The organism is Aeromonas sp. FDAARGOS 1415, assembly GCF_019048365.1.
Taxonomy (GTDB): Bacteria; Pseudomonadota; Gammaproteobacteria; order Enterobacterales; family Aeromonadaceae; genus Aeromonas; species Aeromonas taiwanensis.
This window is the reverse complement of record NZ_CP077363.1, coordinates 1,365,001-1,422,235: the sequence shown is the minus strand read 5'-3', so window position 1 is coordinate 1,422,235 and position 57,235 is coordinate 1,365,001. Positions and strand designations below refer to the sequence as shown.

Annotated in this window: 50 protein-coding genes, 1 tRNA gene and 2 rRNA genes (2 of these 53 running past the window's edge); 19 read left to right on the top strand and 34 right to left on the bottom strand. The window is 62.8% G+C overall.

All coding sequences use genetic code 11. The annotated features are described in order from the left end of the window. Window positions 1–1,599, top strand: partial view of a glycine--tRNA ligase subunit beta gene (gene glyS / locus I6L45_RS06795; RefSeq protein ID WP_216983781.1) — the 3' portion only. Its footprint begins 471 nt before the window's first position; only the last 1,599 of its 2,070 coding nucleotides appear in the window; the start codon falls outside the window, past its left edge; its stop codon occupies window positions 1,597–1,599. Window positions 1,600–1,664: 65 nt separating this feature from the next. On the opposite strand, the gene I6L45_RS06790 is transcribed toward glyS, so the two are convergent. Next, window positions 1,665–2,564 (bottom strand): AbiJ-NTD4 domain-containing protein, encoded by a 900-nt coding sequence (locus I6L45_RS06790; RefSeq protein WP_216983780.1) that lies wholly within the window; start codon window positions 2,562–2,564, stop codon window positions 1,665–1,667. Between the two features lie 386 nt (window positions 2,565–2,950). Here I6L45_RS06790 and I6L45_RS06785 point away from each other — a divergent pair, with 386 nt between their 5' ends. The 3 genes from I6L45_RS06785 (at window position 2,951) to I6L45_RS06775 (ending at window position 6,266) form a co-directional block, all read left to right on the top strand. After that, the gene (locus I6L45_RS06785; RefSeq protein ID WP_210549786.1) at window positions 2,951–3,961 is read left to right on the top strand and encodes an AraC family transcriptional regulator; all 1,011 of its coding nucleotides are present in this window, start codon (window positions 2,951–2,953) and stop codon (window positions 3,959–3,961) included. 140 nt (window positions 3,962–4,101) lie between these two features. Further along, a complete protein-coding gene (locus I6L45_RS06780) occupies window positions 4,102–5,130 on the top strand; it encodes a histone deacetylase family protein (RefSeq protein WP_216983779.1) in 1,029 nt (342 codons plus the stop codon). A gap of 35 nt (window positions 5,131–5,165) precedes the next feature. Continuing rightward, a complete protein-coding gene (locus tag I6L45_RS06775) occupies window positions 5,166–6,266 on the top strand; it encodes a polyamine ABC transporter substrate-binding protein (RefSeq protein ID WP_216983778.1) in 1,101 nt (366 codons plus the stop codon). A gap of 198 nt (window positions 6,267–6,464) precedes the next feature. Here I6L45_RS06775 and I6L45_RS06770 read toward each other — a convergent pair whose 3' ends face one another. Continuing rightward, window positions 6,465–7,019, bottom strand: coding sequence for a hypothetical protein (locus I6L45_RS06770; protein ID WP_216983777.1), 555 nt, complete (start codon window positions 7,017–7,019; stop codon window positions 6,465–6,467). A gap of 309 nt (window positions 7,020–7,328) precedes the next feature. Between I6L45_RS06770 and I6L45_RS06765 the strand changes: the two genes are divergently transcribed. After that, on the top strand, window positions 7,329–7,733 hold the full coding sequence (locus I6L45_RS06765; protein WP_216983776.1) for a g-type lysozyme inhibitor: 405 nt from the start codon (window positions 7,329–7,331) through the stop codon (window positions 7,731–7,733). Between the two features lie 61 nt (window positions 7,734–7,794). On the opposite strand, the gene I6L45_RS06760 is transcribed toward I6L45_RS06765, so the two are convergent. From I6L45_RS06760 to norV, 8 genes are all read right to left on the bottom strand, one after another. Next, window positions 7,795–9,015: an aromatic amino acid transporter gene (locus I6L45_RS06760; protein WP_216983775.1), complete on the bottom strand. Its 1,221-nt coding sequence runs from the start codon at window positions 9,013–9,015 to the stop codon at window positions 7,795–7,797. Between the two features lie 195 nt (window positions 9,016–9,210). After that, window positions 9,211–10,425 carry an aromatic amino acid transporter gene (locus I6L45_RS06755; RefSeq protein ID WP_216983774.1) on the bottom strand — a complete coding sequence of 405 codons (1,215 nt, stop codon included), beginning with the start codon at window positions 10,423–10,425 and terminating at the stop codon, window positions 9,211–9,213. 70 nt (window positions 10,426–10,495) lie between these two features. Beyond that, window positions 10,496–11,962, bottom strand: coding sequence for a tryptophanase (tnaA, locus tag I6L45_RS06750; RefSeq protein WP_216983773.1), 1,467 nt, complete (start codon window positions 11,960–11,962; stop codon window positions 10,496–10,498). Between the two features lie 202 nt (window positions 11,963–12,164). Beyond that, window positions 12,165–12,236 carry a tryptophanase leader peptide gene (tnaC, locus tag I6L45_RS20175; RefSeq protein WP_223302601.1) on the bottom strand — a complete coding sequence of 24 codons (72 nt, stop codon included), beginning with the start codon at window positions 12,234–12,236 and terminating at the stop codon, window positions 12,165–12,167. 179 nt (window positions 12,237–12,415) lie between these two features. After that, window positions 12,416–13,633, bottom strand: a complete 1,218-nt coding sequence (locus I6L45_RS06740) for a 4Fe-4S binding protein (protein WP_216983772.1) — start codon at window positions 13,631–13,633, stop codon at window positions 12,416–12,418. Between the two features lie 119 nt (window positions 13,634–13,752). Further along, on the bottom strand, window positions 13,753–14,094 hold the full coding sequence (locus I6L45_RS06735) for a DUF1971 domain-containing protein (RefSeq protein WP_216983771.1): 342 nt from the start codon (window positions 14,092–14,094) through the stop codon (window positions 13,753–13,755). Between the two features lie 51 nt (window positions 14,095–14,145). Next, on the bottom strand, window positions 14,146–15,297 hold the full coding sequence (norW, locus tag I6L45_RS06730; RefSeq protein ID WP_216983770.1) for an NADH:flavorubredoxin reductase NorW: 1,152 nt from the start codon (window positions 15,295–15,297) through the stop codon (window positions 14,146–14,148). Further along, the gene (norV, locus tag I6L45_RS06725; RefSeq protein WP_216983769.1) at window positions 15,294–16,775 is read right to left on the bottom strand and encodes an anaerobic nitric oxide reductase flavorubredoxin; all 1,482 of its coding nucleotides are present in this window, start codon (window positions 16,773–16,775) and stop codon (window positions 15,294–15,296) included. The genes norW and norV overlap by 4 nt, the downstream gene beginning before the upstream one ends. Before the next feature lie 170 nt (window positions 16,776–16,945). Here norV and norR point away from each other — a divergent pair, with 170 nt between their 5' ends. Further along, window positions 16,946–18,472, top strand: a complete 1,527-nt coding sequence (norR, locus tag I6L45_RS06720) for a nitric oxide reductase transcriptional regulator NorR (protein ID WP_254204377.1) — start codon at window positions 16,946–16,948, stop codon at window positions 18,470–18,472. A 90-nt stretch (window positions 18,473–18,562) separates the two neighbouring features. Here the strand turns inward: norR and I6L45_RS06715 are convergent, their stop codons facing one another. Then, complete coding sequence (locus I6L45_RS06715; protein WP_042074022.1) at window positions 18,563–19,567, bottom strand: substrate-binding domain-containing protein; 1,005 nt, start codon at window positions 19,565–19,567, stop codon at window positions 18,563–18,565. Window positions 19,568–20,002: 435 nt separating this feature from the next. Here I6L45_RS06715 and I6L45_RS06710 point away from each other — a divergent pair, with 435 nt between their 5' ends. The 6 genes from I6L45_RS06710 to I6L45_RS06685 all read left to right on the top strand — a co-directional run bounded on the left by I6L45_RS06710 (window position 20,003) and on the right by I6L45_RS06685 (window position 25,791). Beyond that, window positions 20,003–21,124 (top strand): branched-chain amino acid ABC transporter substrate-binding protein, encoded by a 1,122-nt coding sequence (locus I6L45_RS06710; protein ID WP_043763942.1) that lies wholly within the window; start codon window positions 20,003–20,005, stop codon window positions 21,122–21,124. 64 nt (window positions 21,125–21,188) lie between these two features. Then, window positions 21,189–22,115: a high-affinity branched-chain amino acid ABC transporter permease LivH gene (gene livH, locus I6L45_RS06705; protein ID WP_134696701.1), complete on the top strand. Its 927-nt coding sequence runs from the start codon at window positions 21,189–21,191 to the stop codon at window positions 22,113–22,115. Further along, a complete protein-coding gene (locus I6L45_RS06700; protein WP_216984185.1) occupies window positions 22,115–23,383 on the top strand; it encodes a high-affinity branched-chain amino acid ABC transporter permease LivM in 1,269 nt (422 codons plus the stop codon). Before livH ends, I6L45_RS06700 begins: the two co-directional genes overlap by 1 nt. Next, a complete protein-coding gene (livG, locus tag I6L45_RS06695; RefSeq protein WP_216983768.1) occupies window positions 23,380–24,153 on the top strand; it encodes a high-affinity branched-chain amino acid ABC transporter ATP-binding protein LivG in 774 nt (257 codons plus the stop codon). Before I6L45_RS06700 ends, livG begins: the two co-directional genes overlap by 4 nt. An 11-nt stretch (window positions 24,154–24,164) precedes the next feature. Continuing rightward, window positions 24,165–24,866 carry an ABC transporter ATP-binding protein gene (locus tag I6L45_RS06690; RefSeq protein WP_216983767.1) on the top strand — a complete coding sequence of 234 codons (702 nt, stop codon included), beginning with the start codon at window positions 24,165–24,167 and terminating at the stop codon, window positions 24,864–24,866. Between the two features lie 79 nt (window positions 24,867–24,945). Next, on the top strand, window positions 24,946–25,791 hold the full coding sequence (locus I6L45_RS06685) for an AraC family transcriptional regulator (RefSeq protein WP_216983766.1): 846 nt from the start codon (window positions 24,946–24,948) through the stop codon (window positions 25,789–25,791). Here I6L45_RS06685 and I6L45_RS06680 read toward each other — a convergent pair. Next, window positions 25,770–26,363, bottom strand: coding sequence for a LysE family translocator (locus I6L45_RS06680; protein WP_254204376.1), 594 nt, complete (start codon window positions 26,361–26,363; stop codon window positions 25,770–25,772). The genes I6L45_RS06685 and I6L45_RS06680 overlap by 22 nt on opposite strands. A gap of 163 nt (window positions 26,364–26,526) precedes the next feature. On the opposite strand from I6L45_RS06680, the gene glpE reads away from it, so the two are divergent. Continuing rightward, on the top strand, window positions 26,527–26,850 hold the full coding sequence (gene glpE / locus I6L45_RS06675) for a thiosulfate sulfurtransferase GlpE (protein ID WP_043763931.1): 324 nt from the start codon (window positions 26,527–26,529) through the stop codon (window positions 26,848–26,850). Window positions 26,851–26,873: 23 nt separating this feature from the next. Then, entirely contained in the window at window positions 26,874–27,707 is an 834-nt protein-coding gene (gene glpG / locus I6L45_RS06670) for a rhomboid family intramembrane serine protease GlpG (protein ID WP_134696740.1), read from the top strand. Window positions 27,708–27,894: 187 nt separating this feature from the next. Here the strand turns inward: glpG and I6L45_RS06665 are convergent, their stop codons facing one another. Next, window positions 27,895–30,327, bottom strand: coding sequence for a VolA/Pla-1 family phospholipase (locus I6L45_RS06665; protein ID WP_216983765.1), 2,433 nt, complete (start codon window positions 30,325–30,327; stop codon window positions 27,895–27,897). 301 nt (window positions 30,328–30,628) lie between these two features. Here I6L45_RS06665 and I6L45_RS06660 point away from each other — a divergent pair, with 301 nt between their 5' ends. After that, entirely contained in the window at window positions 30,629–30,886 is a 258-nt protein-coding gene (locus I6L45_RS06660; RefSeq protein ID WP_043763927.1) for an accessory factor UbiK family protein, read from the top strand. A gap of 130 nt (window positions 30,887–31,016) precedes the next feature. On the opposite strand, the gene fre is transcribed toward I6L45_RS06660, so the two are convergent. The 5 genes from fre to trxA form a co-directional block, all read right to left on the bottom strand. Then, window positions 31,017–31,715, bottom strand: a complete 699-nt coding sequence (fre, locus tag I6L45_RS06655) for an NAD(P)H-flavin reductase (RefSeq protein WP_210549800.1) — start codon at window positions 31,713–31,715, stop codon at window positions 31,017–31,019. Window positions 31,716–31,869: 154 nt separating this feature from the next. After that, entirely contained in the window at window positions 31,870–33,339 is a 1,470-nt protein-coding gene (gene ubiD / locus I6L45_RS06650; RefSeq protein WP_216983764.1) for a 4-hydroxy-3-polyprenylbenzoate decarboxylase, read from the bottom strand. Window positions 33,340–33,372: 33 nt separating this feature from the next. Further along, window positions 33,373–34,377, bottom strand: a complete 1,005-nt coding sequence (locus I6L45_RS06645) for a hypothetical protein (protein ID WP_216983763.1) — start codon at window positions 34,375–34,377, stop codon at window positions 33,373–33,375. 108 nt (window positions 34,378–34,485) lie between these two features. Further along, window positions 34,486–35,751, bottom strand: coding sequence for a transcription termination factor Rho (gene rho / locus I6L45_RS06640; protein WP_042079206.1), 1,266 nt, complete (start codon window positions 35,749–35,751; stop codon window positions 34,486–34,488). Window positions 35,752–35,955: 204 nt separating this feature from the next. Then, complete coding sequence (gene trxA, locus I6L45_RS06635) at window positions 35,956–36,282, bottom strand: thioredoxin TrxA (RefSeq protein ID WP_042079207.1); 327 nt, start codon at window positions 36,280–36,282, stop codon at window positions 35,956–35,958. 113 nt (window positions 36,283–36,395) lie between these two features. On the opposite strand from trxA, the gene rhlB reads away from it, so the two are divergent. The 4 genes from rhlB (at window position 36,396) to I6L45_RS06615 (ending at window position 40,657) form a co-directional block, all read left to right on the top strand. Beyond that, the gene (rhlB, locus tag I6L45_RS06630; RefSeq protein WP_216983762.1) at window positions 36,396–37,685 is read left to right on the top strand and encodes an ATP-dependent RNA helicase RhlB; all 1,290 of its coding nucleotides are present in this window, start codon (window positions 36,396–36,398) and stop codon (window positions 37,683–37,685) included. Between the two features lie 13 nt (window positions 37,686–37,698). Next, window positions 37,699–39,189, top strand: coding sequence for a guanosine-5'-triphosphate,3'-diphosphate diphosphatase (gene gppA / locus I6L45_RS06625; RefSeq protein ID WP_134696715.1), 1,491 nt, complete (start codon window positions 37,699–37,701; stop codon window positions 39,187–39,189). A gap of 202 nt (window positions 39,190–39,391) precedes the next feature. Beyond that, on the top strand, window positions 39,392–40,378 hold the full coding sequence (locus I6L45_RS06620; protein WP_216983761.1) for a DUF4382 domain-containing protein: 987 nt from the start codon (window positions 39,392–39,394) through the stop codon (window positions 40,376–40,378). 24 nt (window positions 40,379–40,402) lie between these two features. Then, window positions 40,403–40,657, top strand: a complete 255-nt coding sequence (locus tag I6L45_RS06615; protein ID WP_216983760.1) for a Rho-binding antiterminator — start codon at window positions 40,403–40,405, stop codon at window positions 40,655–40,657. A 72-nt stretch (window positions 40,658–40,729) separates the two neighbouring features. On the opposite strand, the gene I6L45_RS06610 is transcribed toward I6L45_RS06615, so the two are convergent. The 16 genes from I6L45_RS06610 to I6L45_RS06535 form a co-directional block, all read right to left on the bottom strand. Next, window positions 40,730–41,482 (bottom strand): class I SAM-dependent methyltransferase, encoded by a 753-nt coding sequence (locus tag I6L45_RS06610; protein WP_134696742.1) that lies wholly within the window; start codon window positions 41,480–41,482, stop codon window positions 40,730–40,732. Between the two features lie 60 nt (window positions 41,483–41,542). Continuing rightward, window positions 41,543–44,098 (bottom strand): EAL domain-containing protein, encoded by a 2,556-nt coding sequence (locus I6L45_RS06605; RefSeq protein WP_216983759.1) that lies wholly within the window; start codon window positions 44,096–44,098, stop codon window positions 41,543–41,545. A gap of 260 nt (window positions 44,099–44,358) precedes the next feature. Next, window positions 44,359–46,401, bottom strand: coding sequence for an oligopeptidase A (prlC, locus tag I6L45_RS06600; protein ID WP_216983758.1), 2,043 nt, complete (start codon window positions 46,399–46,401; stop codon window positions 44,359–44,361). A 219-nt stretch (window positions 46,402–46,620) separates the two neighbouring features. Continuing rightward, window positions 46,621–47,640, bottom strand: coding sequence for a porphobilinogen synthase (gene hemB, locus I6L45_RS06595; RefSeq protein WP_216983757.1), 1,020 nt, complete (start codon window positions 47,638–47,640; stop codon window positions 46,621–46,623). A 3-nt stretch (window positions 47,641–47,643) separates the two neighbouring features. Next, the gene (locus tag I6L45_RS06590; protein WP_216983756.1) at window positions 47,644–48,429 is read right to left on the bottom strand and encodes a TatD family hydrolase; all 786 of its coding nucleotides are present in this window, start codon (window positions 48,427–48,429) and stop codon (window positions 47,644–47,646) included. Window positions 48,430–48,540: 111 nt separating this feature from the next. Beyond that, window positions 48,541–49,296 (bottom strand): twin-arginine translocase subunit TatC, encoded by a 756-nt coding sequence (tatC, locus tag I6L45_RS06585; protein WP_043763907.1) that lies wholly within the window; start codon window positions 49,294–49,296, stop codon window positions 48,541–48,543. Next, window positions 49,293–49,739, bottom strand: a complete 447-nt coding sequence (tatB, locus tag I6L45_RS06580) for a Sec-independent protein translocase protein TatB (protein ID WP_216983755.1) — start codon at window positions 49,737–49,739, stop codon at window positions 49,293–49,295. The genes tatC and tatB overlap by 4 nt, the downstream gene beginning before the upstream one ends. A 3-nt stretch (window positions 49,740–49,742) precedes the next feature. Further along, window positions 49,743–49,991, bottom strand: coding sequence for a Sec-independent protein translocase subunit TatA (gene tatA, locus I6L45_RS06575; protein WP_210549808.1), 249 nt, complete (start codon window positions 49,989–49,991; stop codon window positions 49,743–49,745). A gap of 40 nt (window positions 49,992–50,031) precedes the next feature. Then, complete coding sequence (gene ubiB, locus I6L45_RS06570) at window positions 50,032–51,672, bottom strand: ubiquinone biosynthesis regulatory protein kinase UbiB (RefSeq protein ID WP_216983754.1); 1,641 nt, start codon at window positions 51,670–51,672, stop codon at window positions 50,032–50,034. Beyond that, on the bottom strand, window positions 51,672–52,280 hold the full coding sequence (locus I6L45_RS06565; protein ID WP_216983753.1) for an SCP2 domain-containing protein: 609 nt from the start codon (window positions 52,278–52,280) through the stop codon (window positions 51,672–51,674). The genes ubiB and I6L45_RS06565 overlap by 1 nt, the downstream gene beginning before the upstream one ends. An 8-nt stretch (window positions 52,281–52,288) precedes the next feature. Further along, window positions 52,289–53,041 carry a bifunctional demethylmenaquinone methyltransferase/2-methoxy-6-polyprenyl-1,4-benzoquinol methylase UbiE gene (gene ubiE, locus I6L45_RS06560; protein ID WP_043763902.1) on the bottom strand — a complete coding sequence of 251 codons (753 nt, stop codon included), beginning with the start codon at window positions 53,039–53,041 and terminating at the stop codon, window positions 52,289–52,291. A 185-nt stretch (window positions 53,042–53,226) separates the two neighbouring features. Continuing rightward, window positions 53,227–53,604 carry a fluoride efflux transporter CrcB gene (gene crcB / locus I6L45_RS06555; RefSeq protein WP_043763901.1) on the bottom strand — a complete coding sequence of 126 codons (378 nt, stop codon included), beginning with the start codon at window positions 53,602–53,604 and terminating at the stop codon, window positions 53,227–53,229. Window positions 53,605–53,693: 89 nt separating this feature from the next. Next, complete coding sequence (locus I6L45_RS06550) at window positions 53,694–54,959, bottom strand: cytosine deaminase (protein WP_216983752.1); 1,266 nt, start codon at window positions 54,957–54,959, stop codon at window positions 53,694–53,696. Window positions 54,960–55,313: 354 nt separating this feature from the next. Then, a tRNA-Thr gene (locus tag I6L45_RS06545) sits at window positions 55,314–55,389 on the bottom strand. Window positions 55,390–55,436: 47 nt separating this feature from the next. Continuing rightward, window positions 55,437–55,551: ribosomal RNA gene (rrf, locus tag I6L45_RS06540) — 5S ribosomal RNA — on the bottom strand. Window positions 55,552–55,635: 84 nt separating this feature from the next. Further along, window positions 55,636–57,235, bottom strand: a 23S ribosomal RNA gene (locus I6L45_RS06535); it runs 1,289 nt beyond the window's last position.

The window sequence follows — 57,235 nt, the reverse complement described above, 5'->3', positions numbered from 1 at the left end:
GTGCGTCCGGTCTTCACCGTGACCCTGCTGCTGGATGGGGATCTGGTGCCCGCCCACATTCTGGGTATCGACTCCGCCCGCACCATCCGCGGTCACCGCTTCATGGGCGAGAGCGAGATCACCATCGACAACGCCAGCCAGTACCCGCAGATCCTGCAGGAGCGCGGCATGGTGATTGCCGACTTTATGGCCCGCAAGGCCAAGATCAAGGCTGACGTCGAAGCGGCCGCGGCCGCCTTCGGTGGCGTGGCCGATCTGGACGACGCCCTGCTGGAAGAAGTGACCGCCCTGGTCGAGTGGCCCGTGGTGCTGACCGCCAACTTCGAAGAGAAGTTCCTGGCCGTGCCGGCCGAGGCCCTGGTGCACACCATGAAGGGTGACCAGAAGTACTTCCCGGTCTACGACAAGCACGGCAAGCTGCTGCCGAAGTTCATCTTCGTCACCAACATCGAGTCCAAAGACCCGAGCCAGATCATCAGCGGCAACGAGAAGGTGGTGCGCCCCCGTCTGTCTGACGCCGAGTTCTTCTTCAAGACCGACCTCAAGCAGACCCTGGCCTCCCGCCTGCCGCGCCTCGAAACCGTGCTGTTCCAGCAGCAGCTGGGCACCGTCAAGGCCAAGGTTGAGCGTATCGAGACCGTCGCCGGCTTTATCGCCGAGCGTATCGGCGCCGATGTGGCTCAGGCCAAGCGTGCCGGTCTGCTCTCCAAGTGTGATCTCATGACCAACATGGTCGGCGAGTTCACCGACACCCAGGGTGTCATGGGGATGCATTACGCCCGTCACGATGGCGAAGACGAAGCGGTGGCCGTGGCCCTCAACGAGCAGTACATGCCGCGCTTTGCCGGCGATGCCCTGCCGTCCGGTCTGGTAGCCTGCGCCGTCGCGCTGGCCGACAAGTTCGACACCCTGGCCGGTATCTTCGGCATCGGCATGCTGCCAAAAGGTGACAAGGACCCGTTCGCCCTGCGTCGCGCCGCCATCGGTGCCCTGCGCATCATGACCGAGAAGCAGCTGGATCTGGATCTGGTTGAGCTGGTTGAAGAAGCGGTACGCGTCTACGGCGACAAGCTGACCAACAACACCGTCGTCACCGACGTGGTCGACTTTATGCTGGGCCGCTTCCGCGCCGCCTATCAGGACGAAGGCATCGGTGCCGACGTGGTGCTGGCCGTACTGGCCCGCCGCCCGACCCGCCCGCTCGACTTCGATCGTCGCGTCAAGGCCGTCAGCCACTTCCGCACCCTGGATGCCGCCCTGGCACTGGCTGCCGCCAACAAGCGCGTGAGCAACATTCTGGCCAAGGTCGAAGGCGAACTGCCGACTGCCGTCAAACCGGAACTGCTGCAGGACGCTGCCGAGAAGGCGCTGGCCACCCAGGTTGCCGCACTGCAGGCCGAACTGGCCCCGCTGTTCGCCGCCGGTGACTACCAGGCTGCCCTCACCCGTCTGGCCGCCCTGCGCGAGCCGGTCGATACCTTCTTCAACGAGGTGATGGTGATGGCCGACGACGAGGCCCTCAAGGCCAACCGTCTGGCGCTGCTAAACAACCTGCGCAACCTGTTCCTGCAAGTGGCGGATATCTCCCTGCTGCAGTGATTTAGGTTTGTTGGCTAGATCAAAAAAACGGCGCCGAAAGGCGCCGTTTTTTTGAAAAAAATGATTCAGAAAGGGATCTCATCATTCAACCCTTCAATTTCCACAAAATATATTATCTGCGATGCTGTGACACTGAGGATATATTCAGCAACTTCCAATGTAGCAACGCCGCCCTCTGCTCCACCATGACCCACCCCATTTCCACCACTGCGGTAGGCATAAATTCCCTCTATTGTTTTTACCAATGCCTTTGGTATTTCATAGTCATTAGTTTTCAAAAACCATTTTGCTAAATCGCCTAGAGTAGCAGCTTTAGACTCTGGAAATAATGCTTTCCCTGCAGCTTCGACTGCACAAACTGCCTCTTTTACGCAATTTTCATAGTCAGGACTAGTGGGACTTCTGAAAAAATGAAGCGCTTTTGCATAGTGCTTTCTTGATTCATTCAACCTACTATCCCCCATTACAACCTGTGCTCTGGTTGCAGTGTCTTCTGTGTGCCTGCGCCCTCGACGACTCACCACACCATCAGCAAACTCAAATGCTAAATTTTCCTCAAGAAAAAGCCGCTCAATCTCACTAGCTATATAAGTTTGAACTTCTTTTTTCTCTTTTTTTATCCCTAAAGTAATGCCACCATACCGTACATCTTGAGCTAGATATCTATAAATTCTCTCACAAAAATCAAAGGCCTTATCCCAAGCCAGAGAAGACAATATTTTTTTCGCATCGTCTTTTGATCTTTCTATAGCCGAGAATGATGACAAATCATATATTACTGGTTGCACTCTAGATATCCTTTGCAATTCCCTAGCGATAGTGGGCCAACCAGATATATAATCCTTTTCCACTAGGTCATACAGCATATGAAGCACGGCTATCCTAGCGCTATCGGGAAAGGAATTATCTACATGCTGATATGGGCCACGATTTCTTGCTGAAAATGGCGATTTATTCTCGGTCACAACAACCACCTCTCCATATGGCATTAAAGTGATATTTATCATACACAAGTAGAATAGCTTTTATTATAAATAAAATTCTGGTTTAGCATGATTGGCATATATCGCCCCTACGACTTTAAAGACTACTAGCATGTCCCCCTCAGGCTGGCTGCCCCAGACTCGCCGAAACAGCCGAAGCAGCGGTATCTCGTTCGTCCGATTACGCTTCGCTAATCGAACCTACAGGGGCGGTGGCTTGGGCACATGCTGCTTGGCGCCAATAGACGCCATTTATGTCAGCCTGCATTGACAAGGCGGCGATAAATACGTGGATCCTTGGCGCTTGGACGGTTTTTCCGGATACAGTGGTTCCTTGCCATTTCCATTCAAGGATGAAGGAATTTGCCATGCTGGAATCACAGCTGACGACCCTGCACGTCGTCTCGCTGGCGCTCGAGTACCTGTGCCAGGAGGCCTCCCCCCCGCAGCAGGAGCGGGTCACCGCCGCCCTGCTCGCCCACAGCGGTATCGAGGCGGCGGACGTGCACAACAACGACGCCCGCATCACCCGCCACCAGGAGCTGACCGTGTGCGCCAACGGTCTGTCTCGCTGCCCGGATCTCGGGCTGAGGCTGGGGCAGCGCATGCACATCTCGGCCTATGGCCTGCTCGGCTATGCCGCCATCTCCAGCGCGACCCTGGGGGAGGCCCTGCAACTGATGTTCGCCTACCCCTCCCTGCTCGGCACCTATTTTCATCTGCAGCTGCGCATCGAGGGCGATCTGGCCTGGATCTGCGCCAGCGACTATCGCCAGCGGGAAGATCTGCGCCGCTTCAATATCGAGATGTGCCTCGCTTCGCTCCGCCAGACCTGCAGCGATCTGGTGGGCCATCCGCTGCCGGTGCGCCGCGCCGAGTTCAGCCAGTCCGAGACCGCCTACTCCGGCAGCTACCGCACCAGTTTCGGCCCGCACATCCGCTACGACGGCGAACAGGATGGCTTTGCCATCGATACCCGCGCCCTGGCGACGCGGCTGCCGCTCGCCAACCCGGTCACCCACAACGAGATGCTGGTGCGCTGCCGCAAGCTCAACGCCGAATTCAACACCCGCCAGCGATGGCTGGAGCGGGTACGCGAGCTGCTCGGCACCCAGCTGTCGGCGCCACCGCGGCTGGAGGCGCTGGCCGACCAGATGCACTGCTCCGCCCGCACCCTGCGCCGCCACCTCTATGAGATGGGTACCAACTATCAGGAGCTGCTCGACGAGCTGCGCTTCGAGCGCGCCAAGCAGCTGCTGGCAGAGAAGCGCCACGCCATCTACCAGATTGCCGAGGAGCTGGGGTTCAGCGAGAGCGCCAGCTTTCGCCACGCCTTCCAGCGCTGGAGCGGGGTGCCCCCCAGTCAGTTTCGCCACTGAGGTGCGCATAAAAGGGACAATCAGGCCGCCCAGATTGGCCTGATCTATCCCCTTTTGGCCGCTGCCAGCATTCACAGTTTTGCAACACTCCCCAACAATGGTGCCGTCACTTCCGTAAACCCAGCAAAAGGAGAGCCGGAATGCTCACCATCTACAGCGATGATCACCATCTGCACCACGGACGATGCGAGCTGATCGACGGTCAGTTGATGCCCTGCTTCGAGAAGCCGGAGCGGGCCGATTTCATCCGCGAGCGCGTGCAGGCACGCCAGCTCGGCCCCATCGAGCCGGCCAGGGACTGGGGGCTGGAACCGATCGCCCGGGTGCACGATCAGGGGATGCTCGACTTTCTGCAGGGGGCCTGGGCACGTTGGGCGGCCCTCGGTCAGGAGGGGGATCTGCTGCCCTACACCTGGCCGACCCGCACCCTGCGCCAGCAGAAACCGGACAGCGTGCACGGCCAGTTTGGCTACTACAGCTTCGATGCCGGCGTCCCCATCACCGCCGGTACCTGGCAGGCGGCCTACAGCTCCGCGCAGGTGGCGCTCACCGCCCAGCACCATATCGCGTCCGGTGCGACCAGTGCGTTTGCCCTGTGCCGCCCCCCCGGCCACCACGCGGCAGCCGATCTCATGGGCGGCTACTGCTATCTCAACAACGCCGCCATCGCGGCCCAGGCCTTCCTCGATCAGGGTTATCGCAGGGTGGCCATCCTCGACGTGGACTATCACCACGGCAACGGCACCCAGTCGATCTTCTACGAGCGCAGCGACGTGCTCTTTGTCTCCCTCCACGGCGACCCGGCCATCGAGTTCCCCTTCTTCCTCGGCTATGCCGACGAGACAGGCGCCGGGGCGGGTGAGGGGTACAACCTCAACCTGCCGCTGCCCGCCGGCAGTGACTGGCCGGTGTGGAGTGCGGCCCTGGAGCAGGGCTGCCAGGCCATCGACGACTACCAGCCCGAGGTGCTGATCGTCTCTCTCGGGGTCGACACCTTCGAGCTGGACCCCATCTCCCGCTTCAAGCTGACCAGCCCGGACTACCTGAAGATGGGCGAGCGCATCCGGGCGCTGAACCTGCCGACCCTGTTCGTGATGGAGGGGGGTTATGCGGTGGAGGCCATCGGCATCAATGCCGTGAATGTGCTGGAAGGGTTTGAACAACGCTGACTTGCGACCGTTTTTGCAACATGGAGATCACTGTCATGAAGACACTCACCCGCCTGTTTGCCACCAGCCTGCTGGCTGGCTCCCTGCTCTCTCCCGCCGTCCAGGCCAGGACCGGAGAGCTGCATGTCTACAACTGGTCCGACTATATCACCGACCAGGCGCTGACCGATTTCAAGGCCCAGACCCAGATCAAACTCTCCTACGACGTCTTCGACACCAACGAGGCGCTCGAGTCCAAGCTGCTGGCCGGCCGCTCCGGCTACGATGTGGTGGTCCCGTCCAACATGTTCCTGGCCAAGCAGGTGCAGGCGGGGGTGTTCCTCAAGCTCGATCGCAGCAAGCTGCCCAACTGGCAGCACCTCGATCCCAAGCTGATGCAGCTGCTGCAGGAGAACGACCCCGGCAACGAGCACGCCGTGCCCTACATGTATGGCACCGTGATCATGGGGTACAACGTCGACAAGGTGAAGGAGGCGCTCGGTGACCAGGCGCCGGTCGACAGCTGGGATCTCATCTTCAAGAAGGAGTACGCCAGCAAGCTCGCCAAGTGCGGCATCACCCTGCTCGACTCCCCTGCCGAGATCATCCCCATCGCCCTCAACTATCTGGGCCTGCCCCCCAACAGCACCAGCCCGGCGGACTACGAGAAGGCCAAGGAGCTGCTGCTGTCGGTGCGGCCCTATATCCGCTACTTCCACTCGTCCAAGTACATGAACGACATCGCCAACGGCGATATCTGCGTGGCGGTGGGCTATTCCGGCAGCTTCTACCAGTTCGGCAACATCGCCAAGGATGCCGGCAACGGGGTCAAGGTGGCCATGCGCCAGCCCAAAGAAGGGGCCCCCATCTGGTTCGACATGCTGGCCATCCCCAAGGATGCCCCCAACGTCGACGAAGCCTACCAGTTCATCAACTTCCTGCTGCAACCCAAGGTGATCGCCCCCATCAGCGACAAGACCGGCTATCCCAACCCCAACAAGGAGGGCATCGGCCTGGTGAAGAGCGAGATCCGCGACAACCCGGATCTGGTGCCCACCGCCGAGGGGATGACGCACCTCTTCCCCCTCAAGCCGCTGCCCGCCAAGGCTGAGCGGGCACGCACCCGCATCTGGACCACCATCAAGTCGGGAGTCTGATCCGACCGATGCAAAGAGGGGCCGTCAGGCCCCTTTCTGCATCTCCTGTCACCCGATCAGCCCACAAGTGCCATAGGCGCAGGGTGATCGGTCATCAGTGTCAGTGACGCTGCCACCACCCCGCCACGAAAAAAAGCGCCTTTGGAGGGCGCTTTTGGTGATCGATCGTTGCCGATCCCGTCAATGGCACGACAACCGCTACTCCACCGGCGCCATCAGGTGCTGATAGGGGGTACCCGACCACATGATGTAGGGGGCCGAGGTGTCAGGGGAAGGGCCTTTCGGATACTGATCGTAGAAGGCGTCCTCGGCGCCGACGATCATCACGTGGGGCCCGGTCTGCAACCAGTTGTTGCTGGTGGTGGGCTGGGTCGCGTAGGGGTCGGTATTGCTGGCATCGGTACCGCCCTTGAGCATGTACATGAAGCCGATCTTGCCCTTGGGCGGGGGCTCGTGGCTGATCCAGGCGTGGGCCCAGGCCATCGCGGCCGCGTCCATGCACATGGGGTCCGGCCCCGGCGTGGCCGGGTTGTCGGGCATGCAGGTAAAGCTGTTCTTGCCCTCGCGCAGGGTGCGCATCTTGCCATCGGCGCCCATGGCAACGATGGCGGCATTGGCGCCGACCCTGGCGGGGGCCGCCGACATGGCGCTGGCGATCATCGCCTCGTCTGTCATCGCCGCGCCATCGGCCATCTCTTCGGCCTGCGCCAGGCCGGCCAGGGCAATGGCCGCGAGCGCTCCAAGGGTGGACATGTGCTTGCACATAACGTCTGTCTCCCGATTGGTTGGAGGGATCACACAGGGCCTGACTACCATGGCGGCCATGCTGCCGGGCAGCAGCTGTCTGGTGGGGGACGGGGTGATCGACAGATGACGTCAGGGGATCACAGCCCGGGGGACTGCGTTGAACCCGGGGCGCCATCTGTCTGACTATAGCCCCTCCCGGCCCCTCCCCTGGACAACCTGGCCACAGGAGCAGACCTCTGGCTCCCTGGCCCCCCTGGGGCTATCTTGTCACCAGGCCCCGGCGAGGGGATCCGTTGAACGAACAAGGGGGAATGAATGAAAAGAGCCATCACGGCGGCCCTGCTGACCATGGCCATGGCCGCCGGCGCACAGGCCGCCGACAAGATCACCACTGTGCCCGTGCAGTTTGCCAAGGGGGCCCACAGCGCCCAGGTGAAGGGCAACTTCTCGGGCTACGACACCATCCACTACACCCTGGTCGCCAAGGCCGGGCAGACCATGAAGGTCACCATCGCCGGCAGCGACAACGCCAACTTCAATGTCTACGCCCCCGGCGCCATCCCGGGTCAGGCCGAAGCCATGGGCTCCGGCTATGTGGGCGAACAGTGGCAAGCCACCCTGCCCAGCTCCGGCAAGTACCTGATCCAGGTCTACCAGATGCGCGCCTCCGCCCGTCGTGGCGAGCAGGTGCCCCACACCCTGTCGGTCAGCATCCAGTAACCGTCTTGCCCCCATGAGAAACGGCGCCCGAAGGCGCCGTTTTGCTTTATCACCAGACGAGTCAGCCCTTGTAGGCGGGCAGCAGGTCCACCATGTTGAGCAGGTGGAAGGCGGCGGTCAGCACGCCGAACAGGATCACCAGGGCAATCATGAAGACGCCACCGGGGGCGCGGAAGCCCTCGCCCTCTTCCTCGCGCCGGGCCGCCCGCACCTTCCAGGCCAGCAGGGGCGGGATGATGCAGGTCCACAGGGTCGCCACGGCGCCCGCATAGCCGATGGCCACCAGGAAGCCGAATGGGAACAGGAGCGACAGCACCAGGGGTGGCAGGAAGGTCACCGCCCAGGACTTGGCACGGCCGCCGCGGCTGTTGTCGAACTTGAACAGGTCCGCCAGGTAGTCGAACACCCCGAGCCCCACCCCGATGAAGGAGGAGAGGATGGCCGCCATGGAGAAGGCGTTGAGGGCGCTGGCCACCGCCCTGGACTCAGTTACCGAGCCCAGTGCCTTGAGCAGGGCATCCACGTTGCCCCCTTCTGCGATCACCGGGCCGAACTCGCTGCGGGGCAGGTTGCCAAAGACGCTCACCAGCCAGATGAGGTAAAACGCGAGCGCGATCAGGGTGCCCCCCAGGATGGCACGGCTGGCACGGCGCTCCTCGCCGTAGTAGGCGCGCATGGACGACACCGAGTGGTGATAGCCGAAGGAGGTGAGCGCTACCGGCAGCATCACCAGGGCATAGGGGGCATAGCTGACTTCACTGCCCACCCGGTCGAGCAGCAGGTCGAGGCGGACGTTCATCGACAGGCCGGAGATGCCGAAGGCAAAGCTCAGCCCCATCAGGATCACCAGCAGCACGGAGATGCGATCCACCGCCCGGGTGGAGTGCCACACCAGCAGGGAGAAGACCAGGGTGAAGAGGATGGAGGATAACTGGCTGCCCATCCCCGTCATGCCGTCGATGATGAGGCCGGCCGAGGTGATGTAGGCGTAGAGCAGGATGCCGCCGACGAAGTAGACGCTCAGGTTGTTGAGGGCGTTGACCTTCTCCCCCAGCAGATCCCGGGTCACGGTATCGAAGGAGACGCGCAGGGGATAGCCCCGATAGGATTCCAGCAGCATCCAGCCGGAGACCGTCATCACCACCATGGTCAGTGCCACCGCGAGCATGGACCAGAGGGTCCAGGCGCCCGCCCCCGCACTCGGCAGCCCCAGCATGCCGGCCCCCACACAGACGCCGGCAATGATGCATGCCCCGCCCACCAACGATGGTTTCTGTTCCATTACTCCCCCAAACGGATTGTCGACTGGTCACGGCACACCGCCGTGCTTCTCCTGCGTTCGCCATTGCTGGCGCGGGGGACTTTACCCTGCATGCCTCCGGGTATCAAATCCGGAGGGAAAATGGGGGGAAACAAACGGGATCCTGCGCCCCGTCCATGACATGTGCTGGACGGGGCCAGGTTCAGACCACCCGGGTCATCCGGTGTAGACGGGCAGCAGGTTCGCCATGGCCATCAGGTGGAAGATGGCGGTCAGCACCCCGAAGACGATGACCGCCAAGATCATGGGCTGGCCGCCGGGGGCCCTGAAGCCCGCCTCTTCCGGGGCCAGCTCCCGGGACTTCTTCGCCAGCAGGGCGGGGATGATGCAGGCCCAGACGGTCGCCGCGGCGCCTGCATAGCCGATGGCCACCACGAAGCCGAACGGGAACAGCAGAGAGAACGCCAACGGCGGCAGGAAGGTCACGGCCCAGGACTTGGCACGCCCCTGGCGGCTGTTGTCGAACTTGAACAAATCCGCCAGATAGTCGAACACCCCGAGCCCCACCCCGATGAAGGAGGAGAGGATGGCCGCCATGGAGAAGAGGTTGATGGCCTGGGAGACCTGCCTGGACTCGATCACCGAGGCCAGCGCCCCGAGCAGCACGTCCACGTCGCCCCCCTTGGCGATGACGGGCCCGAAGGCGCTGCGGGGCAGGTTGCCGAAGATGCTGAGCAGCCACAGCAGGTAGAGGGCCAGCGCGATCAGGGTGCCCCCCAGGATCGCCTGCTTGGCCTTGTGCTCCTCGCCGTAGTAGGCGCGCATCGAGGCCACCGAATGGTGGTAACCGAAGGAGGTGAGCGCCACCGGCAGCATGGCCAGGGCGTAGGGGGCCTGGCCCAGCTCCTCGGCGACCGTGCTGAACAGCATGGCGGTGTCGATCTTGCTGGCGAGCCCCGAGACCCCGAACACGAAGCTCAGCACCATAAAGGCGATCAGGACCACGGAGATGCGATCCACCGCCCGGGTCGAATGCCAGACAAACCAGGAGAACGCCAGCACGAACAGGACGGAGGCCAGCTGATTGTCGATGCCGAGCAGGCCGCCCAAGATCAGCCCCGACGAGGTGATATAGGCATAGAGCAGGATGCCGCCCACGAAATAGACGGTCAGGTTGTTGAAGACATTGATCTTGTGACCGAGCAGATCTCTGGTCACCGAATTGAAGGAGGCGGTCAGCGCATAGGGTTTGAAGGCTTCCAGCAGCATCCAGCCGGAGACCGTCATGATGACCATGGTGAGAATGATGGCGAGCGATGACCAGGTGGTCCAGGCCCCGGCTCCCGCACTCGGCAGCCCCAGCATGCCGGCGCCAACACAGACGCTGGCAATGATGCAGGCCCCCCCGATGACGGACGGTTTTGATGTCATGTGTGTCACTCCCGAAACTTCACAAAGCTGCGAAAAAAAAGGGCACAGAAAAATCTGTGCCCCTGACTCGTTATGCTTCTATCAATTTTTTCTGCGCCTTGCCGGCTGCCTGGTCGTTATGCTCGACCTCTTTCAGTCTGGCGGTGAAGTGGCGCAGCACCGCCGGCTCGTAAATGAAGTCGAGCCCCTTCACCCGATGGGCGTTCTTCTTCACCTCGCCGAAGGCCTCGATGACAAAGTCCATGTGGGTCTGGGTATAGGTGGCACGCGGAATGGTCAGGCGCAGCAGCTCCGCCGGGCAGGGGTGCTGCTTGCCGGTGGCCGGATCCCGGCCCAGCAGCAGGGAGCCGATCTCCACCGCGCGGATGCCGGCGACCTTGTAGAGCTCGCACGCCAGGGCGTGGGCCGGGAACTGATCCGCCGGGATGTGCGGCAGCAGCTTACCCGCGTCGACGAAGGCCGCGTGCCCCCCTGCCTGCTGGCACACCACGCCGATGGCTTCCAGGCCGTCCACCAGGTACTGCACCTGGCCGATGCGATAGGCCAGCCAGTCCTGGCGCATGCCGTCACGCAGACCCACCGCCAGGCGCTCCATGGCCCCCCCTTCCAGGCCGCCATAGGTCGGGAAGCCCTCCTGCACCACGCACAGGGTGCGGCACTCGGTGTAGACGTCCAGCATGCTGTCGTCCTTGAAGCAGAGCAGGCCCCCCATCTGCACCATGGCATCCTTCTTCGCGGACATGGCGAGGCCGTCCGCGTACTTATAGGACTCCTTGGTGATCTCCTCGATGGTCCAGTTCGCGTAGCCGGGTTCGCGCTGCTGGATGAAGTAGGCGTTCTCGGCGAAGCGGGCGGAGTCCATGATGACCGGGATGTCGTACTTTTTGGCGATCTCGTAGACCGCCTTCAGGTTGGCAATCGACACCGGCTGGCCGCCGGCGGAGTTGCAGGTGATGGTGCTGACGATGTAGGGCACGTTGGCCGGGCCCGCCTCCAGGATGGCCGCTTCCAGCTTGTCGAGATCGAAGTTGCCCTTGAAGTCGGCGGTCACCGAGGTGTCGAACGCCTCCTTGGTGTAGACGTTCTTGGCGACGCAGCAGTTGATCTGGGTGTGACCCTGGGTGGTGTCGAAGAAGTAGTTGGAGAGCGCCACCATCTTCTTGCGATCCAGCCCCTTCTCCTGCTCCCGCTTCTTGATGAGCACCGGGATGTAGATCTGCTCGGCGCCACGCCCCTGGTGGGTGGGGATGGTCAGGGAATAGCCGAAGATCTCCTGCACCGCCTGCTGCAGCGCATAGTAGCTGCGGCTGCCGCTGTAGGCTTCGTCGCCGCGCAGCATGGCGGCCTGCATGTCCTGGGTGATGGCGCCGGTGCCGCTGTCGGTCAGCAGGTCGATGAAGACGTCCTCGCTGTCCAGCAGGAAGGGGTTCATGCCCGCCCGGACGATGGCCTCTTCCCGGTAGGCGCGGGTGGTGCGCTTGACCGGCTCGATGACACGAATGCGGAAGGGTTCGGGCAGATGTTTGAAGTTTTCCATAATATAAACACCCCAGAGTTAAATATTCAGAATGTGTCTCTTCTCCCGCCGAAAATAGAATATCCGGCAGGCAGAAAATATTGAGAATGGGTGCACGACATCGCCTCGCCAAATAAAGTGGCGAAGACCGGTGCAGCTTATTTCAGATTAGGTATTCAGACGGGCTCGTTGCATTGCGGGAATGCAGCGGCGCCGCGGGATATTACAGCGGGAAGAAGAACGCGATTTTATGGTCCAGGGTAAACCACTTGGGATAGCTGACCTTGATATTCATGTTGTTGCTCATCTGGTTGGAATTAACAACGCCAAATAACAGGGTTCATTATGGTGAGCCCTTGAATATGATCAATTGCAACATGAGCAATTTGGGATGGCGATAACAATTTGGCGGGGGATATTTATACAGGTCGCCGCAACGGGGCGGCCCTGTCCCGCCCCGACGCACCCGGTGACTCAGTGGCTCAGCCAGGGCAGCCGCTGCAGCAAGTCATAGCGGTCGGCCAGCGGTGTCTGGCTGACCCAGAGATCCAGCAGGCCGTAGGAGAGCAGCGGCAGCACCAGCAGCAACAGGCAGATCAGCCCCAGCAGCCGGTGAGGGGCGAGTCTGCGCTCTTGAGTACCGAGGTGCAGGGCATCGGCCCGCTTCGGGCAGGCGGCCACACAGCTCAGGCAGCTGGTGCACTCGAGACTGCGCACCGCGATGAGCTGGTGCACCTGGATGCGCGACGGGCAGGCCCGGCTGCACTTGTCGCAGTCGTGGCCCAGGCTTCGCAGGCAGCGGGCCGGGTCGCGGCGGATGCGCAGGGGCGTCAGCAGACCGAGCAAGGCCAGCCAGGCGCCATAGGGGCAGAGATAGCGGCAGAACCCCTGGCGGAAGGTGGCGGTGAGCAGCAGCACCCAGCCGAGGCAGAGGCCCGAGATCGGGGTCAGATTGAAGAAGAAGGCCCCCATCTTCATGTCCGCCGCCTGATGGTAGGGGCTGGCGAGGTAGCCGGGCAGGGCGGCGGCCGGCACCGCGATCAGTACGATGAAGAGCAGGAAGCCGAGCACCAGAAACTTCTGGCCGCGCAACACGACATCGAACCAGCGCGGCGGCGTCCACTCCCCCGGCCACAGGCGACTGCGCAGGCCGTGCAGCCACTCCCCCACCAGCCCGAGGGGGCAGAACCAGGCACAGAAGGCCCGCCCCAGCAGTAGGGCCGACAACGAGAGCACCAGCACGGTGACGGTGGCCGCCGGGTGGTGCGGATCCACCAGCCCCTGCCCGAGCCAGGCCCGCAGCCCGAGCCCGCCAGCGATGGGCAGGAAGGCGTCCACCACGTCAGGGCGCCCCAGCCAGGGGCTTATCCCCTGCCCCAGCAGCCAGACATGCAGGCCGTACTGCAGCGTCACCAGCCCCCAGCAGAGTAACAGCAGCTGGCGCGTGTACGCCCGCAGCCGCTGACCGTCGAGCACCCCGAGGGCGGGGAGCGGCCGATAACGGTGCCAGAGGGCGAGCGCGGCGGCCACCAGCCCCACGCCGAGCCAGAGCAGGCTGTCCGCCGCCAGCAACCAGAGCATGAGCAGCAGGCCGAGAGCGAGGCGCCACGGCCAGCCCGATCGCGCCTGCCACGCCAGCAGCACCAGATAGGCCAGGCCGGCGGCCATGGTCACGGCTTCGATCACGCTCATGTTTCCCTCACTGCCTCATCCACCACTGGCGGCAAGGATAACGGACATCTGAGTTGACTGTTTTGATCTGCATGGGCAGAGGGGACATTCGCGCCCGATGCCCCTCCCATGGTTGGCCCTTATGCCTTGCGGCTGTGGAACAGGGGCTGGTCCGACGAACCCTGTTCGGCCCAGAAGTGGATGTTGAAGCGGGCATCCTCCGACAGCTCGACCCTGTGCCAGTACCGGGGCGGGCTGGTGGCAAACTCCCCGGCCCGGATCACCAGGGTGAGCTCAGGCTCCTCGGCCTGCTCGTCGGCGAAGCCGTGGTAGGTGACGGTCCCCGCCATCACGCAGAGCTGGCCGAACACCCCGGCCGCGGTGTTGTGGTGGCTCAAGAGCGCCGCGGGCACGTTGTCACGGGTGAAGAAGGGGGTGGAACGGCGCACCACCCAGTGGGACGGGATCAGTTGCATGGACATAGAAGTTCTCCTCGCGTGGCCGGGTCTACCCGGCCGGTGCAATGAAAGGGGTTAACGGGGCAGCTGACGCAGCAGCGGGAAGGCCGCGCTCATCTGGTCGCCCCCCACCACGAAGCCACACAGCTCGCCGGCTTGGTCGCGCGCCTCGGCCACCATGCCCTGGCTGTTCCAGCGGCACTGCCAGGCGAGATCCTCGCCCTTGGTGCGGCCCGCCAGTTGCAGCGGGTAGCGCGGCGTCTTCACCTTCACCAGCATGGGCGGCAGAGACAGCGCGGTCGGCGTGCCGAGCAGCGTCTTGGCCAGGGCATTGGCTCCCAGCAGGATGGGTTGCAGGAAGGGGAGCAAGCGGCCCTGCCACTCGGCGCAATCCCCCAGGGCGAAGATATGGGGGTCGCTGGTCTGCAGCCGATCGTCGACCCGGATGCCGCGCCCCACTGCCAGCCCGGCTTGCCGGGCCAGGGCCAGATTCGGCCGAAGGCCGATCGCGGCGATCACCAGATCCTGCTCGCTGGTTCGGCCATCGGTCAGGGTGACGCGCCAGCGCTCACCCGGCTGGGCGTCAATCCTGGCGAGACCCGTCCCGAATTGCAGGCTGACCCCCTGGGTGCAGAGCGCCTGCTGCAGCGGCTGGGTCAGGGCGGAGGGCAGCAGGGCGCTGAGCGGGCTGTCGGCCAGCTCCACCAGCGTCACCTCCTTGCCCGCGCTCGCCATGTCCATTGCCAGCTCGCAGCCAATCAACCCCGCCCCCAGCACCAGGATGCGACGCGCCTGGCATAGCTGCGCCTCGATGGCGGCATACTCCTGCTGGCTGTTGAGGGTGACCAGGGATTCGCTGCCCGGCAGATCGGGCCGCGCCGCGCTGGCCCCGGTGGCCAGCACCAGCTTGCCGTAGGGGAATTCCCCTCGTTCGGTCAGCACCAACCGCCGGGCAGGGTCGATGCCATGCACCGGGCAGTGGGGCAGCAGCGCGATGCGCTGCTGCTCGGCAAAATCGCTGCCACTCTGGCGGGTCATGGCCGCGGCAGGGCAGCCCCGGCTCACCACGTGGCTCAAGTCGGGCTTGTTGTACTCGTCGCCGGCGTCGGGGGTGATGAGGCGGATGGGCTGCTCGGCGTCCAGCTTGCGCAGGCTCTTGACCAGCTGCTGGGCGGCAAAGCCGCTGCCGATCACCACTATCTCGTCACTGCTGGGGACGGCGTTCATACGCAGGCCTCCACGGCGCAGGCTTCGAACACCTCCTTGCCGATGCCGCAGCCCGGGCAGAGGAAGCTGTCCGGCACCTGGGCCCAGGGGGTGCCCGGTGCCACCAGCTGATCCGGCTCGCCCTGGGCCGGGTCGTAGACCCACTGGCAGACGGTGCAGAGCATGGCCTGATCGTCGTCCCATTCAGCCGCCGGGGCAGCTTTCGGCTCAACAGCAGGCATCGCGGGGACGGGCGTCACGGTTGTCTGGGTTGTGGTGATCGGGCGAGGTGCGTCCAGAGGGTGTAACGCCCACTGACGGGCGAGCTGGCGGCCATGCTCGCGGCACTCGGCCAGCGCCGAACCATCCGGGCGCCACTTGGCCTTGAGGGAGAGGCTGATATCGAAGCCCGCATCCATCAGCCGGGTCTGGATCCGGTCCACCGCGCCACCGGTCCAGCCGTAGCTGCCGAAGGCCGAGGCGCGCTTGTTGCGAAAACGCAGGCCGGTGATCTCTTCGAGCATGCCCGCCACCTTGGGCATCATGACGTTGTTCATGGTGGAGGAGCCCACCAGTATCCCCTTGGAGCGGAACACCTGGGTCAGGATCTCGTTCTTGTCGTGGCGGGCCACGTTGTAGATCTTCACCGCCACGCCCTGGTCCACCTCGTGGATGCCCTGGGCGATGGCGTCGGCCATCATGCGGGTGTTGTTGGACATGGAGTCGTAAAACAAGGTGATGCGGTCTTCCTGATAGTGGTCGGCCCACTCCAGGTATTTCAGGATGATCCGGGTGGGGTCCTCGCGCCAGACGATGCCGTGGGAGGTGGCCACCATGCTCACCGGCAGGTTGAAGCCGAGCACTTCCTTGATCTTGGCGGTCACCAGGGGGCTGAAGGGAGTAAGGATGTTGGCGTAGTAGCGCTGGCACTGCTCCATCAGCTCGGTCTGATCCACCTCGTCGTTGAACAGGTGCTCGTCGCAGTAGTGCTGGCCGAAGGCGTCGTTGGAGAAGAGCACCGCATCCTCGGTCATGTAGGTCATCATGCTGTCGGGCCAGTGCAGCATGGGGGTCTCGATGAATACCAGCTGCTTGCCGTTGCCGATGTCCAGGCTGTCACCGGTCTTGACCGGGTGAAAGTTCCACTCCGGGTGGTGGTGGTGGCCGGTGATGGAATCGATGGCGTTGTGGGTGCAGTAGATGGGGGTGCCGGGGATGCGGGCCATCAGCTCGGTCAGGGCGCCGGCGTGATCCTCCTCGGCGTGGTTGATCACCACATAGTCGATGGCGGCGAGATCGATCTCGGCCGCCAGGTTCTGCACGAACTCGCGGCTGAACTTGTGATCGACGGTGTCGATCAGCACGTTCTTCCCTTCGCGGATGAGGTAGCTGTTGTAGCTGGTGCCCTTGTGGGTCTTGTACTCGGTGCCGTGGAAGTCCCGCACCTCCCAGTCCCGTTGGCCGACCCAGTGGATGTTGTTCTTGACGTGAATGCTCATCAGGCAGTTCCTCGAATGCAATAGTGGATGTTCGACTGAACTGGCTATTGCAGCGGGCGTGCCAACCTATAACTTGTTGTTTTTATTGGCAACAAAAACCAGAAATTGTCATTTAGACAATCACCGCATATAGTCAAAATCACAAATACAATGTCATTTGGACAATCATCGTGATCTCGACCGACAGCCTGGCGCGCATCGCCCTCGACCTGCAACTCGGCATCTCCCATCAGGACCGCTTCCACCGCCTGATCCAGAGCGTGCGCAGCCTGCTGAACTCGGATGCCTCGGCCCTGTTGCGCTACGAGGGGGGCCAGTTCATCCCGCTCGCCATCGACGGCCTGATGCAGGACGTGCTGGGGCGCCGCTTCGCCCTCAAGGATCACCCGCGCATGGAGGCCATCGCCCGCGCCGGCGACGTGGTGCGCTTCCCCGCCGACAGCAGCCTGCCCGACCCCTATGACGGCCTGCTGCCGGATCACGACGACTTCAAGGTGCACGCCTGCGTCGGCCTGCCGCTGTTCTCGGATCAGGCGCTGATTGGCGCACTGACCATAGACGGCATGAACCCGACCCAGTTCGACGCCATCAGCGACGAGGAGCTGCGGCTGGTGGGCGCCCTGGCCGCCGCCGCCCTCAACAATGCCCTGCTGCTGGAACGGCTCGCCCGCCAGAGCAGCGAGCCACTGGTCCCCGGCACCCGGCCCGGCCCTGAGCAGCCGGAGATGATCGGTCAGTCCCCCGCCATGGCCCGGCTGCGCCACGAGATCGAGGTGGTGGCCAGCTCGGAGCTGAACGTACTGATCCTGGGGGAGACCGGTGTGGGAAAAGAGCTGATCGCCAAGGCGGTGCATCAGGGTTCACCCCGCGCCAGCGCGCCCCTGGTCTACCTCAACTGCGCCGCCCTGCCGGAATCGGTGGCCGAGAGCGAGCTGTTCGGCCATGTGAAGGGGGCCTTCACCGGCGCCATCCACCACCGGGCGGGCAAGTTCGAGCTGGCGGACAAGGGCACATTGTTTCTCGACGAGATCGGAGAGCTGTCGCTGGCACTGCAGGCCAAGCTGCTGCGGGTGCTGCAATACGGCGATCTGCAGCGCATCGGCGACGACACCCCCCTCAAGGTCAATGTGCGCATCCTGGCGGCCACCAACCGGGATCTGAAACAGGCGGTGGTCGAGGGGCAATTTCGAAGCGATCTCTACCACCGGCTGAGCGTGTTCCCGATCCATGCCCCGGCGCTGCGTGAGCGCCCCGGCGACATTCCCCTGCTGGCCGGTTACTTTTGCGAGCGCTGCCGGCTCGGCCTGGGGCTGGAGCAGCTGCGTATCCAGCCACAAGCGCTGCAACTGCTCGAGGGGCACGACTGGCCCGGCAACGTGCGCGAGCTGGAACACGCCATCCACCGCGCCGCCGTGCTGGCCCGGGCCGAGCAGGGCAGCCCCTCGCCGACGCTGGCCCCCCACCACTTCAACCTGGGGGGGACGGGTTCACCCCCGCCCGTCGGCGCCGTTAGCCAGGCCGCCTCCCCGGTCGTTGCCGGCCTGGGCCTTCGCGCCGCCACCGATCTGTTCCAGCGCCAGCTCATCGAGCAGACCCTGACGGCCCACCAGGGCAACTGGGCGGCTACCGCCCGGGCGCTGGATCTGGACGGCGGCAACCTGCACAGGCTCGCCAGGCGGCTCGGCCTCAAGGCCTGACGCCCCCAGAGACGAGAAGCGCCCAAAAACAAAAACCCCCTCGGGATGGAGGGGGTTTTTCATGGGCCAGCCTCGCGGGCGGCGCAGGGATCAGCGCAGGGATTTGACCGAGCGGCGAACGATAAGCTCTGGCTGCACCGTCATGGACTCGACTTCCAGCTCCTTGTTGCGGATCCGGCTCACCAGCTGTTGCACCGCCAGCAGGCCGAGTTCGGCCTTGGGGTGGCGGATGGTGGTGAGCGGCGGGCTGGAGAAGCGCGCCATCTCCACGTCGTCATAGCCGATCATGGAGATGTCGTCCGGCACCTTGACCCCGGCTTCCCAGGCGGCACAAATGGCGCCGATGGCCATGGGGTCATCGAAGGCGAACACCGCGGTCGGGCGCGGGGTGAGGGCCAGGATGCGCTGCATGGCATCGAAGCCGCTCTGGCTCTCGTAGTCCCCTTCGAAGATCTGCTCGTCCTTCAGGGTCAGGCCCTGCTCGGCCAGGGCATCGCGCACCCCGTCCAGACGCTGCTGGGTGGTCGGCTTGGCGAGGTGACCCGTGATGCAGACGATGTCGGTGTGGCCCTGCTCCAGCAGATGGCGCACGGCCAGACGCGCACCGATGCGGGCGTTGTCGTTGATCACGTTGGCGAAGTCGCACTCGTTGCCCCAATCCAGCACCACCTGCGGCACGTTCTTGTGGATGCGCAGCATGTCCCTGAACTGGGTATCGATGTCGGTTCCCAGCACCAGCAGACCGTCGACCCGCTTCTCCATCAGCATGCGCAGATAGTGCTGCTGGCGGGGCGGCTGGTTCTCGGTATTGCAGAGGATCAGGCTGTACCCCTGCTCGAAGCAGTACGCCTCGACCCCCTGCACCACTTCCGCGAAGAAGGGGTTGGCACTGGTGGTCACCAGCATCCCGATGGTCTTGGTTGCATTGATCTTGAGGCTGCGCGCCACCGAGTTCGGCGCGTAGTTGAGTTCGGCCACCGCCTCAAGCACTTTCTGGGTTGCATCTTCGCTGACCCGACGGGTGTGATTGAGTACATGTGAGACGGTGGAGATGGATACGCCTGCCCGTGAGGCGACATCTTTGATAGTGGCCATCTCTGTCTCCTGAATAACAAAAGCGGAACAGTAGCAGATTTCCCGAATAAAGGCTTGGTTTTAACGAGAGCTGCCAGTGAATTGTCAATGCTGGCTAATCTAGGCGGTCATTTCTATTTGCGCAAACGAAATTTGGTCAAAATGAGAGCAGACGCAGAATGAAATATCGTCAGCTTTTTACTCTGATTTTCTGCCAACCAGCCCTGTGTTGTTAATATGTTAACCAAACAAAACAGGATTAAATTCCAAAACGACAAACATGGCAGGTTGTTTGCTCCACAAAACGCCCCCCCACCCCCGTCCGGTTAGTATCTTTAACATCTTGTTATTGCACGGTGAGGAATGATAGAACCTTATCTATCGCCGGGCTGGCGGGACACAGGCTCGGAATGACGTGCATAAAATGAAACATTTCACTGATTAAGGGACGAATCAATGCATAACTTCAGCAAAATGGCAGTCAGAGCAGCGGTTTCTTTGGCTCTGTTTGGATCAGTCTCCATGGCCAATGCGGCCGACACCATCAAGATCGGCATCGCCGGCCCCCTGACCGGCCCGGTCGCCCAGTACGGCGACATGCAGTTCACCGGTGGCAAGATGGCGGTCGAGCAGATCAACAAGGCCGGTGGCATCAAGGGCAAGCAGATCGAAGCCGTCATCTATGACGACGCCTGCGATCCCAAGCAGGCCGTTGCCATCGCCAACAAGGTGATCAACGACGGCGTCAAGTTCGTGGTCGGCCACCTCTGCTCCGACAACACCCTGCCCGCCTCCGACATCTATGAAGATGAAGGGGTGCTGATGGTGACTCCGGCCTCCACCAACCCCAAGATCACCGAGCGCGGCTACCAGCTGACCCTGCGCACCATCGGCCTGGACAGCGACCAGGGCCCGACCGCCGCCAAGTACATCATCGAGCAGGTCAAACCCCAGCGCGTGGCCGTCATCCACGACAAGAAGCAGTACGGTGAAGGCATCGCCTCCAGCGTGAAGGCCGCCCTGGACAAGGCCGGCGTCAAGGTCGTGGCCTATGAAGGCATCACCGCCGGCGACAAGGACTTCTCCGCCCTGATCGCCAAGCTGCAGAAAGAGAACGTGGACTTCGTCTATTACGGCGGCTACCACCCGGAGCTGGGCCTGATCCTGCGCCAGGCTGGCGAGAAGGGCCTGAAGGCCAAGTTCATGGGTCCGGAAGGGGTGGGTAACAAGGACATCTCCGCCATCGGCGGCCCGGCTTCCGAAGGCCTGCTGGTCACCCTGCCGAACAAGTACGACCTGGTCCCGGCCAACGCTCCCATCGTGGAAGCGTTCAAGGCCAAGGGTCAGGACTCCTCCGGTCCGTTCGTCTGGACCACCTACGCTGCCATGCAGGCCCTGGCTGCCGGTATCGCCAAGGCGGGTGAGGATGACCCGGCTGCCGTGGCTGCCGCCATCAAGGCTGCACCGATCGACACCGTCATGGGCCCCCTGACCTGGGCACCGAACGGTGACCTCAAAGGCTTCGAGTTCGGTGTCTTCCAGTGGCACGCCGACGGAACCTCCACCCAAGTCAAATAATCTGCCGACCGGGGTGACGTGAGTCACCCCTCCTTTCTTTACGGGCAAGTACAGGGAACGCAGTATGTCCGAACACTTTCTCTATCTGGTTCAGCAGTTGCTGAACGGATTGACCATAGGCAGCACCTATGCGTTGATCGCCATCGGCTACACCATGGTCTATGGCATCATCGGCATGATCAACTTCGCCCACGGCGAGGTTTACATGATCGGCTCCTATGTCGCTTTTATGGTGATGGCGGGGCTCATGATGATGGGCATCGACAGCACAGTGCTGCTGCTGGGGGGCGCCTTCCTCGTCAGCATCATCATCACCGGCAGCTATGGCTGGACCATAGAACGGGTGGCCTATCGCCCGCTGCGGGGTGGCAACCGCCTGATCCCCCTCATCTCCGCCATCGGCATGTCGATCTTCCTGCAAAACATGATGCGGATGGCACAGGGCTCGCGCGACATCGCCATGCCCACCCTGATCTCCGGGGGCTGGTCCCTCGGCGGTGAGGACGGCTTCCAGGCCAGCCTCTCCTACATGCAGCTCATCATCTTCGTGGTGACCTTCGTCACCATGCTGGCCCTGACCCAGTTCATCGGCCGCTCCCGCATGGGCCGCGCCTGCCGCGCCTGCTCGGAAGACATCAAGATGGCGAACCTGCTGGGGATAGACACCCATGTGGTCATCTCCATCACCTTCGTGCTGGGGGCAGCCCTGGCCGCCGTCGCCGGCGTGCTGCTCGGCATGTATTACGGCGTCATCAACCCCTACCTCGGCTTTATGGCCGGCTTGAAGGCCTTCACCGCCGCGGTATTGGGTGGCATCGGCAGCATTCCGGGTGCAGTGCTGGGCGGCCTGCTGCTGGGGGTGGTCGAGGCGCTCACCGCCGGCTACCTCAGCACCGAGTACAAGGATGTCATGGCCTTTGCCCTGCTCATCTTCGTGCTGCTCTTTATGCCGACCGGCATCCTGGGTCGTCCGGAAGTGGAGAAAGTATGATGAAACGCCAATTCATCCATGCCTGCATCGCCAGCCTGATGCTGCTGGTGCTCTCCTTCTGGTTGCTCGGCTTCAAGCTGGAGACCGAGGGCTCCCGCCTGCTGGTGGTGAGCCGCCTCGATGTGTCGCTGGCCTGGCTGCTGGGGGGCGCCACCATCGTCTTCTGGTTCCAGATGCTGCGCGGCCAGATCGCGCGCCTGTTCCAGGCCTCCATCAGCGGCTTCTCCGTCGGCTTCACCAAGCTGGTGCTGCCGAGCCCGGAGGAGGCGCCCAAGCTCTATAACCTGACTGCCGTGCTGGTGCTGCTGTTCGCGGTGAGCTGGCCCTTCATGGCCTCCCGCGGCGCCATCGATCTGGCCACACTCACCCTGATTTACATCATGCTGGGGCTGGGCCTGAACGTGGTGGTGGGCCTCGCCGGCCTGCTGGACCTCGGCTATGTTGGCTTCTACGCGGTCGGTGCCTACAGCTACGCCCTGCTCAACAGCTACTTCGGCCTGAGCTTCTGGGAGTGTCTGCCCATCGCCGGCCTGATGGCAGCCACCTTCGGCTTCCTGCTCGGCTTCCCGGTGCTGCGGTTGCGGGGGGATTATCTGGCCATCGTGACTCTGGGCTTTGGCGAGATTATCCGCATCCTGCTCAACAACATGACCAGCCTGACCGGCGGCCCGAACGGGATCTCCGGCATTCCCAAGCCGACCCTGGGGGGCCTGGAGTTCAACCGTACCGTGAAGGATGGCGGCTTCGAGACCTTCCACGAGTTCTTCGGCATCGCCTACAACGCGAACCACAAGGTGATCTTCCTCTACCTGATGGCGCTGGTGCTGGTGATCGCCACCCTGTTCGTCATCAACCGCCTGCTGCGCATGCCGCTCGGCCGCGCCTGGGAGGCGCTGCGGGAGGACGAGATCGCCTGCAAATCCCTGGGGCTCAACCCCACCATCATCAAGCTGACCGCCTTCACCATAGGCGCCTGCTTCGCGGGCTTCGCCGGCAGCTTCTTCGCCTCGCGCCAGGGCTTCATCAGCCCGGAGTCCTTCGTCTTCATCGAGTCGGCCATCGTACTGGCCATCGTGGTGCTGGGGGGCATGGGCTCCCAGATCGGGGTGGTGCTGGCGGCCATCGTCATGACGGTGCTGCCGGAGCTCGCCCGCGAGTTCAACGAATATCGCATGCTGATGTTCGGTCTCTTGATGGTATTCATGATGATCTGGCGGCCGCAGGGACTGCTGCCCATGAGTCGACCCCATATGGAGCTGCGTAAATGAGCAACAATCACACATTGTTGGATGTCTCAGATCTGTCGATGCGCTTCGGCGGCCTGCTCGCGGTCAACGGCGTCAAGCTGGACGTGAACAAGGGGGAGGTGATCTCCATCATAGGCCCCAACGGCGCAGGCAAGACCACCATCTTCAACTGCCTGACCGGCTTCTACCGCCCGAGCGGCGGCGTCATCCGCTACAAGGGCGAGGAGATCCAGGGCCTGCCCGGCCACCTCATCGCCCGCAAGGGAATCGTGCGGACCTTCCAGCACGTGCGCCTGTTCAAGGAGATGACGGCGGTGGAAAACCTGCTGGTGGCCCAGCACAGGCACCTCAACACCGGCTTCCTCGCCGGCCTGTTCAAGACCCCCTCCTTCCGCCGCGCCGAGAAAGAGGGGCTGGAGCAGTCCGCCTTCTGGCTGGAGAAGGTGGGGCTCAAGGATCTCGCCAACCGCGCCGCCGGCAACCTGGCCTATGGCCAGCAGCGCCGCCTAGAAATAGCCCGCTGCATGGCGACCCGGCCCGAGCTGCTGATGCTGGATGAACCGGCCGCCGGCCTCAACCCCCACGAGACGGACGAGCTCAACGAGCTCATCTCCAACCTGAGGGACGAGTTCGGGGTGTCAGTGTTGTTGATAGAGCACGATATGAAGCTGGTGATGGAGATCTCCAACCGCATCTTCGTGGTCAACCAGGGCACGCCCCTGGCCAACGGCAAGCCGGACGACATTCGTAGCAACCCGGCCGTGATCAAGGCCTATCTGGGCGAGTCATAGGAAGAAGCAAGATGTTAGAACTTCGCAACGTATCGACCCATTACGGCAAGATCCAGGCGCTGCACGACGTCAGCGTCGAAGTGAAAGAGGGCGAGATCGTCACCCTGATCGGTGCCAACGGCGCCGGCAAGACCACCCTGCTGATGACGCTCTGTGGCGAACCCAAGCCCAGCAGCGGCAGCATCTGGTTCGAGGGGGAGCAGATCAACGACCTCAGCACCGCCCGCATCATGCGCAAGGACATCGCCGTGGTGCCGGAGGGGCGTCGCATCTTCGCCCGCCTGACGGTGGAGGAGAACCTGCTGATGGGGGCCTTCTTCGTCGACAAGGCGGAGCAGCAGGGCCTGCTGGATCAGATCTTCGCCCTGTTCCCCCGGCTGCACGAGCGGCTGGATCAGCGGGCCGGCACCATGTCCGGCGGCGAACAGCAGATGCTGGCCATCGGCCGCGCCCTGATGAGCAAGCCGCGCCTGCTGCTGCTGGATGAACCCTCCCTGGGGCTGGCCCCCATCGTCATCCAGCAGATCTTCGACACCATAGAGCAGCTGCGCCAGAAGGGGATGACCATCTTCCTGGTGGAGCAGAACGCGAACCAGGCGCTCAAGCTGGCGGATCGCGGCTATGTGCTGGAGAACGGCCGCGTGGTGCTGCAGGACACCGGGGAGGCCCTGCTGGCCAACCCGGCCGTCCGCCAGGCCTACCTCGGCGGCTAAGCGTGCATTGCCACCCCATCTCCCCCGACCGCGCCCACCCGGCGCGGCCGGGGGAGACTCCCGCCCGGGGGCTCACCCCTTGAGCCGGTCGAGGGAGAGACAGGATCACCACCACTTCTGGCACGACCCCGCCCTACCCTTCATCGAGGCGCGTGCGGTACAGGATGGTCGACGCGTCTGCTACGACAAGCACAGCCACCCCCACTTCTCCATCGGCGCCATCACCGGCGGCCACAGCCACTACCTCAACCAGCGCAGCCGGCAGGAGGTCGGTCGCGGCAGCCTGGTGCTGATGAACCCGGAGGAGGTACACGCCTGCAACCCCATTGCCGACCAGCCCTGGTCCTATCTGATGTTCTACCTGGATACCGGCTGGCTGCAGCGCCAGCAGGAGGAGGCGGGACTGGGGGCCGAATTTCGCCCCTTCGACATGACCGCGAGCCGGGATCCCCTGCTCTATCCGGGGCTGTGCCGGCTCCATCGGCAACTGGTGCAGGAGCCGGATCCCCTGGCTCGCGAGGTGGCCTGCCACCTCTTCAGCCGACAATTGCTGGCCAGGCTCACCCCGGCCAGCTGGGACGATCGCCCGCCCCAACACCTGCAACGGGCCGCCGAGCTGATGCAGGACGAGAGTGCCTGCGCCCTCACCCTGGCGCAGCTGAGCGCGGTGGCAGGGCTCACCCCCTCCCACTTCGTGCGCGCCTTCAGCCGCCACTACGGCATGACGCCCCACGCCTACCTGCTCGATCGCCGCATCCGCCACGCCCGCACCCTGCTCAGGCAAGGCCACCCCCTGGCCGACGTGGCCCTGGCGAGCGGCTTCGCCGATCAGGCGCACTTCCAGCGCCAGTTCAAGCGCCGGGTTGCCGCCACCCCGGGGCAGTACCGCGCCGGGCTCGCTCCTCAGGACGAGCGCACCAGATAGACCGCGCTGAGCAGCAACAGCAGCGCCATGGCCCGGTTGAACCCACGCAGCCGACGGGGCGACACCAGCCACCCCTGCAATCGACTGCCCGCATAGGCCCAGCAAGCGATGGAGCCGAGGCAGATCACCAGATAGAGGGCGGTGAACAGCATTATCTGCCCCACCCCGCCCGCGATCCCGTAGGCCCCCATCCCCATGCTGGCCGCCAGCCAGGCCTTGGGGTTGAGCCACTGCATCAGGGCACCGTACCAGAAGGCGGGCGGCACGCCGTCCACCCCCTCCACCCGACCGGAGTCCACCAGCAACTGCCAGGCCAGGTAGCACAGAAAGAGCACGCCGCCCCAGTGCAGGACGCCGGCCACCAGGGGCCAGCGGGACAGGGCGCCGCCAAGCCCCAGCCCCATCAGCAGGAGCAGCAGGATGAAGCCGAGGGTGGCCCCCACCACGTGGCGCAGGCTGGCCAGGAAGCCGTAACGGGCGCCGGCGCCGAGGGCGACCAGGTTGACCGGGCCGGGGGAGATGGACATGGCCAGGGCAAACCCGGCCATGGACAACAACAGACTGATTTCCATGGGTGATGCTCATACAAGGGAGTGAGTCACCAGCCTATCCAGCCCGCGCCGACCGATATTGAAGAAAATTGCGATCCCCTGAAATGCGGGCGCATTGCGCACTTAGCGCCAGCCCCGGCTTGCGGTAAACTGCCCCTCAATCCTCCATTTTCAGGACATCTCAATGGACCAGTTTGCCCATATCAGCGCCCATGATGCCCACCAGAAGCTGAGCGCCGGTGAAGCCCGTCTCGTGGACATTCGCGACCCCCAATCCTTCGAGACCGCCCATGCGGTCGGCGCCTTCCACCTGACCAATGGTTCTTTGGTTCGCTTTATGAACGAGGTGGACTTCGACACCCCGGTCATCGTGATGTGCTATCACGGCAACAGCAGCCAGGGGGCGGCCCAATACCTGCTGCAGCAGGGCTATGACGAGGTGTACAGCCTGGATGGCGGCTTCGAGGCCTGGCGCAGGGAGTTCCCGATCCAGGCGGGCGATGCATGACGGGTGACCAGGCCCCCTCCGGCATGATCCAGCTGCTGGTGCTGGGAGACGCCCGCATGGCCCAGGCGCTGGTGGACTACCTCGCCACCCTGGGCATCCCGTGCGAGCTGACCCAGTCCGAGCTCGGCGTCTCGGTCTGGCTGGCGGACGAGCGACGCCTCGCCCAGGCCCAGCAGGAGGTCAAACGCTTCCTGGCCGAGCCGAGCCACCCCCGCTACATGGAAGCCTCCTGGCAGTCCGGCCGGGCCGACGCCCGCATCGACTACAGCAAGGGGATGACGGATCCGGTCACCGATTTCCTCCACCAGGCGGGCCCCCTGACCCTGGTGGTCATCATCGCCTGTCTGGCCATCTACGCCCTGGATGCCATCGGCCTGCCCATCTTCGATGAGCTCGCCTTCCACCCCACCCTGGCCCAGTTCACCGACTGGCAGGCGTGGCGCTACATCACCCCGGCCTTCATCCACTTCTCGGTGTTGCACCTGGTGTTCAACCTGCTGTGGTGGTGGTACCTCGGCGGCCAGATCGAGCAGCGCCTCGGCAGCGGCAAGCTGTTCATCCTGCTCATCGTCGGGGCCGCCCTGCCCAACATCGCCGAGTTCTTCGCGAGCGGCCCGCGTTTCGGCGGCCTCTCCGGGGTGGTCTATGCCCTGCTCGGCTACAGCTGGCTGCGGGCCAGGCTGCAGCCAGCCTGCGGCCTCGCCATGCCGCCGGCCCTGATGGGCTTCATGCTGGTCTGGCTGGTGCTCGGCTTCTTCGACATGCTAGGCACCAGCACCGCCAACATGGCCCACCTGGCGGGCCTGCTGGTGGGACTGGCTCAGGGCTGGCTGGACAGGCACCACAAGCCGGTGTGAGGCCTGGTTGTCGGCCACTGCTCGGCAGCCATAGTGACCGCCAACATGGCTCATCTGGTGGGTCTGCTGGTCGGCCTGCTGCAAGGCTGGCTGGACAGGCACCACAGGCCAGCCTGACGATCCCTGTACTCATTGCCAGAAACGAAAACGCCGCCCCGAGGGGCGGCGTTTTTATTGGCCAACAGGCTTACTGCTTGAGCAGGGTGGGATCGGTCACCTTGACCGCAGTGCCGCCGCTCATGAAGAAGCTGGCAAACTGGGTCTGCATTTCTGTGGTGACGGCGCCGGTCGGATCGAAGTTCTCGTCCGGTGCCAGCAGCGAGCTGTGACCACCGGCCACGAAGCGGGCGGCATGATGGACCGCCCCCAGCTGGGTGTCGCTGAGCTCGCCCAGACCGAGCACCTTGAACAGCGGCTCGGTGCCCCCCAGAGGCGCGCTGACGATGCTGTTCGGGATCACCCGATCCGAGAGCTTGAGCGCGCCGTCGCCGACGACTTCAGTGGCAAATAGCGGGAAGCTCGCCGCGATGCCGCTGCCGAGGTTGATCGGGTCGGCCGAATCCAGCACCGACTGGGCCGCGAAGCTGTAGCTCTGCAGGGTGCTGGCCGCGCTCGCCTGGGTGGCGGCATCCAGGCTCGGCAGGAACTCGTTGACGAAGCAGGTCGGTACCGCCGCCTTGCAGTTCGGGGCGTAGGCGGTGAAGGCCGTCTTCAGGGCGGCGCTGCCAGAGGTCAGCACGCTCATCTGGATCGTCGGGCCGAAGGTCGGCGAGTTCAGCAGCAGCGGCGCTATGCCGCCACCCGGCATGGCCAGACCACCGGTGTCGAACTTGAACAGGGCATCCGCCTGGTCGCTGCCAAGAGACTGGTTGGCGACCCCCAGCAGGCTGGCCCCCGCGATGGCCCCCAGGGAGTGACCCAGGAAGTGAACCTTGAGGCTGCCCTTCTGACCGATGGCGTTCTGGCTGTTGGCCAGGCCCACCGCCAGACGCAGACCCAGCAGATCCGCCACGCTCTGTTTCAGGTTGTCTCGTGCCACCGTCAGGTAGCTCAGGTTCAGGTAGGGGGTCGGGTTGTCGGAGGTGGTCACCGAGTCCATGCTGCCGGTCAGGGCGAAGCCGCGCTCGCCGTGCAGCGGATGATCGATCACCACCACGGCCACGTTCTTGCCTGCCTGCATGCCGGCATAGATCTGACCCAGGGCCAGGGCGTAGGCGTTCTCCTTCACCGAGGTGACGCCGTGCTGATAGATGATCACGTCTGTGATGGTGTTCAGGGCATCCTTGGCGAAGATGCGCATCGGCACGGACTGCACCTCTTCCAGCGCCGGCAGCGGGTTGAAGCGACCCACGTTCATCTCGGGATCCAGCGCCTTGCCGCCGGAGGTGAGAGTCACCCCGATCAGCTTGCTCGCCTCCGCCAGCAGCTCGGCCTGACGGGTCGGATCGGCGATGAGTTCGCCCAGCAGGTCCGGATCCACGCCCGCCCCCACCAGACCGCCGATCACCTCGGTATCCTGAGCCTTCAAGGCGTTGGCGATGGCGTACAGGCTGGGGATGGCACCGTGCCAGGACTGGGTCTTCGCCTTGTCCCAGGAGCCGGCGGTGGCCGGGGAAGAGAGGAAGTAGGGCAGCTTGACGGTGCCGGTATAGACCTTAGTGACATTTGCGACAGGGGTTAAACCGGCGGCAGCGACTCCAGCTTTAATTGCCTCTTTTGAATCTACAGGCAGTAACAGGTCCGATACGTTATCAAGTGCATCCATGAAAAGAGGAGCACTAGCATCCCAACTAGCCATGTAAGTACCGGGCAGGCTGGTGTTGCCCAGGGCGTCCTGCTTCCATACCTTGGCGGCATCCAGAGTGGCCGGATCGGCCTTGAGCACGGCCGCGGCCGCCCCCTTCACCGCCACCAGCACGTCGGCACCGGACTGGGTACCGAACCAGTCGGAGAAGATGACGTGGTCGCTGGTGATACCGGTGGCTGCCTTGAACAGCCCTTCCTGCAGCGCGATCAGGCCGCTGATGGTCTGCTCCTGGGCGGTGCCGCCCGTGGTGCCCTTGTAGCTGCTGTAGTCGCTACCCGGACGCAGAGGGTTGCCGGTGCTGTCCTTGAGCGCATCGGTCGCCACTATCATGTAGTAGGAGGAGGGGTTGAGCGGCTTGAGCGGCACCAGATTCAGCTTGCCGGTCGACTCGGCGACCACGAAGTCCACCCCGTAGGTCAGGACCTTCTTCACGCCGCTCGGGCGCAGGGCGGAGCTGTCAAAGTCCAGCTCCATCAGGTAGAGGGGGGCCACCGAGGCGGCGAACTCGGCGGCAGCCGGCGCCTTGACCTGGATACCGGAGGCCGTCACGGGCACGATCTGGATCGCCTGGGTGGTAGACCAGCCATCCAGGGTAGAGAGTGCGGAGACAGGGTTGGAGAGATCGGCCGTTTCCGTCGAGAACTTCAGGGTGCCGTCGGTGGCACGGGCAGCCAGGGCGCTGGGTCGCACCGCATTGGAACCGCTCAGCAGATAATCGAGATAGCTTGAGGTATCGCCTGTGTTGTCGTCACTGCCACCACAACCGCTCAGCAGCGCACTGATGACGGCGGCATAAATTAGCTTTTTCTTCATATCCTTATCTCTTTTATGTTGTTATCCATGATGAGCCTGACGGGGTAGGGTTCAAACCCGACCGAGCCATATTAACAGCATCGCAACAATTAATAAGCCTCTGGTCGGTCATCTGATCTGATTTTTTTGTGTACAGCATCAAGGAATTGGAAATGAGCCCGGGCGCCAGAGGGTAGCAGCATTCCCCTCGCCACCAGACCCGACCAGAGCCTCATTTCCTCCGTGGCGCAAAAAGCCGCCCCGATCTCGGCAAAGGGGGGAATTTGTCGGTAGAATGGCGCCATTGCTTAAGGAGACCCTCATGATCGACCCGAAAAAACTGGAAGAGATCGCCAAACAGATTCACAACTCCCTGCCGCCCGGCATCCGCAGCATGGGTGAAGAGGTGGAGAAGAAGACCCGCCAGGTGCTGCAGGCCCAGCTGAACAAGCTGGATCTGGTCAGCCGCGAAGAGTTCGACGTTCAGACCAAGGTGCTGCTGCGCACCCGGGAGAAGCTGGCTGCCCTGGAGGCCAAGCTGGCCCAGCTGGAGCAGCAGCTCGCCGCCAAGGGCGAGTGATCCGGCCTGACCCGGCAGTAGATAGCACAAACCCCAGCCTGGCTGGGGTTTGTTGTTTCTGACGATCAGCGTAGGGGCGATTAGGCCGTGACATGCCGTCAGCGCTTATTGGCCGCCTGCATGTTCGGGGTCAGATAAACTCGTAGGCGTCGCCGAAGATGCGCTCGGGCTCGGCACCCAGCACCTTGAACTCTTCCCGGGCGGCGCCCGCCATCTCGAAGCGGCCCGCCACATAGATGTCGTAGTCATGCAGGCTGACGAAGTCATCCATGATGGCCTTGTGCACCAGGCCGGTCTTGCCGGTCCAGTCACTCTCGGGCTCCTGCACCACGGGGATGAAGGTCAGGGGGGCATAGTCGCGCTCCCACTGCTGCACCTGCTCCAGCTCGTAGAGCCAGTGCGCCTGACGCACGCCCCAGTAGAGGAACACGGGGCGCTTGCTGCCGCTGTCGATCAGATACTCCAGGATGGCGCGGGCGTAGGAGAAGCCGGTGCCACCCGCCATCAGGATCAGCGGACGGGGAGACTCGTCCCGCAGGAACGCCTTGCCGGCGGCCAGCTCGACCTCGATCTCGCCCTGTTCGCGCATGCGGGCCAGCACCTGGCCGGCATAGGCGTTTTCCGGGGTGGCGCCGATCTGCAGCTCCAGCCGACCGGCACGGGTCGGCGAGTTGGCGATGGAGAAGGGGCGCTTGTCCGAATCGCTCATCACCACCAGCAGATACTGGCCTGGCTTGAAGCTCACCTCCTGCTGCGGCGTCAGGGCCACGTGCCAGATGGTGTCGACATATTCGCGCAGTTCCTCTACGCGGCACTTGATACGTTGCATTCTTGTCCTTGTGAGGGGCCTGCCCGGCCCGCTTCGCTCATGGTTTCACTATTGTTGTGGCGACCAGTCAAGTGGTCAGGTCAGTCGAGCATACCCAATTCGGCACGGCAATACCGCACTTTTGCGTCGGCATGGCCGTCCGTCGGGGAGTTCCTCAGTCGAGGATCTTCAGCTCGTCCCAGATGGCGTCGATCTTCTGCTTCACCGCTTCGTCCTGGACGATGGGCTGACCCCACTCCCGATTGGTCTCCCCCGGCCACTTGTTGGTGGCGTCGAGCCCCATTTTGGAGCCGAGCCCCGACACTGGCGAGGCGAAGTCGAGGTAGTCGATCGGGGTGTGCTCGATCAGGGTGGTGTCGCGGGCCGGGTCCATCCGGGTGGTGATGGCCCAGATCACGTCCTTCCAGTCCCGGGCGTTGATGTCGTCGTCGCAGACGATCACGAACTTGGTGTACATGAACTGGCGCAGGAAGGACCAGACCCCCAGCATCACCCGCTTGGCGTGGCCCGGGTAGCGCTTCTTGATGGTGACCACCGCCATCCGGTAGGAGCACCCCTCCGGCGGCAGATAGAAGTCCACGATCTCGGGGAACTGCTTCTGCAAGAGCGGCACGAACACCTCGTTCAGTGCCACCCCCAGCACCGCCGGCTCATCGGGCGGACGGCCGGTGTAAGTGCTGTGATAGATGGCATCCCGCCGCTTGGTGATGTGGGTGATGGTGAAGACCGGGAACTCGTCCACCTCGTTGTAGTAACCGGTATGATCCCCGTAGGGGCCTTCCGGAGCCATCTCGCCCGACTCCAGGTACCCTTCCAGCACGATCTCGGCGCTGGCGGGCACCTCCAGGTCGCAGCTCAGCGCCTTCACCACCTCGGTGCGGCTGCCCCGCAGCAGACCTGCGAAGGCGTATTCGGAGAGGGTATCCGGCACCGGCGTCACCGCGCCGAGTATGGTCGCCGGATCGGCGCCGAGCGCCACCACCACCGGGAAGCGCTCGCCGGGGTGCGCCTCCTGCCACTCGCGAAAATCGATGGCGCCGCCGCGGTGATCCAGCCAGCGCATGATGAGCTTGTTCTTGCCGATCTTCTGCTGGCGGTAGATGCCGAGGTTCTGGCGCTTCTTGTAGGGGCCGCGGGTGATGGTCAGACCCCAGGTCACCAGGGGGGCCACGTCCCCCGGCCAGCAGTGCTGGATCGGGATCTGGTCGAGATCCACAGCATCCCCTTCCAGCACCACCTGCTGGCAGGGGGCGGAAGAGAGGCGCTTGGTCGGCATGTTGAGCACCTGCTTGAAGATGGGCAGCTTCTCCATCAGCTCCTTGAGCCCGCGGGGAGGCTCCGGCTCCTTCAGATAGGAGAGCCAGGTCCCCACCTGACGCAGGGCGCCGACGTTGGGCTGCCCCATCCCCATGGCGACCCGATCCGGCGTGCCAAACAGGTTCGTCAGCACCGGCATGGTGTGGCCCTTGGGGTTTTCGAACAGCAGGGCCGGGCCACCCGCACGCAGGGTACGGTCGCTGATCTCGGTCATCTCCAGATAGGGATCTATCTCGCGACTGATGCGCCTGAGCTGGCCGTTTTGTTCCAACTGCGCGATGAAATCACGCAAGTCCTTGTATTTCATGCAGGTACCCTAGCGGGATCAGGAGGTCCCGCATTATAACCCTGGCCGCGTATCCGGTGTACCCGTATCGGACACCATGACGGACGAGGCGTGACGCCGCTCCTGCCGGGTGAGCCTGTCCGCCAGTTGTCCCAGCAGCCTGGGCTCGTCCATCTCCAGCAGCAAGCCGGCCACCAGCCCCCCATATTGATGCTTGCCGAGCTCTGCCAGCAGGTATTGCTGGGCCCCTTCCGGCAGCGGCGACAGCCGGCTGAGCTGGCGCAGGGCGGGTACCATCAGGCGCTCGTTGCGGCTGGCGGCGATCAGCAGATCGCTCGCCTCCTGGCCTGTGTAGAAGCGGGGAATGGCGTGCAACGCCGCCAGGCTGTCGTGATCCACGGGCTGGCGCCACAACTTGAGGTAGAGCGCCGTGTCCCCGGTCTGCTCGATGAGGTGCAGCAGCAGCTGGTTGTCCGGCAGGAAGAGGTTGAGGGTGGCGAGCCGACCCGCCTCGCGCCGCAGCACGACCGGGGGCTGTCCATCGAGCACGGCCAGCAGCGCCTCCTGCTGCTGGGGCAGGTCCGGATTACTGCTGTAGTAGATCTGCTTGAAGTCGAAGCGATCCTGTTCCAGCAGCTGGCGGTAGTTGCCCTGCCAGGCCAGCTGCTGCCAGTGCTGCAGCACCAGCCTGGCCTCGGCCGCAAAGTCGTAGGCGGGCAGCTGGACCAGGAAGCCGTCCACCTTCCCCTCCACCAGCCATTGCGGCGCCTTGGCGGCCTGCGCCCGCACCCAGGCCTGCAGCGCCGGGCTGGGGGCGGATGCCGACTTGAGATCGCTCAGCAGCTGGAACAGCAGGTACTCCCGCTGCCCCACGGACAGCGTCTCCAGCAGCGAATCCATGGCATCAAACTGCCCCTGTGCCAGCCGGCTGTCCAGGTATTCACGGTGGCCCTGCAGCCCCTCGTCTGCCACCAGCGGCCCCTGCAGCTGCGGCGGCGTGTCGGCGTAGACGGGAGCGGCCAGCAACCAGCCAATCCATATGAGTAACACTAGCTTCATGACGTCCCTGTCCTTGTGACATCTAGGCTCACATACTACTAAGCCAGCCGTGAAATAGATAAACAAAAACCGCGACCTGGGCCGCGGTTTTGTCATGCCAAGAGGCAGTTACTTCTGCTGACGCTTCATGGAGTCGAAGAACTCGTCGTTGGTCTTGGTCGCAGACAGCTTGTCGATCAGGAACTCGATGCTGTCGATCTCCCCCATGGGGTGGATGATCTTGCGCAGGATCCACATCTTCTGCAGCTCGTCCGGCGCGGTCAGCAGCTCTTCCTTGCGGGTGCCGGAGCGGGTGATATCGATGGCCGGGTAGGTGCGCTTCTCGGCGATCTTGCGCGAGAGGTGCAGCTCCATGTTGCCGGTGCCCTTGAACTCTTCGTAGATGACTTCATCCATCTTGGAGCCGGTGTCGATCAGCGCGGTGGCGATGATGGTCAGGCTACCGCCTTCCTCGACGTTGCGGGCCGCACCGAAGAAGCGCTTCGGACGGTGTAGGGCGTTGGCGTCCACACCACCGGTCAGTACCTTGCCGGAGGAGGGGATCACGGTGTTGTAGGCACGGGCCAGACGGGTGATGGAGTCCAGCAGGATCACCACGTCCTTCTTGTGCTCGACCAGGCGCTTGGCCTTCTCGATCACCATCTCGGCGACCTGGACGTGACGGGAGGCCGGCTCGTCGAAGGTGGAGGCAATCACTTCGCCCTTCACCATTCGCTGCATCTCGGTCACTTCTTCCGGACGCTCGTCGATCAGCAGGACGATCAGTTCGCAGTCGGGGTGGTTGTAGGCGATGCTCTGGGCGATGTTCTGCAGAAGCATGGTCTTACCGGCCTTGGGCGGTGCGACGATGAGGCCACGCTGGCCCTTGCCGATGGGAGACGCCAGATCCAGCACGCGGGCGGTGATGTCTTCGGTAGAACCGTTGCCACGCTCCATGCGCAGACGCTCGTTGGCGTGCAGGGGGGTCAGGTTCTCGAACAGGATCTTGTTGCGGGAGTTTTCCGGGCGGTCGTAGTTGACGTCGTTGACCTTGAGCAGGGCGAAGTAGCGTTCACCCTCTTTCGGCGGCCGGATCTTGCCGGAGATGGTATCGCCGGTACGCAGGTTGAAGCGACGGATCTGGCTGGGGGAGACATAGATGTCATCCGGGCCAGCGAGGTAAGAGCCGTCTGCACTGCGCAGGAAACCGAAACCATCGGTCAGGATTTCCAGCACACCGTCGCCAAAGATATCCTCGCCACCCTTGGCGTGCGCCTTGAGGATCGCGAAGATGATGTCTTTCTTGTGCGCCCGAGCCAGATTTTCCAACCCCATGGATTCGCCAAGCTGTACCAGCTCGGACACAGGAGTGTTCTTTAGTTCAGTCAGATTCATAGTGGTGAAAGTCTGTAAGCAAGGATTGAAATGAGGAGACAGTCTGCTGGATTGATGCTGATCGGATTTGACTTGCCAGGCTTGTGAAGCAAAGAGTCAGGCAAAAAGGTTAGCAAACGAGCGATAAACTAGCACCAATCGGGATGAGCGTCTAGGTGATAAAACACAAGGAGCGCATTATTGCAATGCGCTCCTTCTTGATTATTACAGGTTACCGTCCAGGAACTCTTTCAGCTGAGTCTTGGACAGGGCGCCGACCTTGGTGGCTGCCACTTCGCCATTCTTGAACAGCAGCAGGGTCGGGATACCGCGAATGCCATACTTGGGCGGAGTGTCGGCGTTATGATCGATGTTCAATTTCGCCACGGTCACGCGACCTTCGTATTCCTGAGCAACCTCGTTCAGGATCGGGGCGATCATCTTGCACGGACCGCACCATTCAGCCCAGAAATCGACCAGAACGGGGCTGTCGGCTTTGATTACATCGGCCTCGAAGCTGGCATCGCTCAGCTGAACAATCTTGTCACTCATCTCCAACTCCAGTCAGTAATTAAGGCTTTATTGATGCTTCAACAAAGGCAATAGTTGCCCTATTTGAAATGATCCTGTTTATTATTGCAAGCCTAACCTGATAACCTACCGCCATGAGCAAAACACATCTAACGACCGAAAAATTCGCCCAAATGGGCCTCGAACCCGAAGTTCTGGCTGGTCTGGAATCAAAGGGATTTCACTATTGCACGCCCATCCAGGCACTCTCCCTGCCCCTGCTGGTAGAAGGTCATGACCTCGCCGGTCAGGCCCAGACGGGGACCGGCAAGACCCTGGCTTTCCTGGCGGCCACCTTCAACTATTTGTTGACCCATCCGCTGACCAAGCCGCGCCTCATCAACCAGCCCCGCGCCATCATCATGGCCCCGACCCGGGAGCTGGCTGTCCAGATCTACAACGATGCAGAGAGCATGTCTGTCTCTACCGGGCTCAAGCTCGGCCTCGCCTACGGCGGTGAAGGGTACGACAAGCAGCTGGCCGTGCTGGAACAGGGTGTCGACATCCTGATCGGCACCACGGGTCGCATCATCGACTACTTCAAGTCCAAGGTGATCGATCTCGGCAACATCCAGGTCGTGGTGCTGGACGAAGCGGATCGCATGTTCGATCTCGGCTTCATCAAGGACATCCGTTTCCTGTTCCGCCGCATGCCCCCCGCCACCGAGCGTCTGAGCATGCTGTTCTCCGCCACCCTCTCCCTGCGGGTACAGGAGCTGGCCTACGAGCACATGAACCACCCGGAGCATGTGCAGGTCGAGCCGGAACAGATGACTGGCGTGCGGATCAAGGAGGAGCTCTTCTACCCCTCCAACGAAGACAAGATGTTGCTGCTGCTCTCCCTGATGGAAGAGGAGTGGCCGGAGAAGGCCATCGTCTTCGCCAACACCAAGCACGTCTGTGAGGACGTTCACGCCTGGCTGGAAAACGACGGCCACCGCGTCGGCCTGCTGACCGGCGACGTGCCGCAGAAGAAGCGGATGAAGATCCTGGACGAGTTCACCAAGGGCACGCTGGATATCCTGGTTGCCACCGACGTGGCTGCCCGTGGTCTGCACATCCCCGACGTGACCCACGTCTTCAACTACGACCTGCCCGACGATGCCGAGGATTATGTCCACCGCATCGGTCGTACCGGCCGTGCCGGCAGAAGCGGTCACTCCATCAGCCTGGCCTGTGAAGACTATGCCTTCAACCTGCCGGCCATCGAGGAGTACATCCACCACCCCATCCCGGTCAGCAAGTACGACCGTGAGGCACTGTTGGATGACGTGACCGCGCCGAAACGGGTGTTCCGCAACCGTCAGCCGGTGAACCGCAACATGCGGGATCGCCAGGGCGGTGGCAACAGCAACAACCGTCGTCGTCCCCCCCGCAAGAACTGAGGGACAGGCCCAGTTGCACAACTCGCCTCTCTATGCCGCCATCGACCTCGGCTCCAACAGCTTCCATATGCTGGTGGTGCGCGAGGTCGCTGGCGCTCTGCGCACCGTCACCAAGGTCAAACGCAAGGTTCGCCTCGCCGCCGGCCTGGATGCCGATTTTCGCCTGAACCGCGCCGCCATGGAGCGGGGCTGGGACTGTCTGCGCCTGTTCTCGGAGCAGCTGCAGGACATCCCCTCCGACAACATCCGGGTAGTCGGCACCGCCACCCTGCGACTGGCCACCAACGTAGACGACTTCCTGCAGGAAGCGGAACGGGTGCTCAACCACAACATCGAGATCATCTCGGGTGAGGAAGAGGCCAAGACCATCTACGAGGGGGTCTCCTGGACCTCGGCGGGGGAAGGCAACCGGCTGGTGATCGACATCGGCGGGGCCAGCACCGAGCTGGTCATCGGCGAGCAGAGCGAGGCGAAGCTGCTCAACAGCCTGCACATGGGCTGTGTCACCTGGCTCAACAACCACTTCGGTGATGGCGAGCTCTCCGAGACCCGCTTCGAGCAGGCCATCGCCGCCGCCAAGGCGGTACTGGAGAAGGTGGCAGAGGATTACCGCGTCCTCGGCTGGCGTACCTGCGTCGGCGCCTCCGGCACCGTCCAGGCGCTGCAGGAGATCATGCTGGCCCAGGGCAAGAGCGAGCGTGTCACCCTGCCGAAGTTGCAGGAGTTGATGGGGCAAGCCATCGCCTGTGGCAGGCTCGATCAGTTGCAGCTCGAAGGGCTGGCCGCCGAGCGGCTGACCGTGTTCCCCTCCGGTCTCGCCATCCTGATCGCCATCTTCGAGACCCTCGGCATCGAGAGCATGACCCTGGCCGGTGGCGCGCTGCGCGAGGGGTTGATCTACGGCCTGCTCGGCAACAATCACGACTGTGACGCCAGGGATCGCACCGCAGACAGCCTGATCAGCCGCTATCAGCTGGACAAGGAGCATGCCGAGCGGGTGCGCGACACCGCCATCGAGGCCTTCGCCCAGCTGCAACCGGCCTGGCGCCTCTCCAAGCGCTACGGCCGTCCGATCCTGCGCTACGCAGCCCTGTTGCACGAGATAGGCCTCTGCATCGAATACAAGAAGGCGCCCCAGCACGCCGCCTACATCATCGACAACATCGACATGCCGGGCTTCACCCCTGCACAGAAGAAGCTGTTGTCGGCCCTGCTGTTCAACCAGCGGGACGAGTTCAAGCCAGAGCCGCTGGAGAAGCAGGGCGCTGTCACCGCTCGTCAGGCGATACGGCTGGCCCGCATCCTGCGCATCTCTCTCATCCTCTGCATGCGCCGCACCCAGGGCACAGTGCCCAGATTCCTGCTGCAGGCCGATGAGGACACCCTGACCCTGACCCTGCCCAAGGGCTGGCTGGATGAGCACTACCTGCGCGCCAGCGAACTGCGCCTCGAGGTGGAGCGCCAGCAGAAGATGGGCTGGCCCACCCGCCTGCTCGAAGCCTGAATGGGCGCCCCGCGCCCGTTCTGCTCTCTTTTCCGTCTGTTCCGACAAGCTCCTTCGCACCCACTGCTGGTGCCATTCAAGGCCTCGCCATTGATTTTATTATTTTTTTAATCAATTCCGGTCATGTCGCCTTTCCCGCCCGGCTAGTCAGTGCCAACCACTCGGCTAGAGTTGAATGGTCTCTCCCATAGGAACGGAAACCATGAAACACATACCCCTGATAGCCCTGACCGCCCTGCTGACCGCCTGCGGTGGCGGCGGTGACGGCGACAACAACAGCCAGCCGAATGCCCAGATGTCCCTGGCCTTCTCCGACGCCCCGGTGGACTCGGTCAGCAAGGTCTGCATCGCCGTCTCCAATATCAGCATCAACCCGGTCACGGGGGGGGAGCAGAACTGGACGACAGCCAGTTTCCTGACCTCGGCCCAGGACGACGGCTGCACCCCGACCGGGGAGAGCATCCCCCTCGATGGCAGCGGCCATCCGCTGTTCACCTATATCGATCTGCTGAGCTATCAGGGTTCCGCCAGTCGCCCCCTGCTGGCCAGCCAGAGCGTGGTCCCCGGCGAATACAGCCAGATGCGGTTGCGGGTACTGGACGGGCGTGAGGTGGCCAACCAGTTCCTGGACGGCACCCCCTACTCCTACGTCAAGCAGGATGACGGCGTGATCAAACCGCTGGAGGTGCCCAGCAGCGAGCTCAAGCTGGATGCCTTCACCATCGCCGCCAACGGCCTCAGCGCCTTTACCACCGAATTCGATCTGCGCCACTCCATGGTGCTGCCGGGCCACGAGGAGTACTACAAGCTCAAGCCCAGAGGGGTGCGACTGGTGAACACCACCGAGGTCGCCACCGTCAGGGGAACAGTGTCTGCCGGGCTCTGTGGCGGTCAGCTGACCGACAAGGCGTTCGTCTACTTCTATGACGAGCTGCGCCCGGAGGGCGACAACGCCTATCCCGACATGGCCGACAGCGACAACGGCTTCTATGCCAGCGCCCCCGTGGTGCTGAACAACGGTGTCTTCGGTTACGAGCTGGGTTTCGTGGAACTGGGGCACTATGATGCCGTGCTGGTCTGCAACGGTGACGAGGATGATCCCGAGCTGGCTGGCGACGCATTGCAGCAAGAGTTGGTAGTGAAAGACCGGATCGTGGCCGCCCCCGCCACCACCATCGACTTCCAGTAAGGCCTATGAGGAGGCGACGGCACCATGAGCGACTACCAACCCATCGCCTGCGACCTCTATGACTGGCTCGAGATCGCCGCCAGCTGGCACCTGCCGGTGACGATCACCGATCGGCATGGCCGCCAATGGACGGACGGGATCCGGACCATAGCGGCCAACGAGGGGGTCGAGTACTTGCTGCTGACCAGCAACGAGCGCCTGAGCCTGGCCGATCTGGCCACTCTGGATCTGGTCTGGCAGGGTGAGGCAAAGCGGATCCACTTCGCCCCCCTCCTCTGATCCCCCGACACAAAAAGGAGGGCCAACCCCGGGTTGGCCCTCCTTTCTTTTATCCCGCCATGGCGACTGGCATCAGCTCGCCCCCAGGGCCGCCATCACGTAGACGTCGAAGCGGTTGCTCTTGGTCTCGATGGCCATGCTGGGCTTGTGCTCGTTGAGCCAGCCTGCGTAGTCCGGGCGCTTCACCACCACCCGCTTGTCCGCCATCCTGAGCGCCGCCGGCAGCAGGGCATCGGCGTCCAGATCCGCCCCCACCAGAGACTGGAACACCCGCATCTCCTTCTTCACCAGAGCCGACTTCTGCTTGTGAGGAAACATGGGGTCGAGGTAGATGACCTCGGGCCGCTCGGCCAGCGCCAGCAGGGTCTCCACCGCCGGGCCTTGCCGCAGTTGCATCCGCTCGCGCACCCAGGGGCCTATTTCGGGATCCATGGCCGCCCGGCTCAGGCCGTCCTGCAGCAGGGCCGCCACCACAGGGCTGCGCTCGATCAGGGTCACCTTGCAGCCAAGGGAGGCCAGCACGAAGGCATCGCGTCCCAGACCGGCGGTGGCATCCACCACGGTCGGCATGGCCCCCGACTTGAGTCCCACCGCCTTGGCGATGGACTGGCCGCGCCCTCCGCCGAACTTGCGGCGATGGGCGACTGCCCCTTCCACGAAATCCACATAGACGGCCCCCAGCTTGGGTTCGTCCAGCTTGCGCAGCTCCAGCCGCGACTCGGTCAGCACCAGCGCAAAGGGGGCGGGAAACTCCACGTCGGCGAGGCGCTGGCGCAGGGCGTCGAGCTCGCCATCGCGGGCGGGGACTTCACTGAAAACCTGAATATGGGGCATAACACGAACTCATCACGGCGCAGAAGCCGGCATGATAGCAGATGCGGGGGATCAGCTCACCGTGGTCAGGTTCATCCCCTGACGGTTGAGACCCAGATACTCCACCAGATCGTCGAAGGGCAGCGGGCGGCTCAGCAGATATCCCTGGGTGAAGGCACATCCCTTCTGGCAGAGGAAGTTGAGCTGCTCCCGGGTCTCCACTCCCTCGATCACCACCTGCATGCCGAGGTTGTGCACTATGTTGATGATGCCGTCGAGCAGCAGCCTGTCCTGCTCGTTGAAGGGGATGTGGCGCACGAAGGAGCGATCGATCTTCACCAGATCCACCGGGAAGGTGCGCAGATAGTTGAGGGCCGAGTAGCCGGTGCCGAAGTCGTCGATGGCCAGCTTGCAGCCCGCCTCGCGCAGCGCGTCGATCCGCACCCTGTGCTGATCGCTGCTCTCCATCAGCAGGGATTCGGTGATTTCGATGATGATGTCCGCCGGATCCAGGTTGAAGTGGCGTATCACCCTGAGCCACTCGCTCGCCTCCGGATCTATCGTCTGGAACTCCAGGGTGGAGCGGTTGATGGACATCTGCAGATCCGGGAAGCCGGACTGCTGCAACCTGGCCAGATCCCGGCACGACTGCCACAGCACCAGAGCCCCGAGCCCCTGGATGAGCCCCGCCTCCTCCGCCAGGGGGATGAAGTCCGCCGGCGAGACCTGGCCCCACCGGGGATGATACCAGCGCACCAGGGCCTCCAGTTTGGCGACCCGGCCGCTGCGGTTGTCCCAGATGGGCTGGTAGGCCATGGTCAGCTGTCCCAGCTTGATGGCCTCCGCCAGATCGCGCTGCATCTGGTGGCGCTGGCTCACCTCTTCCCGCATGGAGGCGTTGTAGGATCCCAGGGGGCGCCCCTGCCGCTTGGCGACAAACAGGGCCTGCTCCGCGTTGCGCAGCAGCTCGTCACCATCCTCCCCGTCGTGGGGGCACAGGGTGATGCCCATGGTCGCCGTCACATAGAGGTGCTGGTTGGCCAGCATGAAGGGGCGGGCGAAGCCGCCGATCACCTGCTTGGCAAACACCTCGGCCTGGCGCCGGTTGACGATGCCGGGCACCAGGAAGGCAAATTCGTCCCCCCCGATGCGGGCCACCACATCCTCGGTCCGCACGCGGCTCACCAGCCGATCCGACACCTCCCGCAGCAGGGCATCGCCCACATGGTGATCCATGCTGTTGTTGACCGCCTTGAAGTTGTTGAGGTCGAGCACCATCAGGGCGAAACGCTCCCCCCGCTCGCAGAAGCGGGTGAGGCAGCGGCCGAACAGCCAACGGTTGGGCAGCCCGGTCAGGTTGTCGTAGTTGGCCTGGGTGGCGATCTTCTGCTCCGCCAGCTTGGTCTGGGAAATGTCGCTGAAAATGGCGATGTACTGGCTGATCCTGCCCTCTTCCCGCAGGGCGCTGATCATCAGCTGCTGGGGGTAGAGCTTGCCGTTCTTGCGCTTGTTCCACACCTCGCCGCGCCAGATCCCCACCCGTTTCAGGGCGTGGTACATGTCCGCGTAGAAGGTCTGATCGTGCAGCCCGGACTTGAGCATGCTGGGGCGCTGGCCGCAGGCCTCCTCCTCGCTGTAGCCGGTGATCTTCTCGAATGCCGGGTTCACCGAGATGATGCGGCTGTCACCATCGCACACCAGGATCGCCTCGGAGAGGTTGTCGTAGACCCGGTGGGAGAGCTTGAGCTGCTCGGCATGACGCCGGATGGAATCGATGTTCTCCAGCACCACCATCAGGTAGTCGGGCTGCATCCGCTCGTTGCGGATCAGGGTCACCGTGACCCGGCCCCACAGCACGCTACCATTCCGGTGCAGGTAGCGTTTCTCCTGGGTGAAGGCGGGGCACTCCCCCCGGTTCAGCGAGGCGTAGAGCGCAATGCTGGTCTGCCAATCGTCCGGGTGGTTGATCTCGCCGATGGTGAGCTGCTGCAGCTCCTGCTGGCTGTAGCCCAGCATCTTTTCGATGGCCGGATTGGTCCAGAGAATGTTCCCCGCCAGATCGAGCTTGCCGATCCCCACGGGGGCGTGGGACATCATGGTGTCCAGGAAATGGGGGCTGTCCGGTAGTTCAGGCTGGGTCTGACGCTCCTGCTGGTACATCAGCGCCAGCTCGCGGCCGGCGAGCGGGGCCAGCAGACGCAGCAGGCGCATGACCTTGTCCATCCTGGGCATGGCCCGCTTGAACATGACGCTGCACAGCCCCAGGGTCTCCCCTTCGGCGCTCTTGAGCGCGATGCCGGCATAGGCCCGAACCTGACAACGCTCCAGCACGGCGGCATGGGGGAAGAGCTCCAGGGCGCGATCGCTGAACCAGGCCTCTCCCTGCTGCATGGCGATCTCGCCAGGGGTAGCGGCGAGGGGAAAGCTGTAGGAGTTGATATCGAGGGAGGCGGGATAGGCGGCATGCACGGTGAAGAACAGCCCGGCCTGATCCTTGCCCGAAACCAGGACGAAATCGGCCCCGAGCACGTTGGCGATTTCACTCACGAAGGTATCAAAATATCCCCGACCACTCGCATGAGACAGGCTTGAGATGATTTGATAGACAGACTCGAGTGCTCGCCTCATGGCAAGGTTGTTTCTCTCCCGGCAAGGTAGAACCCGACTCTACTGAAGAGGCGGCGACAGTGCAAATATGCACTCCGCAAGATATTAAAAAGCCTTGTAAAAAGGGACCCAAAGGTCCCTTTTTATCTCAAAAATCACGTTTTGATCCCACTATGTCGCAAAAAGTACCTGATTGGCACTCGACATTGCGATGGATGGCAGAGAAAGAGATCCCCGCGGCCCCCTGGTCATCAACCGGCCAGGCACCCGCGGGAAGCCCGTCATGCCGCGATGCCGCTGTGGCGCAACAGGGCATCCACCTGGGGCTCGCGACCACGGAAGGCGCGGAACAGCTCCATGGGCTCCCTGGAGCCGCCCTTCTCCAGAATGTGCTTCAGGAAGGCGTGACCGGTCTCCGGATTGAAGATCCCCTCCTCCTCGAAGCGGGAGAAGGCATCGGCGGAGAGCACCTCGGCCCACTTGTAGCTGTAGTAGCCCGCCGCATAGCCCCCAGCGAAGATGTGGGAGAAGCTGTGCTGGAAACGGTTGAACGCCGGGGGCGTCATCACCGCCACCTGGCTGCGCACCTCGCTCAGCAACGCCGGGATCTGGTCCGGGTTGGCCGGGTCAAACTCCTGGTGCAGGCGGAAGTCGAACAGGGCGAACTCCAGTTGGCGCAGCATCTGCATCGCCGCCTGGAAGTTGCGGGCCGTCATCATCTTCTCCAGCAGATCCGCAGGCAGCGGCTCCCCGGTCTCGTGATGGCCGGAGATAAAGGCCAGCGCCTCGGACTCCCAGCACCAGTTCTCCAGGAACTGGCTCGGCAGCTCCACCGCATCCCAGGCCACGCCGTTGATACCGGCCACGCCGGCCACGTCGATCCGGGTCAGCATGTGGTGAATGCCGTGGCCGAACTCGTGGAACAGGGTGACCACTTCGTTGTGGGTGAACAGGGCCGGCTTGCCATCCACCGGGCCATTGAAGTTGCAGGTCAGGTAGGCCACCGGCTTTTGCAGCGACCCGTCCTGACGGTAGCGACGGCCGAGGCAGACATCCATCCAGGCGCCGCCCTGCTTGTGCTCGCGGGCATAGAGATCGAGGTAGAAGCTGCCACGCAGCTCGTCATCGGCGTCGAAGATATCGTAGAAGCGTACGTCCGGGTGCCAGGTGTCGATGCCGAGGCGCTCGCGCACCTTCATGCCGAACACCCGCTTGACCACCTCGAACAGTCCTTTCACCACCCGGCCGGCGGGGAAGTAGGGGCGCAGCTGCTCGTCGGAGATGGAGAATTTGTGCTGCTTGAGCTTCTCGGCGTAATAGGAGAGATCCCAGGCGGCCAGTTCGCTCTGGCCGTGTTGCTCGGCGGCGAAGGCGCGGATCTCGTCGAGCTCCGCCTTGCCTTGCGGCAGGGATTTGGCCGCCAGATCCGTGAGGAAGTTCACCACCTGCTCAGGCTTGTCCGCCATCTTGGTGGCCAGCGACAGCTCGGCGTAGTTGGCAAAGCCCAGCAACCGGGCCAGCTCGCGGCGCAGGGCGAGCAGCTCGGTCATGATGGCGGAGTTATCCCACTTGCCGGCATTCGGCCCCTGATCGGAGGCGCGGGTGGTGAAGGCCTCGTACAGCTCGGCCCGCAGGGCGCGATTGTCGGCGTACATCATCACCGGCAGGTAGGAGGGGATGTCCATGGTGAACAGCCACCCCTCCTTGCCCTTGAGCTCGGCCATCTGACGGGCGGCGGCTTGCGCACTCTCCGGCAGACCTGCCAGCTCGGCCTCGTCAGTCACCAGCTTGCTCCAGCCCTGGGTCGCGTCCAGCACGTTGTTGCTGAAGCGGGAGGCGAGCTCGGAGAGGCGGGCCTGAATTTCGCCGTAGCGCTGCTGCGCCTCGGCGGGCAGACCGATGCCGGAGAGGCGGAAGTCACGTAGGGTGTTCTGGATCTCCTTGCGCTGGGCATCGTCCAGGCGCGGGAAGTCGTCGCTCTCGAACAGCGCCAGATAGGCCTGGTAAAGCCCCTCGTGCTGGCCGACATAGGTCTGGAATTCGGAGAGCAGCGGCAGGCAGGCGTCATGAGCCGCGCGCAGCGCCTCGCTGTTCTGCACGGCGTTGAGGTGGCTGACGGGGGACCAGATCCGCGACAGGCGGTCGTTGACCTCCTCCAGCGGCGCGATCAGGCTGTCCCAGGTATGGGGCTCCTTCTGGGCCAGCACATCCTCAATCTTCTGTTTGCAATCGGCGATGGCCTGCGTCACGGCAGGTTGCACCTGATCGGGCTGGATCTGGCTGAAGGGAGGCAGCGAGTCCATTGTCAGCAAAGGGTTAGTCATCTGCGGTACCTCTAAATGCTCTGCAGCCCCTGCCGTCCAGAAGCTTGCTTGGACCATCTAAGATGTAGGCAGAAACCCCATTTATCAAGCCTTTGCAGCCAATAGACGGGCATGTTGCCCACTTTTTGGGATGAGTTGCTCACAAAACGAGCGGCCCGCCCGCCAGAGACGACAATGCCGGCCCGGGGCCGGCATTGTCAGCAGGATGACGCCACCGCCTCAGCGCTGGGCGTCCTCCTTCAGCCACTGGGCCACGCGCTTGGCGAAGTAGGTGAGGATGCCGTCGGCACCGGCCCGCTTGAAGCAGAGCAGGGACTCCAGGACGCACTCCTTCTCCTTCAGCCAGCCGTTCTGGATCGCCGCCATGTGCATGGCGTACTCGCCGCTCACCTGGTAGGCGAAGGTCGGCACACCGAACTGATCCTTCACCCGGCGGATGATGTCGAGATAAGGCATGCCCGGCTTGACCATGACGCTGTCGGCCCCTTCGGCGATGTCCAGCGCCACCTCGTGCAGGGCCTCGTTGCCGTTGGCCGGATCCATCTGATAGGTGGCCTTGTTGCTCTTGCCGAGGTTGCCGGCGGAGCCCACCGCATCGCGGAACGGGCCGTAGTAGTGGGAAGCGTACTTGGCGGAGTAGGCCATGATCTGGACGTTGACGAAGCCGTTCTCCTCCAGGGCCGCACGGATGGCACCGATACGGCCGTCCATCATGTCGGACGGTGCGACTATGTCGGCACCGGCGGCGGCATGGGAGAGCGCCTGCTTCACCAGGATCTCGGTGGTGATGTCGTTCATCACATAGCCTTCATCGTCAATGATGCCGTCCTGACCGTGGGTGGTGAAGGGGTCGAGCGCCACGTCCGTGATGACCCCGAGCTCCGGGAAGCGGGCCTTGAGGGCGCGGGTTGCCCGCTGGGCCAGGGCATCCGGGTTGTAGGCTTCCTCCGCCATCAGGCTCTTTCTCTCCAGAGGCGTCACCGGGAACAGGGCCACCGCCGGTACGCCCAGGGCGACCAGTTCGGCGGCCTCTTCGAGCAGCAGGTCGATGGAGAGGCGATCCACCCCCGGCATGGAGGCGACGGCTTCCCGCTGACCCTCTCCCTCCAGCACGAAGACGGGATAGATGAGATCGTCGACAGTCAGTACGCTCTCGCGCACCAGACGACGGCTGAAATCATGTTTGCGCACCCGGCGCAGACGGCGACCCGGGAAGGCCCCCGGAAGAGTTGTGGCCATGAATCACTCCAAAAGCGGAAGTTGGAAGAATGCGGCGGAGGTGGCCCGGGTATGGGCCAGCAAGGCCTCGGGCGCTTCACCACGGCAGGCCGCCACCACCTGGGCGATGTGCGGCAAGAAAGCGGGTTCGTTGCGTTTGGGCCTGGGCTTCAGATCCCGCGGCACCAGGTAGGGGGCGTCCGTCTCTATCATCAGGCGACCGGCCGGAATGCGGGCCACCTGCTCGCGCAGCAGCTGGCCGCGCCGCTCGTCACAGAGCCAGCCGGTCACCCCGATGTGCAGCCCCAGCGCCAGGCACTCGTCGAGCTCGGCGTCGGAGCCGGTGAAGCAGTGCAGCACGGCTCCGGGCAACCTGGGAAGCCAGGGGCGCAGGATCTCGACGAACCTTTCATGGGCATCACGGCAATGGAGAAACACCGGCATCCCGAGCTCGGCAGCCAGCGCCAGCTGGGCATCAAACACCGCGTCCTGCACAGGACGGGGGGAGAAGTCGCGGTTGTAGTCCAGGCCACACTCGCCGATGGCCACCACCTGGGGCAGCGCCGCCAGCTCGCGCAGGGCGGGCAGGGTCGCCGCGTCGACGCTCCTGGCATCGTGGGGGTGCACTCCGGCGGTGGAGAAACAGTAGCCCGGCCACTGGGTGGCCAGCTCCGCGCTGGCCTGGCTGCCGGCCAGATCGGTGCCGGTCAGGATCAGGGCCTCCACGCCGGCGGCGCGGGCGCGGGTCACCAGCTCGGCTTGCTCGTCAGCAAACTGGCTGCTGGTCAGGTTCACACCTATGTCGATCATGGGGTCAGCGGGTCCGAACAAAAGGAAGACATATCAGGCATTTGAAAACCATCTACTCGATGGGGCCTTACCATACGCCTCGAACGGAGGCATGAAAAGAGGAAGGGAGCCTCAGCTCCCCTCTTCCGATTGTTCCTGCTCCTGCTCGTCTTCTTTCTTCACGTAGAAGCGGGCGAAGAAGAGCCCCAGTTCCCAGAGCGCCCACATGGGGATCGCCAACAGGGTCTGGGAGAACACATCCGGCGGCGTCAGCAGCATGCCGACCACGAAGACCCCGACGATGACGTAGGGGCGCTTCTCCTTCAGGCTCTTGGGGGTGGTCACCCCGGTCCAGCACAGCAGTATGGTGGCGACCGGGATCTCGAACGCCACCCCGAACGCGAAGAACAGGGTCAGCACGAAGTCCAGATAGCTGGCAATGTCGGTCGCCACCGTCACCCCGGCGGGGGCAGTACTGGTGAAGAAGCCGAACACCAGCGGGAACACCACGTAGTAGGCAAACGCCATCCCCGCATAGAAGAGCACGGCGCTGGAGGCGACCAGCGGCATGATGAGGCGTCGCTCGTGCTGGTACAGACCGGGGGCGATGAAGGCCCAGGCCTGATAGAGCAGATAGGGGATCGCGACGAAGAAGGAAACCACCAGGGTCAGCTTGATGGGCGTGATGAAGGGGGTCGCCACATCCGTCGCTATCATGCTGGTGCCTTCCGGCAGCTGGCTGAGCAGCGGCTGTGCGATGAAGTCGTAGATGTCGTTGGAGAAGTAGATCAGCGCGACGAACACCAGCAGGATGGCGCCAACGGAACGCAACAGGCGTGTTCTCAGCTCCACCAGGTGGCTGATGAGGGGTTGCTCGGCCTGACTCATGGCTTCGCCTCCCCTTGCCTGGCATCTGGCTCGGTGCTGCGCACCTCATCCACGGGGGCAGCCTGCTCGGGATCGGCCACAGCGGCAGCTTGCGGCACCGACGCCTCCTTCACCTCGGCCACGGCCGGGGCGGGGCGGATGGTGTTCTGCTGTTCGTATGGGCGGTTCACCGACTGGGCAGCCGCCTTCAGCTGCTCGATGGACTCCTGCAGCTCGGGGCTCAGGTTGTTCATCTGCAGCTTTTCGGCCTTCTTCAGATCGTTGTGCAGCTCTTGCAACTTGAGCTCCTGTTCCAGCTCGGACTTCACCGAGTTGGCGGTACTGCGGATCAGCCTGATCCAGTGACTGGCGGTCCGGATCGCCACCGGCAACCGCTCGGGCCCCAGCACCACCAGGGCGACGACACCGATGACGATCAGCTCCCAAAAACCGATGTCGAACATGGCTTAGGCCTGATCTTTGTCTTTCTGCTTGGCGGTGTCGGCGCTGTTGGCCGTCTCGTTCAACTGCTTGGTCGGAAACTCGGCGTCCTTCTGCTCGGGCTTGGTGTCGGCCGGCTCATCGGAGAGCGCCTTCTTGAACCCCTTGACCGCCGCACCCAGATCGCCGCCGATGCCGCGCAGCTTCTTGGTCCCGAACAACAGCACGACGATGACTGCGATGATCAACAACTGCCAAATACTGATACCACCCATGACTTTCTCTCCAGGATTGGCGCCCGCAGGCGCACTGTGTTTAATGAGAACGGGTTCGCAGCCAACCCAGCAGCCAGCATAACCCGGCGCCGGCGAGGCTGATTTGTCCCCACTCAATGTGTTGTTTCTGGGCCAGCAAGAATACACCCGCCAATAGCAGGCTGGCTCCAACCCCTAAGAGGTAGCGCGCCTCCCCCTGGCGACGACTGTGCCGGCGAAAATCGGCGAACATCTGGTCGAAATGGTGCTGCTGATGTCGGGCCTGGCGCAGGGTCTCGTAGACCAGCTCAGGCAGCTCCGGCAGCTTCTCCGCCCAGAAGGGGGCCTTCTCCTTGATGGCATTCCACACCGCCTTGGGACCGACCTGCTCGTGCATCCAGTTTTCCAGATAGGGCTTGGCGGTCTGCCACAGGTCCAGCTGGGGATAGAGCTGACGACCCAGCCCTTCCACGTAGAGCAGGGTCTTCTGCAGCAGCACCAGCTGCGGCTGCACCTGCATGTTGAAGCGACGAGCGGTGTTGAACAGGTTGAGCAGCACGTGGCCGAACGAGATCTCGGAGAGCGGCTTCTCGAAGATGGGCTCCAGCACGGTGCGGATGGCAAACTCGAACTCGTCCACCTTGGTATCGGGCGGCACCCAGCCGGACTCCACGTGCAGCTGGGCGACCCGCTGGTAGTCACGGTTGAAGAAGGCGAGGAAGTTCTCCGCCAGGTAGCGCTTGTCTTCCCGGTTCAGGGTACCGACGATGCCGCAGTCGATGCCGATCCAGAGCGGATTCTCGGGGTGCTCGTAAGAGACGAAGATGTTGCCCGGGTGCATGTCGGCGTGGAAGAAGCTGTCGCGGAACACCTGGGTGAAGAAGACCTCCACCCCGCGCTCGGCCAGCAGCTTCATGTTGGTGCCGTTGGCCTCCAGCGCCGCGATGTCGGAGACGGGAATGCCGTAGATGCGCTCCATCACCAGCACCTGCTCACGGCAGTGATCCGTATACACCTCGGGCACATAGAGCGCCTCGGAGCCGGTGAAGTTGCGACGCAGCTGGATGGCGTTGGCCGCCTCCCGCATCAGGTTGAGCTCGTCGAGTATGGTCTTGCGGTACTCTTCCACCACCTCGACCGGGCGCAGCCTGGCGCTCTGGGGCACGAAGCGGGCCACCAGACGGGCCAGCGCCTGCATCAGGCGCAGATCGGCCTCGATGACGGGCTCGATGTCGGGGCGGATCACCTTGATGACGATCTCGCGGCCGTTCTCTTTCAGGCGAGCGGTGTGCACCTGGGCGATGGAGGCGGACGCCAGCGGCGTCTCGTCGAAGTCGTCGAACAGGGTCTCGATGGTACAACCCAGGCTCGCCTCGATCTGGCGGCGGGCGGCCTGCCCACAGAAGGGAGGCACCCTGTCCTGCAGCAGCGCCAGCTCCTCGGCGATGTCCGGCGGCAGCAGATCGCGCCGGGTCGAGAGCATCTGGCCGAACTTGATGAAGATGGGGCCGAGGGCCTCGAAGGCGAGGCGAATGCGGGCACCGCGGCTCATGCCTTGCTGCTTGTTCTTGAGCCAGAACAGGCTGCGGCGGGCCAGCCGGCCGGGCCAGGGCTGGTAACGGGCGGGCACCAGCTCGTCGATGCCCTGCTCCAGCAGGATGCTGACGATGCGATAGAGGCGTTTGAACTCCTTCGGGGTCATCAGCTCACCTGTTGCTCGAGGCGGGCCAGACGCAGTTCGACGGCCTTGAGCTGTTGGGCCAGCACCTCGACGTCGTCGTTGAAGCTCGCCACCTCCAGGGGGCCGGGGGCCAGCCTGGCCTCCTCGGTCAGGTACTCCGCCAGCTGCCGCTGACTGCGGCACAGCTCGCGTCCCACCAGGCGACGCGCCTGACGGGCTCCGCTGCACAGGGTGTGGGCCAGCACGTCGCCGGTATAGCGGGACAGCTCCTCCTCCCAGTCGATGTCGAGCTCACCCAACAGCGCGCTGAACGCCTGCACCAGCTGGGGATCGCCGCTCAGATCCAGCTTCTCCTCGCGGATGTAGCGGGTCAGGGCGGAGGGCTCTTTGAGCAGACCGAGGGCGGTCAGGGAGAGGCTGAGCACCGCATCGGCCTCCCCTTCATAGCAGGCCAGCACATCCAGCCGGCGGTCGGAGAAGACAAACCAAAGCGGCTTGAGCTCGCGCAGCTCCAGCTTGAGCACCTTGCCCGCCAGCTTGCGCAGCCGCTCAGGGCTCTGCTTGTCGAGGGTCAGCAACTGGTTGAGGCTGGTTTCGATCACCGCGGTGACCATGGCATCCATCGGCATAGGCGACCTTAAAACTTGTAACCGCGGTGCAGGGCGACCACGCCCTGGGTCAGGTTGTAGAACTCCACCTGCTCGAACCCGACCTTCTCCATCATGCCAGCCAGGGTCTGCTGATCCGGGTGCATGCGGATCGACTCTGCCAGGTATTGGTAGCTTTCACTGTCGTTTGCGACAATTTCGCCCATTTTCGGCAGCAGTTTGAAGGAGTAGAGATCGTAAAGCTTGGCGATCACCTCGCTCTCCGGCTTGGAGAACTCCAGCACCAGCAGGCGACCGCCCGGCTTGAGCACCCGGAACATGGAGGCGAGCGCCTTGTCCTTGTCGGTGACGTTGCGCAGACCGAAGCCGATGGTGATGACGTCGAAGTGGTTGTCCGGGAAGGGGAGCGCCTCGGCGTTGGCCTGCACGTAGGAGACGTTGTTGGCTACCCCCAGGTTGCGCAGCTTGTCGCGACCCACCTTGAGCATGGAGTCGTTGATGTCTGCCAGCACCACCTGGCCAGTCTCGCCGACGATGCGGGAGAACTTGGCGGTCAGATCCCCGGTGCCACCGGCCAGATCCAGCACCTTCTGGCCCTTGCGGACCCCGGAGCAGTCGATGGTGAAACGCTTCCACAGGCGGTGAATGCCGAACGACATCAGATCGTTCATCAGATCATACTTGGCCGCCACCGAATGGAAGACGCCAGCCACCAGAGTTTCCTTCTCGGTCGCCGCCACGGTTTTATAGCCAAAATGCGTAGTACTAGTCTGTTCCGACATCCCTCAAATACCCATAGAGCAAAGAATGGCCGCCAGTTTACCAGAGCAGCCAGCATCCGGACACCTCAGAACCTGTTTAGTGCCTGTCGTACAAGGGTGGCAAGGGCCGGGACAACGGGGTGGGGAGCTGAATCTCAGCTGCCCATTGTCGCTATCTCATTTGGCACCTGAGAGGAGATGGCGCCTCACAGCCGGCTCACGACCAGCTGAATCCCCAGCACGACCATGGCCAGACAGAGGAACAGATTGAGCCCCACGTTGAGCAGCGCCTTGAGATAGGCCCCCTGCTGGGCCAGCACTACTGTATCCAGGGCGAAGGAGGAGAAAGTGGTCAGCGCCCCCAGAATACCGACCATCAGCAGCGGCTTCATCGGGTGTTCCACCACCTGGGCATGGGTGATGAGCGCATAGGCTATCCCCATGATGAAGGAGCCCACGACGTTGACCACCAGAGTGCCATAGGGGAAGTGGCGCCCCAGCAGCAAGGCCATCAATTCGGCGATCCCAAAGCGAAGGCAGGCACCGAAGGCGCCACCGACCGCGACAAATAACCAGGTTTGCATGGAACAGGCTCCAAAGGTATCAGGTCCTTATTATGCAAAATGCCGGCTGACAGGGACAGCCGGCAATTAATCGGCGAGTTTGAGGCGGATCAGCGACGAAAATCGACTGGTTCACTCTGTGCCAGATGCAGGGACGTCTCGGCGGGGCGAGTTTCGGCGATCACCTTGCCATGGCGGATAGAGTAGCGAACCGGCACCTGGCGGCGCACCGCATCGAAGCCATTGTCCGCTGGCAGGATCAACAGGTTGGCGGGCTTGCCAGTCTCGATGCCATAGCGATCCTGCACATTCAGGGTGCGGGCGCTGTGCGCCCCGATGAGTTTGAGGCTGTCATTGATCTGCTCGTAGCCCATGATCTGGCAGACATGCAGCCCCATGTGCAATACCTGCAGCATGTTGCCCGTGCCCATGGGGTACCAGGGGTCGAACACGTCGTCGTGGCCGAAACAGACGTTGATGTTCGCCTCCAGCATCTCCTTCACCCGGGTGATGCCCCGGCGCTTGGGATAGGTATCGAAACGCCCCTGCAGGTGGATGTTCACCAGCGGATTGGCGACAAAGTTGATATCCGCCATCCTGAGAAGCCGAAACAGGCGGGAGGCATAGGCACCGTTGTAGGAGTGCATGGCCGTGGTGTGGCTGGCGGTCACCCGCTGGCCGATGCCACGCTCGTAGGCCAGGGCCGCCAGCGTCTCGATAAAGCGGGACTGCTCATCATCGATTTCATCGCAGTGCACATCGACAAGAACCCCGTATTTTTCTGCAAGATCGAAGACGTAATGCAGACTTTCTACCCCATATTCCCGGGTAAACTCGAAATGGGGAATGGCGCCGATCACGTCGGCTCCGAGCTTGAGCGCCTCCTCCAGCAGTGCCTTGCCGTTGGGATAGGAGAGGATCCCCTCCTGCGGGAAGGCGACGATCTGCAGCTCCACCCACTCCTTCATCTCCTCCCGCACCTCTACCATGGCCTTCAACGCCACCAGGTTGGGATCGGAGACGTCGACATGGGTACGCACGAACTGGATGCCGTTGGCGATCTGCCATTTGAGGGTCTGGATAGCGCGCTGCTTCACATCCTCGTGGGTAAGGAGCGCCTTGCGCTCGGCCCAGCGTTCTATTCCTTCGAACAGGGTACCGGAGAGGTTCCAGCTCGGCTCACCCGCCGTCTGGGTGGTATCCAGGTGAATGTGAGGCTCGATAAAGGGCGCCACCGCCAGCCCCCCTTCCCCATCCAGCTCCCGGGTCGAGAGGAGCATCTGGCTCATGGGTGCCATGGTCCGGATCAGGCCATCCTGGCAGAGGATCTGCCACATCCCCTCCCTGTCAGCCAGACGCACATTCTTTATCAGCATGTTCCTTTCCCCTTGAAGAGACAGATAGCCTTTGCCAATCCACAACTTAGCTCGGATCAATTCAATAGAGAAGGGTTCACCATAAAGGGCTTCAGTAGGGATGAAGCCAGGATTGACCCAGATCGGCAGCGCGGGCTTGTTTCACAACTATCTGGAAAGTCCATCAGAAAGCTGGCTCTGAACGCCATAGAGAGTCACTGTGAATATAAACACGATAAGCGCCTGGTCGCAGCCATCCAGATCGAGGCTGCAAGGCAGGCCCATTTCTACCTGGATGTCAGACAGATATCGGCGAGATGAAGGGGAGAAAGACAGAAACAAAAAAGCCTCCCGATAGGGAGGCTTTCTTTTTAATGGTGCTGATACCCAGAATCGAACTGGGGACCTCATCCTTACCAAGGATGCGCTCTACCGACTGAGCCATATCAGCACACTAACCGGTAAAGACCACGCTCAGTGCGCAATCTTGAAATGGGTGCCTGGCAGTGTCCTACTCTCGCATGGCGAATGCCACACTACCATCGGCGCTACAGCGTTTCACTTCTGAGTTCGGCATGGGGTCAGGTGGTTCCACTGCGCTATTGCCGCCAGGCAAAAATCTTCAATCTGAAAAAGCTGATTTAGTTATTCGTTCTCGGTATCTGCTACAAGTCTTCGAACACTTCTTGGGTGTTGTATGGTTAAGCCTCACGGGTAATTAGTATGGGTTAGCTCAACACGTCGCCGCGCTTACACACCCCACCTATCAACGTTGTGGTCTCCAACGGCCCTTTAGGACCCTCAAGGGGTCAGGGATGACTCATCTCAGGGCTCGCTTCCCGCTTAGATGCTTTCAGCGGTTATCGATTCCGAACTTAGCTACCGGGCAGTGCCACTGGCGTGACAACCCGAACACCAGAGGTTCGTTCACTCCGGTCCTCTCGTACTAGGAGCAACTCCCTTCAATCATCCAACGCCCACGGCAGATAGGGACCGAACTGTCTCACGACGTTCTGAACCCAGCTCGCGTACCACTTTAAATGGCGAACAGCCATACCCTTGGGACCGACTTCAGCCCCAGGATGTGATGAGCCGACATCGAGGTGCCAAACACCGCCGTCGATATGAACTCTTGGGCGGTATCAGCCTGTTATCCCCGGAGTACCTTTTATCCGTTGAGCGATGGCCCTTCCATTCAGAACCACCGGATCACTATGACCTACTTTCGTACCTGCTCGACCTGTCCGTCTCGCAGTTAAGCTGGCTTATGCCATTGCACTAACCTCCTGATGTCCGACCAGGATTAGCCAACCTTCGTGCTCCTCCGTTACTCTTTGGGAGGAGACCGCCCCAGTCAAACTACCCACCAGGCACTGTCCGCGAGCCCGATTCAGGGCCCTGCGTTAGAACATCAAACATACAAGGGTGGTATTTCAAGGACGGCTCCAGCGCAACTGGCGTCACGCCTTCAAAGCCTCCCACCTATCCTACACATGTAGGTTCAATGTTCAGTGCCAAGCTGTAGTAAAGGTTCACGGGGTCTTTCCGTCTAGCCGCGGGTACACCGCATCTTCACGGCGAATTCGATTTCACTGAGTCTCGGGTGGAGACAGCATGGCCATGGTTACACCATTCGTGCAGGTCGGAACTTACCCGACAAGGAATTTCGCTACCTTAGGACCGTTATAGTTACGGCCGCCGTTTACCGGGGCTTCGATCAAGAGCTTCGCTTGCGCTAACCCCATCAATTAACCTTCCGGCACCGGGCAGGTGTCACACCCTATACGTCCACTTTCGTGTTTGCAGAGTGCTGTGTTTTTGATAAACAGTCCCAGCCATCTGGTCACTGCGACTCCCGTCAGCTCCATCCGCAAGGGACTTCACCAACAAGAGCGTACCTTCTCCCGAAGTTACGGTACTATTTTGCCTAGTTCCTTCACCCGAGTTCTCTCAAGCGCCTTGGTATTCTCTACCCGACCACCTGTGTCGGTTTGGGGTACGATGACTTGTAATCTGAAGCTTAGAGGCTTTTCCTGGAAGCAGGGCATCAATGGCTTCCGCACCGTAGTGCGTTCGTCTCGTGTCTCAGTGTTGTGTCTCCGGATTTGCCTAGAAACACCACCTACGCACTTTCACCAGGACAACCGTCGCCTGGCCCACCTAGCCTTCTCCGTCCCCCCATCGCAATTACAAGTCGTGCAGGAATATTAACCTGCTTCCCATCGATTACGCCTTTCGGCCTCACCTTAGGGGTCGACTCACCCTGCCCCGATTAACGTTGGACAGGAACCCTTGGT

Bases quoted from the DNA above. Each gene is read 5' to 3' on its own strand.
- crcB (WP_043763901.1), bottom strand. From the start codon at position 53,604: ATGCAAACCTGGTTATTTGTCGCGGTCGGTGGCGCCTTCGGTGCCTGC.
- norV (WP_216983769.1), bottom strand. From the start codon at position 16,775: ATGAGCATTCACGTCAAGAACAACATCCACTGGGTCGGCCAACGGGAC.
- I6L45_RS06740 (WP_216983772.1), bottom strand. From the start codon at position 13,633: ATGAGCGTGATCGAAGCCGTGACCATGGCCGCCGGCCTGGCCTATCTG.
- I6L45_RS06645 (WP_216983763.1), bottom strand. From the start codon at position 34,377: ATGAAGCTAGTGTTACTCATATGGATTGGCTGGTTGCTGGCCGCTCCC.
- I6L45_RS06710 (WP_043763942.1), top strand. From the start codon at position 20,003: ATGCATAACTTCAGCAAAATGGCAGTCAGAGCAGCGGTTTCTTTGGCT.
- I6L45_RS06665 (WP_216983765.1), bottom strand. From the start codon at position 30,327: ATGAAGAAAAAGCTAATTTATGCCGCCGTCATCAGTGCGCTGCTGAGC.
- I6L45_RS06775 (WP_216983778.1), top strand. From the start codon at position 5,166: ATGAAGACACTCACCCGCCTGTTTGCCACCAGCCTGCTGGCTGGCTCC.
- trxA (WP_042079207.1), bottom strand. From the start codon at position 36,282: ATGAGTGACAAGATTGTTCAGCTGAGCGATGCCAGCTTCGAGGCCGAT.
- I6L45_RS06765 (WP_216983776.1), top strand. From the start codon at position 7,329: ATGAAAAGAGCCATCACGGCGGCCCTGCTGACCATGGCCATGGCCGCC.
- I6L45_RS06735 (WP_216983771.1), bottom strand. From the start codon at position 14,094: ATGTCCATGCAACTGATCCCGTCCCACTGGGTGGTGCGCCGTTCCACC.
- I6L45_RS06760 (WP_216983775.1), bottom strand. From the start codon at position 9,015: ATGGAACAGAAACCATCGTTGGTGGGCGGGGCATGCATCATTGCCGGC.
- norW (WP_216983770.1), bottom strand. From the start codon at position 15,297: ATGAACGCCGTCCCCAGCAGTGACGAGATAGTGGTGATCGGCAGCGGC.
- ubiE (WP_043763902.1), bottom strand. From the start codon at position 53,041: ATGTCGGAACAGACTAGTACTACGCATTTTGGCTATAAAACCGTGGCG.
- glpE (WP_043763931.1), top strand. From the start codon at position 26,527: ATGGACCAGTTTGCCCATATCAGCGCCCATGATGCCCACCAGAAGCTG.
- I6L45_RS06770 (WP_216983777.1), bottom strand. From the start codon at position 7,019: ATGTCCACCCTTGGAGCGCTCGCGGCCATTGCCCTGGCCGGCCTGGCG.
- tnaA (WP_216983773.1), bottom strand. From the start codon at position 11,962: ATGGAAAACTTCAAACATCTGCCCGAACCCTTCCGCATTCGTGTCATC.
- tatA (WP_210549808.1), bottom strand. From the start codon at position 49,991: ATGGGTGGTATCAGTATTTGGCAGTTGTTGATCATCGCAGTCATCGTC.
- glpG (WP_134696740.1), top strand. From the start codon at position 26,874: ATGATCCAGCTGCTGGTGCTGGGAGACGCCCGCATGGCCCAGGCGCTG.
- I6L45_RS06780 (WP_216983779.1), top strand. From the start codon at position 4,102: ATGCTCACCATCTACAGCGATGATCACCATCTGCACCACGGACGATGC.
- I6L45_RS06700 (WP_216984185.1), top strand. From the start codon at position 22,115: ATGAAACGCCAATTCATCCATGCCTGCATCGCCAGCCTGATGCTGCTG.
- I6L45_RS06680 (WP_254204376.1), bottom strand. From the start codon at position 26,363: ATGGAAATCAGTCTGTTGTTGTCCATGGCCGGGTTTGCCCTGGCCATG.
- I6L45_RS06785 (WP_210549786.1), top strand. From the start codon at position 2,951: ATGCTGGAATCACAGCTGACGACCCTGCACGTCGTCTCGCTGGCGCTC.
- tatB (WP_216983755.1), bottom strand. From the start codon at position 49,739: ATGTTCGACATCGGTTTTTGGGAGCTGATCGTCATCGGTGTCGTCGCC.
- prlC (WP_216983758.1), bottom strand. From the start codon at position 46,401: ATGACTAACCCTTTGCTGACAATGGACTCGCTGCCTCCCTTCAGCCAG.
- I6L45_RS06605 (WP_216983759.1), bottom strand. From the start codon at position 44,098: ATGAGGCGAGCACTCGAGTCTGTCTATCAAATCATCTCAAGCCTGTCT.
- livG (WP_216983768.1), top strand. From the start codon at position 23,380: ATGAGCAACAATCACACATTGTTGGATGTCTCAGATCTGTCGATGCGC.
- hemB (WP_216983757.1), bottom strand. From the start codon at position 47,640: ATGGCCACAACTCTTCCGGGGGCCTTCCCGGGTCGCCGTCTGCGCCGG.
- rhlB (WP_216983762.1), top strand. From the start codon at position 36,396: ATGAGCAAAACACATCTAACGACCGAAAAATTCGCCCAAATGGGCCTC.
- rho (WP_042079206.1), bottom strand. From the start codon at position 35,751: ATGAATCTGACTGAACTAAAGAACACTCCTGTGTCCGAGCTGGTACAG.
- I6L45_RS06755 (WP_216983774.1), bottom strand. From the start codon at position 10,425: ATGACATCAAAACCGTCCGTCATCGGGGGGGCCTGCATCATTGCCAGC.
- ubiD (WP_216983764.1), bottom strand. From the start codon at position 33,339: ATGAAATACAAGGACTTGCGTGATTTCATCGCGCAGTTGGAACAAAAC.
- I6L45_RS06715 (WP_042074022.1), bottom strand. From the start codon at position 19,567: ATGGCCACTATCAAAGATGTCGCCTCACGGGCAGGCGTATCCATCTCC.
- I6L45_RS06620 (WP_216983761.1), top strand. From the start codon at position 39,392: ATGAAACACATACCCCTGATAGCCCTGACCGCCCTGCTGACCGCCTGC.
- fre (WP_210549800.1), bottom strand. From the start codon at position 31,715: ATGCAACGTATCAAGTGCCGCGTAGAGGAACTGCGCGAATATGTCGAC.
- I6L45_RS06590 (WP_216983756.1), bottom strand. From the start codon at position 48,429: ATGATCGACATAGGTGTGAACCTGACCAGCAGCCAGTTTGCTGACGAG.
- I6L45_RS06660 (WP_043763927.1), top strand. From the start codon at position 30,629: ATGATCGACCCGAAAAAACTGGAAGAGATCGCCAAACAGATTCACAAC.
- tatC (WP_043763907.1), bottom strand. From the start codon at position 49,296: ATGAGTCAGGCCGAGCAACCCCTCATCAGCCACCTGGTGGAGCTGAGA.
- I6L45_RS06550 (WP_216983752.1), bottom strand. From the start codon at position 54,959: ATGCTGATAAAGAATGTGCGTCTGGCTGACAGGGAGGGGATGTGGCAG.
- livH (WP_134696701.1), top strand. From the start codon at position 21,189: ATGTCCGAACACTTTCTCTATCTGGTTCAGCAGTTGCTGAACGGATTG.
- I6L45_RS06615 (WP_216983760.1), top strand. From the start codon at position 40,403: ATGAGCGACTACCAACCCATCGCCTGCGACCTCTATGACTGGCTCGAG.
- ubiB (WP_216983754.1), bottom strand. From the start codon at position 51,672: ATGACCCCGAAGGAGTTCAAACGCCTCTATCGCATCGTCAGCATCCTG.
- I6L45_RS06565 (WP_216983753.1), bottom strand. From the start codon at position 52,280: ATGCCGATGGATGCCATGGTCACCGCGGTGATCGAAACCAGCCTCAAC.
- I6L45_RS06690 (WP_216983767.1), top strand. From the start codon at position 24,165: ATGTTAGAACTTCGCAACGTATCGACCCATTACGGCAAGATCCAGGCG.